General features: G+C 42.8%; 60 protein-coding genes (2 of these 60 cut by a window edge). 39 read left to right on the forward strand and 21 right to left on the reverse strand.

The features are described from left to right. Positions 1-195: the 3' end of a DUF1573 domain-containing protein gene (locus tag CJD36_RS14870; protein WP_105039987.1), read on the forward strand. 243 nt of this gene lie to the left of the window's left edge; only the last 195 of its 438 coding nucleotides appear in the window; the start codon falls outside the window, past its left edge; its stop codon occupies positions 193-195. A gap of 57 nt (positions 196-252) precedes the next feature. Here CJD36_RS14870 and CJD36_RS23990 read toward each other — a convergent pair whose 3' ends face one another. Together CJD36_RS23990 and CJD36_RS14880 are read right to left on the reverse strand one after the other, a co-directional pair. Continuing rightward, positions 253-654, reverse strand: a complete 402-nt coding sequence (locus CJD36_RS23990; protein WP_105039988.1) for a nuclear transport factor 2 family protein — start codon at positions 652-654, stop codon at positions 253-255. 57 nt (positions 655-711) lie between these two features. Beyond that, positions 712-1,983, reverse strand: a complete 1,272-nt coding sequence (locus tag CJD36_RS14880; RefSeq protein WP_170067828.1) for an asparagine synthetase B — start codon at positions 1,981-1,983, stop codon at positions 712-714. Between the two features lie 149 nt (positions 1,984-2,132). Here CJD36_RS14880 and CJD36_RS14885 point away from each other — a divergent pair, with 149 nt between their 5' ends. The 29 genes from CJD36_RS14885 (at position 2,133) to map (ending at position 22,511) form a co-directional block, all read left to right on the forward strand. Beyond that, positions 2,133-2,372 (forward strand): helix-turn-helix domain-containing protein, encoded by a 240-nt coding sequence (locus tag CJD36_RS14885; RefSeq protein ID WP_105039990.1) that lies wholly within the window; start codon positions 2,133-2,135, stop codon positions 2,370-2,372. Between the two features lie 113 nt (positions 2,373-2,485). Beyond that, on the forward strand, positions 2,486-3,607 hold the full coding sequence (locus CJD36_RS14890) for a hypothetical protein (protein ID WP_105039991.1): 1,122 nt from the start codon (positions 2,486-2,488) through the stop codon (positions 3,605-3,607). Positions 3,608-3,716: 109 nt separating this feature from the next. Next, a complete protein-coding gene (gene atpG, locus CJD36_RS14895; RefSeq protein WP_105039992.1) occupies positions 3,717-4,598 on the forward strand; it encodes an ATP synthase F1 subunit gamma in 882 nt (293 codons plus the stop codon). Positions 4,599-4,673: 75 nt separating this feature from the next. Then, positions 4,674-5,201 (forward strand): hypothetical protein, encoded by a 528-nt coding sequence (locus tag CJD36_RS14900; RefSeq protein ID WP_105039993.1) that lies wholly within the window; start codon positions 4,674-4,676, stop codon positions 5,199-5,201. 145 nt (positions 5,202-5,346) lie between these two features. After that, entirely contained in the window at positions 5,347-6,915 is a 1,569-nt protein-coding gene (locus CJD36_RS14905) for a phospholipid carrier-dependent glycosyltransferase (RefSeq protein ID WP_105039994.1), read from the forward strand. A 56-nt stretch (positions 6,916-6,971) separates the two neighbouring features. Beyond that, entirely contained in the window at positions 6,972-8,906 is a 1,935-nt protein-coding gene (locus CJD36_RS14910; protein ID WP_105039995.1) for a tetratricopeptide repeat protein, read from the forward strand. A 596-nt stretch (positions 8,907-9,502) separates the two neighbouring features. Further along, a complete protein-coding gene (gene rpsJ / locus CJD36_RS14915; RefSeq protein WP_105039996.1) occupies positions 9,503-9,808 on the forward strand; it encodes a 30S ribosomal protein S10 in 306 nt (101 codons plus the stop codon). A gap of 130 nt (positions 9,809-9,938) precedes the next feature. Next, a complete protein-coding gene (gene rplC, locus CJD36_RS14920) occupies positions 9,939-10,556 on the forward strand; it encodes a 50S ribosomal protein L3 (RefSeq protein ID WP_105039997.1) in 618 nt (205 codons plus the stop codon). An 8-nt stretch (positions 10,557-10,564) separates the two neighbouring features. Then, positions 10,565-11,206: a 50S ribosomal protein L4 gene (gene rplD / locus CJD36_RS14925; RefSeq protein WP_105039998.1), complete on the forward strand. Its 642-nt coding sequence runs from the start codon at positions 10,565-10,567 to the stop codon at positions 11,204-11,206. Between the two features lie 75 nt (positions 11,207-11,281). After that, positions 11,282-11,581 carry a 50S ribosomal protein L23 gene (rplW, locus tag CJD36_RS14930; RefSeq protein ID WP_105039999.1) on the forward strand — a complete coding sequence of 100 codons (300 nt, stop codon included), beginning with the start codon at positions 11,282-11,284 and terminating at the stop codon, positions 11,579-11,581. 113 nt (positions 11,582-11,694) lie between these two features. After that, positions 11,695-12,528, forward strand: coding sequence for a 50S ribosomal protein L2 (gene rplB, locus CJD36_RS14935; protein ID WP_105040000.1), 834 nt, complete (start codon positions 11,695-11,697; stop codon positions 12,526-12,528). 60 nt (positions 12,529-12,588) lie between these two features. Next, positions 12,589-12,858 (forward strand): 30S ribosomal protein S19, encoded by a 270-nt coding sequence (rpsS, locus tag CJD36_RS14940; protein WP_105040001.1) that lies wholly within the window; start codon positions 12,589-12,591, stop codon positions 12,856-12,858. Positions 12,859-12,977: 119 nt separating this feature from the next. Beyond that, a complete protein-coding gene (rplV, locus tag CJD36_RS14945; protein WP_105040002.1) occupies positions 12,978-13,346 on the forward strand; it encodes a 50S ribosomal protein L22 in 369 nt (122 codons plus the stop codon). Between the two features lie 31 nt (positions 13,347-13,377). Further along, entirely contained in the window at positions 13,378-14,265 is an 888-nt protein-coding gene (rpsC, locus tag CJD36_RS14950; RefSeq protein WP_105040003.1) for a 30S ribosomal protein S3, read from the forward strand. Positions 14,266-14,335: 70 nt separating this feature from the next. Continuing rightward, complete coding sequence (gene rplP / locus CJD36_RS14955; RefSeq protein ID WP_105040004.1) at positions 14,336-14,758, forward strand: 50S ribosomal protein L16; 423 nt, start codon at positions 14,336-14,338, stop codon at positions 14,756-14,758. 114 nt (positions 14,759-14,872) lie between these two features. Beyond that, positions 14,873-15,085, forward strand: coding sequence for a 50S ribosomal protein L29 (gene rpmC / locus CJD36_RS14960; RefSeq protein WP_105040005.1), 213 nt, complete (start codon positions 14,873-14,875; stop codon positions 15,083-15,085). Positions 15,086-15,096: 11 nt separating this feature from the next. Further along, complete coding sequence (gene rpsQ / locus CJD36_RS14965; RefSeq protein WP_205685621.1) at positions 15,097-15,366, forward strand: 30S ribosomal protein S17; 270 nt, start codon at positions 15,097-15,099, stop codon at positions 15,364-15,366. Positions 15,367-15,375: 9 nt separating this feature from the next. Then, a complete protein-coding gene (rplN, locus tag CJD36_RS14970; RefSeq protein ID WP_105040006.1) occupies positions 15,376-15,744 on the forward strand; it encodes a 50S ribosomal protein L14 in 369 nt (122 codons plus the stop codon). A gap of 67 nt (positions 15,745-15,811) precedes the next feature. Beyond that, positions 15,812-16,150, forward strand: a complete 339-nt coding sequence (gene rplX, locus CJD36_RS14975) for a 50S ribosomal protein L24 (RefSeq protein ID WP_105040007.1) — start codon at positions 15,812-15,814, stop codon at positions 16,148-16,150. After that, complete coding sequence (gene rplE, locus CJD36_RS14980) at positions 16,150-16,725, forward strand: 50S ribosomal protein L5 (RefSeq protein ID WP_105040008.1); 576 nt, start codon at positions 16,150-16,152, stop codon at positions 16,723-16,725. Before rplX ends, rplE begins: the two co-directional genes overlap by 1 nt. Positions 16,726-16,832: 107 nt before the next feature. Further along, positions 16,833-17,102 carry a 30S ribosomal protein S14 gene (gene rpsN, locus CJD36_RS14985; RefSeq protein WP_105040009.1) on the forward strand — a complete coding sequence of 90 codons (270 nt, stop codon included), beginning with the start codon at positions 16,833-16,835 and terminating at the stop codon, positions 17,100-17,102. 100 nt (positions 17,103-17,202) lie between these two features. Further along, positions 17,203-17,601 (forward strand): 30S ribosomal protein S8, encoded by a 399-nt coding sequence (gene rpsH / locus CJD36_RS14990; RefSeq protein ID WP_105040010.1) that lies wholly within the window; start codon positions 17,203-17,205, stop codon positions 17,599-17,601. A 136-nt stretch (positions 17,602-17,737) separates the two neighbouring features. Next, positions 17,738-18,292, forward strand: a complete 555-nt coding sequence (gene rplF / locus CJD36_RS14995; protein ID WP_105040011.1) for a 50S ribosomal protein L6 — start codon at positions 17,738-17,740, stop codon at positions 18,290-18,292. A gap of 136 nt (positions 18,293-18,428) precedes the next feature. After that, positions 18,429-18,788, forward strand: a complete 360-nt coding sequence (gene rplR / locus CJD36_RS15000) for a 50S ribosomal protein L18 (RefSeq protein WP_105040012.1) — start codon at positions 18,429-18,431, stop codon at positions 18,786-18,788. A gap of 57 nt (positions 18,789-18,845) precedes the next feature. Next, positions 18,846-19,361, forward strand: coding sequence for a 30S ribosomal protein S5 (gene rpsE, locus CJD36_RS15005; protein ID WP_105040013.1), 516 nt, complete (start codon positions 18,846-18,848; stop codon positions 19,359-19,361). Between the two features lie 52 nt (positions 19,362-19,413). Continuing rightward, a complete protein-coding gene (rpmD, locus tag CJD36_RS15010) occupies positions 19,414-19,596 on the forward strand; it encodes a 50S ribosomal protein L30 (protein ID WP_105040014.1) in 183 nt (60 codons plus the stop codon). A 97-nt stretch (positions 19,597-19,693) separates the two neighbouring features. After that, the gene (rplO, locus tag CJD36_RS15015) at positions 19,694-20,140 is read left to right on the forward strand and encodes a 50S ribosomal protein L15 (protein WP_105040015.1); all 447 of its coding nucleotides are present in this window, start codon (positions 19,694-19,696) and stop codon (positions 20,138-20,140) included. An 87-nt stretch (positions 20,141-20,227) separates the two neighbouring features. After that, a complete protein-coding gene (secY, locus tag CJD36_RS15020; protein ID WP_105040016.1) occupies positions 20,228-21,619 on the forward strand; it encodes a preprotein translocase subunit SecY in 1,392 nt (463 codons plus the stop codon). A 70-nt stretch (positions 21,620-21,689) separates the two neighbouring features. Then, entirely contained in the window at positions 21,690-22,511 is an 822-nt protein-coding gene (gene map / locus CJD36_RS15025) for a type I methionyl aminopeptidase (RefSeq protein WP_105040017.1), read from the forward strand. A 126-nt stretch (positions 22,512-22,637) separates the two neighbouring features. Here the strand turns inward: map and CJD36_RS15030 are convergent, their stop codons facing one another. Together CJD36_RS15030 and CJD36_RS15035 are read right to left on the reverse strand one after the other, a co-directional pair. After that, positions 22,638-22,874 carry a hypothetical protein gene (locus CJD36_RS15030; protein WP_105040018.1) on the reverse strand — a complete coding sequence of 79 codons (237 nt, stop codon included), beginning with the start codon at positions 22,872-22,874 and terminating at the stop codon, positions 22,638-22,640. Positions 22,875-22,991: 117 nt separating this feature from the next. Continuing rightward, positions 22,992-23,399 carry a hypothetical protein gene (locus tag CJD36_RS15035; protein ID WP_105040019.1) on the reverse strand — a complete coding sequence of 136 codons (408 nt, stop codon included), beginning with the start codon at positions 23,397-23,399 and terminating at the stop codon, positions 22,992-22,994. Positions 23,400-23,518: 119 nt separating this feature from the next. On the opposite strand from CJD36_RS15035, the gene CJD36_RS15040 reads away from it, so the two are divergent. After that, entirely contained in the window at positions 23,519-23,779 is a 261-nt protein-coding gene (locus tag CJD36_RS15040) for a hypothetical protein (protein ID WP_105040020.1), read from the forward strand. 48 nt (positions 23,780-23,827) lie between these two features. Here the strand turns inward: CJD36_RS15040 and CJD36_RS15045 are convergent, their stop codons facing one another. The 5 genes from CJD36_RS15045 to CJD36_RS15065 all read right to left on the reverse strand — a co-directional run bounded on the left by CJD36_RS15045 (position 23,828) and on the right by CJD36_RS15065 (position 28,416). Continuing rightward, positions 23,828-24,643 (reverse strand): hypothetical protein, encoded by an 816-nt coding sequence (locus tag CJD36_RS15045; RefSeq protein ID WP_105040021.1) that lies wholly within the window; start codon positions 24,641-24,643, stop codon positions 23,828-23,830. Further along, the gene (locus tag CJD36_RS15050) at positions 24,630-25,169 is read right to left on the reverse strand and encodes a heavy-metal-associated domain-containing protein (RefSeq protein WP_105040022.1); all 540 of its coding nucleotides are present in this window, start codon (positions 25,167-25,169) and stop codon (positions 24,630-24,632) included. The genes CJD36_RS15045 and CJD36_RS15050 overlap by 14 nt, the downstream gene beginning before the upstream one ends. A gap of 59 nt (positions 25,170-25,228) precedes the next feature. Further along, positions 25,229-25,573, reverse strand: coding sequence for a heavy-metal-associated domain-containing protein (locus CJD36_RS15055; protein ID WP_105040023.1), 345 nt, complete (start codon positions 25,571-25,573; stop codon positions 25,229-25,231). A 154-nt stretch (positions 25,574-25,727) separates the two neighbouring features. Further along, the gene (locus CJD36_RS15060; RefSeq protein WP_105040024.1) at positions 25,728-26,123 is read right to left on the reverse strand and encodes an HYC_CC_PP family protein; all 396 of its coding nucleotides are present in this window, start codon (positions 26,121-26,123) and stop codon (positions 25,728-25,730) included. A 76-nt stretch (positions 26,124-26,199) separates the two neighbouring features. Next, complete coding sequence (locus tag CJD36_RS15065) at positions 26,200-28,416, reverse strand: heavy metal translocating P-type ATPase (protein WP_105040025.1); 2,217 nt, start codon at positions 28,414-28,416, stop codon at positions 26,200-26,202. Between the two features lie 117 nt (positions 28,417-28,533). Here CJD36_RS15065 and CJD36_RS15070 point away from each other — a divergent pair, with 117 nt between their 5' ends. Together CJD36_RS15070 and CJD36_RS23265 are read left to right on the forward strand one after the other, a co-directional pair. Continuing rightward, the gene (locus CJD36_RS15070; RefSeq protein ID WP_133162658.1) at positions 28,534-29,211 is read left to right on the forward strand and encodes a DUF4279 domain-containing protein; all 678 of its coding nucleotides are present in this window, start codon (positions 28,534-28,536) and stop codon (positions 29,209-29,211) included. 27 nt (positions 29,212-29,238) lie between these two features. Further along, the gene (locus CJD36_RS23265; protein WP_161499325.1) at positions 29,239-29,403 is read left to right on the forward strand and encodes a type II toxin-antitoxin system Phd/YefM family antitoxin; all 165 of its coding nucleotides are present in this window, start codon (positions 29,239-29,241) and stop codon (positions 29,401-29,403) included. Between the two features lie 10 nt (positions 29,404-29,413). Here CJD36_RS23265 and CJD36_RS15075 read toward each other — a convergent pair whose 3' ends face one another. Together CJD36_RS15075 and CJD36_RS15080 are read right to left on the reverse strand one after the other, a co-directional pair. Next, positions 29,414-30,241: an alpha/beta fold hydrolase gene (locus tag CJD36_RS15075; RefSeq protein WP_105040027.1), complete on the reverse strand. Its 828-nt coding sequence runs from the start codon at positions 30,239-30,241 to the stop codon at positions 29,414-29,416. 34 nt (positions 30,242-30,275) lie between these two features. Then, the gene (locus CJD36_RS15080; RefSeq protein WP_240609363.1) at positions 30,276-30,824 is read right to left on the reverse strand and encodes a helix-turn-helix domain-containing protein; all 549 of its coding nucleotides are present in this window, start codon (positions 30,822-30,824) and stop codon (positions 30,276-30,278) included. A 338-nt stretch (positions 30,825-31,162) separates the two neighbouring features. On the opposite strand from CJD36_RS15080, the gene gyrA reads away from it, so the two are divergent. Next, entirely contained in the window at positions 31,163-33,877 is a 2,715-nt protein-coding gene (gene gyrA, locus CJD36_RS15085; protein ID WP_105040029.1) for a DNA gyrase subunit A, read from the forward strand. Positions 33,878-33,921: 44 nt separating this feature from the next. Then, positions 33,922-35,214 (forward strand): tetratricopeptide repeat protein, encoded by a 1,293-nt coding sequence (locus CJD36_RS15090; protein ID WP_105040030.1) that lies wholly within the window; start codon positions 33,922-33,924, stop codon positions 35,212-35,214. Positions 35,215-35,397: 183 nt separating this feature from the next. Here the strand turns inward: CJD36_RS15090 and CJD36_RS15095 are convergent, their stop codons facing one another. Both CJD36_RS15095 and accC read right to left on the reverse strand, forming a co-directional pair. Continuing rightward, the gene (locus CJD36_RS15095) at positions 35,398-36,249 is read right to left on the reverse strand and encodes a segregation and condensation protein A (RefSeq protein WP_105040031.1); all 852 of its coding nucleotides are present in this window, start codon (positions 36,247-36,249) and stop codon (positions 35,398-35,400) included. Between the two features lie 77 nt (positions 36,250-36,326). Further along, the gene (accC, locus tag CJD36_RS15100; protein ID WP_105040032.1) at positions 36,327-37,805 is read right to left on the reverse strand and encodes an acetyl-CoA carboxylase biotin carboxylase subunit; all 1,479 of its coding nucleotides are present in this window, start codon (positions 37,803-37,805) and stop codon (positions 36,327-36,329) included. Positions 37,806-37,976: 171 nt separating this feature from the next. Between accC and CJD36_RS15105 the strand changes: the two genes are divergently transcribed. Further along, entirely contained in the window at positions 37,977-39,518 is a 1,542-nt protein-coding gene (locus tag CJD36_RS15105) for a serine hydrolase (protein WP_105040033.1), read from the forward strand. A gap of 108 nt (positions 39,519-39,626) precedes the next feature. Here CJD36_RS15105 and CJD36_RS15110 read toward each other — a convergent pair whose 3' ends face one another. The 5 genes from CJD36_RS15110 to CJD36_RS15130 all read right to left on the reverse strand — a co-directional run bounded on the left by CJD36_RS15110 (position 39,627) and on the right by CJD36_RS15130 (position 46,409). Then, entirely contained in the window at positions 39,627-41,318 is a 1,692-nt protein-coding gene (locus tag CJD36_RS15110) for a multicopper oxidase domain-containing protein (protein WP_105040034.1), read from the reverse strand. A gap of 47 nt (positions 41,319-41,365) precedes the next feature. Then, positions 41,366-42,259, reverse strand: a complete 894-nt coding sequence (locus CJD36_RS15115) for a T9SS type A sorting domain-containing protein (RefSeq protein WP_105040035.1) — start codon at positions 42,257-42,259, stop codon at positions 41,366-41,368. Between the two features lie 85 nt (positions 42,260-42,344). Continuing rightward, the gene (locus CJD36_RS15120) at positions 42,345-42,728 is read right to left on the reverse strand and encodes an HYC_CC_PP family protein (protein ID WP_105040036.1); all 384 of its coding nucleotides are present in this window, start codon (positions 42,726-42,728) and stop codon (positions 42,345-42,347) included. Between the two features lie 277 nt (positions 42,729-43,005). Further along, on the reverse strand, positions 43,006-44,529 hold the full coding sequence (locus CJD36_RS15125) for a T9SS type A sorting domain-containing protein (RefSeq protein WP_161499326.1): 1,524 nt from the start codon (positions 44,527-44,529) through the stop codon (positions 43,006-43,008). A gap of 248 nt (positions 44,530-44,777) precedes the next feature. After that, the gene (locus CJD36_RS15130) at positions 44,778-46,409 is read right to left on the reverse strand and encodes an ABC-F family ATP-binding cassette domain-containing protein (protein WP_105040038.1); all 1,632 of its coding nucleotides are present in this window, start codon (positions 46,407-46,409) and stop codon (positions 44,778-44,780) included. A gap of 287 nt (positions 46,410-46,696) precedes the next feature. On the opposite strand from CJD36_RS15130, the gene CJD36_RS15135 reads away from it, so the two are divergent. Continuing rightward, positions 46,697-47,896 (forward strand): bifunctional 3,4-dihydroxy-2-butanone-4-phosphate synthase/GTP cyclohydrolase II, encoded by a 1,200-nt coding sequence (locus tag CJD36_RS15135; protein WP_105040039.1) that lies wholly within the window; start codon positions 46,697-46,699, stop codon positions 47,894-47,896. 186 nt (positions 47,897-48,082) lie between these two features. Beyond that, the gene (locus CJD36_RS15140; protein ID WP_105040040.1) at positions 48,083-49,270 is read left to right on the forward strand and encodes a glycosyltransferase; all 1,188 of its coding nucleotides are present in this window, start codon (positions 48,083-48,085) and stop codon (positions 49,268-49,270) included. Positions 49,271-49,373: 103 nt separating this feature from the next. Here the strand turns inward: CJD36_RS15140 and CJD36_RS15145 are convergent, their stop codons facing one another. Further along, positions 49,374-54,161, reverse strand: a complete 4,788-nt coding sequence (locus tag CJD36_RS15145) for a translocation/assembly module TamB domain-containing protein (RefSeq protein ID WP_105040041.1) — start codon at positions 54,159-54,161, stop codon at positions 49,374-49,376. A 152-nt stretch (positions 54,162-54,313) separates the two neighbouring features. Next, entirely contained in the window at positions 54,314-54,907 is a 594-nt protein-coding gene (locus tag CJD36_RS15150; RefSeq protein ID WP_105040042.1) for a hypothetical protein, read from the reverse strand. A gap of 93 nt (positions 54,908-55,000) precedes the next feature. On the opposite strand from CJD36_RS15150, the gene CJD36_RS15155 reads away from it, so the two are divergent. Next, complete coding sequence (locus CJD36_RS15155) at positions 55,001-57,115, forward strand: prolyl oligopeptidase family serine peptidase (protein ID WP_105040043.1); 2,115 nt, start codon at positions 55,001-55,003, stop codon at positions 57,113-57,115. Positions 57,116-57,171: 56 nt separating this feature from the next. Here the strand turns inward: CJD36_RS15155 and CJD36_RS15160 are convergent, their stop codons facing one another. After that, positions 57,172-57,671, reverse strand: partial view of a hypothetical protein gene (locus CJD36_RS15160; protein WP_105040044.1) — the 3' portion only. It continues 1,258 nt past the right edge of the window; 500 of the gene's 1,758 nt are visible here — the last part of the coding sequence; its start codon lies beyond the right edge, outside the window; it ends in the stop codon at positions 57,172-57,174.

The raw sequence follows: 57,671 nt of genomic DNA on the forward strand, positions 1-57,671 counted from the left end.
GTTGCTGCTTGGGATCATGAACCGGTACTGCCCGGCAAGAAGGGAAAGATACATGTTACTTACAATACATTGCAGCGCCCAGGCCCTATCAGCAAGCAGGTGACAGTGATGTCGGATGCATCTGAACCGGTGATCGTATTACAGATAAAAGGTAATGTAAAATTTAAGGTGATGGGGATGGTGACGAATAAATAAGTAATGCTGCTGTGAAAACAAACGGGTCGCTACTTAATTGTAGCGACCCGCTTAATATTAACTGAATGGCTCAAAGCAGTCGTAGTTTCTCCACTTGATGATCTTGCCATCTTTAAATTCATAGAACTGGGCAAAATAAGCTTTCATTTCCCCACCTACAGGTATGTTACCAACAGGAATAGCTAAAGTACCCCTGAAAATAGCTTCAATTATTACTGTGTTACTGTGTTCGTAGCTGTTCACCACTTCGTAGGTTTCCTTCTGCAACACTATTTTACCCTTGTCGGCTGCATCTTTCAGTACATCGAAAGTGCGGTTGGCAGTGTTTTTTGTAAGGGTGTTTGGGTATTCTGTTTGCAGAATATCGGGGTGATAAAACTGATCGAGTTCGGCCGATGAAGTTCTGTTTTCCAGCGTTTTCAGGAAAGCTAGTACAATGTTGAGGTTTTCTGATGCAATAAAGGTAGATTTTTTGGTCTAATAGATGGCAAAGGTAGAAAATCTAAAAAAATGATTCTACGTCTTCCTTGGCTTTTTCTTAGCGGCAGGAAACAACACATTATTCAAAATCAGGCGGTAGCCGGGAGAGCTGGGGTGGAGGCTAAGCTCGGTGGGAGGGTCGCCGATGTTGTGCTGGTAGTCTTCAGGGTCGTGGCCGCCGTAGAATGTCCAGGTGCCTTTACCATATTCTCCGTGTATATAGCGGGCTTCGTTGGTCGGTTTGAAATCGCCCATTACCAGTACGCTCGATTTTAGGGCTTCTTTACGGAATGCTGTTGTCTGCCCCATAAAGCCTTTTATTGTTGTAGTATGGTTCTGGCAAAGCATAGCAGGAACCGGATCGAACTTAGCAGAGAACGTAAACAGGCTGAAATAATCGGTATTCACGGGTATGCGGCCCTGGTGTATCTCAGTGGCATCTATGGTTGAGTATTCGTAATGGATAGGGTCGGTGTAAAGACTGAAGTCCTTAAAGGCAAAGCACTTGGTGTAGTCAAGTTTAGATTGCGCGGCAGGATCGGGGCGGTCGCCATCGAAGGGTACATCGCATATGTCGGTGCCATCGGCAGCAAGTGCAATGTCGTAAGTGTCGGTAGCGGAGCACATGGCAAACATAAAGCCGCCACCTGCTACGAAATCACGGATCTTTTTAGCCACAGCCAGTTTTAACTGAGATACTTTTTTAAACCCGTGTTTTGCTGCCATAGCTTCGGCTGATCGCTGATCGTTCTGATACCATGTGGTATTGCGGAAGCTGGCCCAGAATTTACCATACTGGCCGGTAAAATCCTCGTGATGGAGGTGCAGCCAGTCGTACTTGTGCAGGTCGTCACCCAGCACTTCATCGTCATAAACTTTATCGAAAGGAATTTCGGCATAGGTGAGTACCATTGTTACAGCATCATCCCATGGTTCTTTGTTGGGCGGGGTGTAGACGGCTATTTTAGGTGCTTTCTCCAGTTTAATTACATCCCCGTTAAAATCGGGATTTGCTATTTCAGTCACTATTCCCAGGTATTTTTCCTCACTGATGATCTCATAGCTTACGCCCCGCAACTTGCAAAGACGCACCAATGTGGCGGCATCATCCATGCAAAAGCTGCCTCCTTTGTAGTTGAGCAACCAGTCGAGTGTCATACCTTCTTTCAGCGCCTCATATGCCACCCCGTAAGCCTTCAGGTGGTTGGCCTGGCCTTCAGGATCCATAGGGATAAACAGCTTGGATGCCTGTGCCGGTAAAGAAAGTAAAATACAGGCTATTGCTGCCGCCAGTAACCGCAATTTCATCATCATATATATTATGCACGTAAATTACCTAATAACTGTGATAACGGTAAGATGATGCACTGATTTTTAACAAAATGCGGAATTGGGGGATAGACGGTAGTAGGTAATGTGCCGTAAAAAGGCTAACTTTATAAAAATCAATAATAATTATGCCGGAATTGGGTAATGTTTTTTCCACAATAAAATTATACGTTCAGGATGCGCCTTCTAAAGGATTTGTATCATTTGAAGCTATTGCAACCAAGGCGGGAGTTAGTCGTGCAACACTGCGCATACACCTGGAAAGCCTGAAAAAAATGAAATTGATCACTTATTCAGCGACAGGACAATGCTTCCTTACTGTGACCAAACTGGGTATGGAAACCAAGCAGCTGGCAGTAGCTGGCTAGGAATAATTGGAATAAAAACTATTTAAATGTTAATATTTGGAATTGACATCGATGAATGTATCTATTTGTCGATGTTACTTTCATTTTGATGTCCTGCCGAGTTTGCGCATAAGATGACAGCATATACTGTATATATAACCAGCACTGCCAGAATTATTGCCTTCTATATTCTTTTCTATTTCATTGGGTTCATTACCTCCTGTGTGCTATTTGTATTGCTCATAGAAGATGAGGATCTTCTAGGTATAGCGCTCATTTTTTCGTGGTTTATATTATTCCTGGGTTGCTACCACCTTGCCAAGAAAGCAGGATCTAAAAAATATGCTGCGAGCTTCAAGTACGGCAATTTGCAATTGACCGGCACCCGTGGCAATACCCTCCATTTCAGTAACTGTGAGCTGAAAAATCATAAACTCCTATATGTTGGCTCAAGACCGGAGTCGCTGATCCTGTATTTGCAGAATGGAACGCAGGTGAAGCTTAGCGGGCGATTATTCCGGCGTCGGTCGTTGATAGAATTTTCTGCTTTTACTGAAGCATTTAATGAAGCTTTGAGTGGCCAGCCGGTGAATTATGCAACTATTCCGAGTGTTTCTGATAAAGAAAACGTAGTTGCTGATAGCTCGGCTGGCTTCCCTAAAGTAGTTGATAATACTACTGATGCAATACATTGCAGGGCGTTGAAGGTATATGGATGGTTGTCGTTTGGGGGAATTCTGATAGCTACGGTAAATGCGTTGTTTTTTGGTTTGGTTTTGTTGGCTCTCTATGAAGAGTTATCGGCTGTTGGGGTAATAGTGGCGCTTGGGTTGGTATTGGCAGAGATTGTTGGTGTCTATTGGTTCTTCATTGTTTTATTCCGTCGCCCGCTTGAAGTGGACATATACAGGGATAAAGTAATGATCAAAATGATAAAGAAATACGCCGTACAGACGGAAAAAGTTCAGGAATTTTACTTTAAAGACCTTTCTAAATTTGAGGTTTGGGAGCCTTACAGAGGCAATGCGCGCATTGTTCTAACTGACAAAAAGAATAGAAAATTTAGTTTTCAGGAATATTTTCCGTTCGTAGTCAGCAAAGCACATACCGCTTGTTATGTAGTCAATACTCTGTCCGCAGCTTTCAATGAATTTACTGCCAATTATAAAACCGGGGTTAAAATAAAGATCAGAAGTAGCCGTGGTGCAGGCAAACTGGGTATTATAGGGGATATAGCCGATACGCTGGGGTGGTGACAATGAAATATAACCACATTCTCAGGAAAATATCGTTGTTTACTTTTGTATAATTGACCAGTAAGGGATAACTTTGCAGCCAAATTCAACAATAGTTATTTAAAATAATATGTCAGGACAGCTCAAAGAGGTTCGGAATCGTATAAAATCAGTACAGTCTACCCAGCAGATCACTAAGGCCATGAAAATGGTAAGTGCGGCTAAACTGCGTCGTGCACAGGATGCTATCATACAGATGCGCCCTTACTCGCAGAAACTGCAGGAAATGCTGAGTAATATAGTTAGCAGCGTATCTGGCGACGTAAGTATGCCACTGGCTGAAGAGCGTATTACAGAGCGTGTATTGATGATTGCTGTAACCAGTGACCGTGGTCTGTGCGGTGCTTATAACGCCAACGTTATAAAGCTTACCCGCCAGGTGATCAATGAAAAATACCCTGAGCAGTTCAAAAAAGGCAACGTGACTATTTTACCTATAGGTAAGAAAGGTTTCGAGTTCTTTACGAAGTTGGGTTACAATGTAGTAAGCGATTACTGGAACATATTTTCTAATCTTTCTTTTGAAAGTGTGCGTGGTGCTGCTGTTTATGCGCAAAATGCATTTTTGAGAAAAGAGTATGACAGGATAGAATTGGTTTATAGTCAATTTAGAAATGCGGCTACACAGGTATTTACCGCAGAAGCTTACCTGCCAATACCAAAGGTAGAGCAGAAAGCAGGTGCTAAGAATGTAGACTTCATCTATGAGCCATCTATGGATGAGTTGTTGCTGGAGTTAATGCCGAAAATATTGAACACACAGGTATACAAGGCTGTATTGGATGCTAATGCATCTGAGCACGGAGCACGTATGACCTCTATGGACAAGGCGAGCGAAAATGCCGGTGAAATACTGAAAGCATTGAAGATCAGCTACAACCGTGCGCGTCAGGCGGCGATCACAACTGAATTGACGGAAATCGTGAGCGGTGCAGCAGCATTACAAGGATAATTTTTTATTACAATAAATATTTGAGAACCTCTGCAAACCTTGCAGAGGTTTTTTATTTTGCACCAAATTGAATGTATGGTGTTTTTGAAGTCAGGTATTCTAGGCGTACTCATGTCTGTATTTTTTTGTATTTCGGTGGATGCACAGCACAAAGTTGATGCCTCGCATCAGTTTATTGTACAAGGTGAGGTAGAAAAGCAGGTTGTTTTTGATATTGCAGCGATCAGGAAGTATAGTGCGGTGTCATTGGGCGACGTGGTGATCAAAAATCACAGAGGACAGGATAAAAAGACCGCAAAAAATGTGAAGGGCGTGCTACTGAAGACCCTATTAGATAGCGTGCACGTAAAGGTGGATAAACCAAAGTACTACAGTGAACTTGTTGTGATCTTGGAGGCGACGGATGGATATAAAAACGTTTATTCGTGGAATGAACTGATGAACACGGATGTGGGGAATCATGTTTACGTGATCACGGACAAGGATGGGCAGGGTATAGAATCAATGGAGGAAGCAATAGTTGTTATTTCTATGTCGGACATAAACGCCGGGAGCAGATACTTGAGAGGATTTGCAAAGTTGGAAATAAAGCGAGTGCAATAGAAAATCAGCGGGATTCCCTTCGGCTAATATTTATGCCCGAATGCACTGATTTTAGTAGTTTAACATCAAAAAATTTAAGTCGACATTTTTTTTACCTTTATAGGCTTTAACAAAGCTGTACACGAGAAAATACCATACAACATTTATGAAAAGTAAAATAGAGCCATACATACCCGGGATCTTACTGTTTGTATTTACACTGATACTAGGGCTGATAGTTTATAAAGACTATGGTATGGGCTGGGATGAGCCCTTGCAAAGGGAGCCGGCAATGATGAGCTGGAATTATGTATTCTTTGGTAATCAAGACCTTTTCCTGAAGGAAACGGATAATCACGGAGCCGGTTTTGAGTTGCTGCTGTTGATGTTTGAAAAGTCGATGAAGATTACCGATAGCAGAGAGATCTATGTAATGCGCCACTTGGTGACCCATATTGTGTTCCTTTTGAGTGCATTTGCAGGTTATGTGCTTGCCTACAGGCTATTCAGGGATAAATGGGTGGCGTGTATCGCTTTTATCATGTTTGCGTTTGCGCCGCGTATCTATGCACACTCGTATTTCAACAGTAAGGACTTGCCGTACATGTGTATGGTGCTCATTGGGTTAGCGTTTACTCAGATAGCATTTGATAAGAAAAAATGGTGGTGGTTTCTGCTGGCGGGTATGGCACTTGGGTATGGCACCGGTATAAGAATTATGGGTATTGTTTACGGTTTGCTGGTGGGCTTGCTGTTCCTGGTAGATCTGATCATGAACATAAAGGAGAAGGAAAAGCCAACAAAAACGCTCATTAACATGGGAGTATTTACAGCAGGATTTACCGGCCTGTTGTACCTTGCCTGGCCATATCTGTGGAAGGCGCCTGTGGCTAAGTTCATTGAGAGCTTTGTGGCATTGGCTCACTTTAAGTTTGAAGGTGCGGTACTGTTTGAGGGTAAGTTCATTCCCGCTACGCAATTGCCATGGACCTATTTTCCTACCTGGTTCATTATTTCTACGCCTATTCTATGGCTTATAGCGGGTTTTGCGGGCATGGCATGGATCATATTCAACTTCGTAACCAACCCAAAGAACTATATTAAAAATGGCAACGAACGTAACTTTCTGTTCTATGTGCTATGCTTCATAGCGCCGGTAGTGGCCATTATTGGTATGCACTCTGTAATTTATGATGATTGGAGGCACTTGTACTTCGTATATCCGGCTTTTGTGCTGGTGGGATTGTATTTTATCAATCGTCTGTATGTGACCAAGCTGAAAATGGTGATATTGGCAGCGTGTGGATTGCAGATATTGCTTATTGCCAACTTCATGATACTGAACCATCCGCACGAGCAGGTATACTTTAACGCGCTGGTAAAGCAAGATGATGAGTATCTCCGTAATAACTATGACATGGAATACTGGGGTTGCAGCTTTAAACAAGCACTGGACCAGATAGCGGAGTCTGATACTTCTTCTGTTATCAAGGTTAGCGGCAACTGGGCATTCCCATTGAATAACAACATAATGATGTTACCGAAAGAGGTGCGTAAACGCTTTGTTCTGGTCAATGAGCCCGAGAAATCAGACTATTTCCTTACTAATTTCAGGATGCATCCGGGCGATTACCCGTCTAATAACATACAGTATGAGATAAGCCTTTGTCATAGCACGATAATGCGGGTGTATAAGATCAAAAATACAGGTCCGCAAGTTCCGGCAAGGCCATAAACTATCTCAATTAACAGCCAAGGTATATACCTTAGGCAAAATGCGAAGCAATACAAATGGCAAAGAAGCAAAATCAACAAAATATACAAAGACCGGCTAGCGTACCTAAGGTGTCAGCTACTCCGAAAAGCGAAACACCCGCCAGGTTTTCGCTCCAAACCAAACTTGCTATTTTGCTGGGTATCATAGCGTGTCTGGTCTACTTCAATACGCTGAGTAATGGCTATGTGCTGGATGATTTTACCGTTATCAAGAACAACAGGATCATTACTAAGGGGATATCTGCAATTGGCGAGATCTTCACTACTCCCTACAGGAGGGGCTGGTTTATAACCCATAACGATCTGTACAGGCCGCTATCGCTGGTAATGTTTGCTATTGAATCAGATCTGGGTGGCGGTTCTCCTACACTAGGTCACTTTATGAACATGGTTGTATTTGCAAGTGGTGTAGGCATGTTGTTTATATTTCTTAATGGATTGTTTGATGGTAAAAAGATGGCCGTTGCATTTATTGCGGCATTGCTGTTTGCTTTACATCCCATTCATACCGAGGTAGTTGCGAATATTAAGAGTAGGGATGAATTGCTGTGCTTTTTCTTTGCTTTTGTAAGTCTGAATGTCTTTCTGAAATATTCTAAAACGGGTGAAATAAAGCAGTTGTTATTAGGTGCACTGTGCTTCTTTTTGTCGTTTCTATCAAAAGAAACCGTTATTACCTTTCTTGCAGTTATACCGCTGATCTTCTTCTTTTACCGGAATGAAAACAAGATGAGAAGCATTTATATTACAGTGTCTGCAGTGGTAGTAGCGTTGTTATTTCTGGGAATAAGATTTGCTGTATTAAGCCATTACGATGCTAATACGGACTCTTTTGTCACCTTCATGGACAACTTCCTTACAGTTCCACCAAAAGGAACATCGGCATTGGCCACGGAGATATTGATCCTTGGGCAGTACGTGAAATTGCTGTTTGTGCCGTATCCATTGATCTGCGATTACTCCTATAACAGCATTCCATTTGTAACTTTTGGCAATATTGGGGTAATAATATCATTAGCATTTTACCTGTTGTTAGGTGGTTTTGGTACCTATAAACTTATAAAAAGCCCGAAAGATCCGTTTGCATTTGCTATCCTGTTCTTCCTGATCACCATTTCCCTGTTCTCCAATATTCCATTTATAATAGGTGCTGCTATGGCCGAGCGATTTGTTTTCTTTGCGTCAATGAGCTTTTGCCTTGTTCTAGCGTTGCTTATAGAGCGCTTCCTGATGGGGGGGAATACAGGTATGGCTGCAGTTACATCGGGCAAGGTATTAGCTATAATAGTGCCGATATGCCTTATCTACTTTGTTATCAGTTCAGGGCGTAATAAAGATTGGATGAGTAATGAAACGTTGTTCAGGGCAGATGTGGTGCATACGCCCAATGATGCCAGGGTAAACTATTACCTGGGTACGGAGCTGGTTACAGAAAAGGCAAAGACGGAGGGTAATCCGGTAGTGGTAAAGCAGATAATAGAGGAAGGTTGCGTGTATCTGCGATCGGCGTTAAATGTGTACCCGGAGTATGACGACGCCCATGCCGCGATAGGGGATGCTTTCTTCAAGCTTGGGAGATACGATTCTGCCGAGGTGCATGACAAAAGAGCGCTGGAATTGAATCCAAAGTTTGTAATTGCGATGAATAACCTGGCGGGTGTGTACTTTGTTAGGAATCAATATGATACAGCTATAATGTACTGTAGAAGGTCTATAGCGCGCAGTCCGGACTTTGTAAACGCGTATGCTAACCTTGGGTTGTGTTACATGAGGCAAGGGAAATTCGACTCTTCTTTGAAAAATTTATACATCGCGATCTCTAAAGATGCTAATTTCCTTTCGTCGTACGAAAATATGGCGTTTACCTATCAGGCAATGGGTAAGACAGATTCTATGAGGAAATATAACGAAATAGCCCAGGAGCTGAGGGCCGGTGGCAAGAGGCAATGATAAAAGTAAGGTTGTTCTAAAATTAGGTCTGGTTCATGAAAAAAGAATCAGACCTCTTTTTTTTTGTTGATTTTGAAATTTTTTCAAAATTATTTTTTTGCATCCTGACTACTGTAAGAATGCCGGTTTCTTCATAGATTATGCGCGATGTAAATGCATTTAGATTCAGCCGATAGAGAGGGTGGGGGTAAAATGGCCGGATAAATATTGAATATTTTAGTTGATAAAGAGTGATTTTTATTCACTTTGCAGCTTTGATCAACAACCGAAAAATGGGCTCTTAAATTTGATAAAATATTGATAATCAATACTATTTACAAAGTAAATCCATCGTTATTGCTTGTGATTTTATTTCCATTGTTACCTGATAAAGACGGTGTTAGTAAATATTATTTTTTGATGAAAATATTTTATCAATTATTAAGAAAAAGTGTTACTTTTGCAGTCCGAAAATAAATCAAGTGCTCGGGGGATTGACAAGATAAGTAAAAAGAAATGAGTAATAAAATAAAATTTCTTTTAAAAAAGTTTGTCTATTCAAAACACTTCATTACCTTTGCAGTCCCAAATTTTTAGGGTAGAATATAACAAACAGTATGTCACAGCGAATCAGAATAAAGCTAAAATCTTACGATCACAACCTGGTTGATAAATCAGCTGATAAGATCGTGAAGACTGTTCGTAATACAGGAGCGGTTGTAACAGGCCCCATTCCATTGCCTACAGAAAAGAAGATCTTTACCGTATTGCGTTCACCGCACGTAAACAAGAAATCACGTGAGCAGTTCCAGTTGTGCACTCACAAGCGCCTATTGGATATCTACACGTCTTCTTCACGTACCGTAGATGCACTATCAAAGCTCGACCTGCCAAGCGGTGTTGAGGTTGAGATCAAAGCATAATGAATGATTGTTAATTGGCTGATCAGCTAATTTGGTAATCGAAGGATAGTTCTTTAATAAATTGAAACAAAGTTAATCCCGGCCCACACAATTTTACGGCTCCGGGCGCTTAGCTCAAATAATAATAATAATGAAAGGTATTATTGGTAAAAAAATTGGCATGACCAGTATTTTCGAGCCGAATGGCAAGCAGACCGCTTGTACCATCATCGAAGCTGGGCCTTGTGTGGTTACTCAAAAGAAGACCGTTGATACCGACGGTTACGATGCGCTCCAAATCGCATTCGGAGAGGCTAAAGTAAAGAACACTACTGCAGCTCTCGTAAATCACTTCGCTAAGGCGAGCACGACTCCAAAACGTGTAGTAAAAGAACTTCGCAATTGCTCTATAGATAAACAACTGGGCGAAAGCATTACCTGCGAGATTTTCACTGAAGGTGAAAAAGTAAGCGTAGTAGGAACTACAAAGGGTAAAGGCTTCCAGGGTGTAGTTAAGCGTCACGGCTTTAGCGGTGTGGGTGAAGCAACCCATGGCCAGCATGACCGTTCACGTGCTCCGGGATCTATCGGTGGTTCATCTTATCCAAGCCGAGTATTCAAAGGTATGCGCATGGCAGGCCGTATGGGTACAGACCAGGTGAAGATCAAGGCACTTCGTGTAGTGAAAATATTCCCTGAGAAAAACTACATCTTAATCAGCGGTTCGGTTCCGGGTCATAACGGATCTATTGTTTTAATTCAGAATTAATTTTAGTCATGCAAGTTGACGTTTTAAATAGTAAAGGTGCAAAGACAGGCCGTTCAGTAGAACTTCCTGATGATATCTTCAACATTGAGCCAAATGATCATTGTATCTACCTAGCGGTAAAGCAATATCTGGCTGCTCAGCGTCAAGGTACGCACAAATCAAAGACCCGTGCTGAGGTAAAGGGTTCTTCAAAGAAATTGCACAAGCAGAAAGGAACAGGTGGTAGCCGTAAGGGTAATATCCGTAATCCTTTGTACAAGGGTGGTGGTGCCGTTAATGGTCCAGTTCCGCACATGTACGGCTTCAAACTTAACCGTAAGGTTAAGGATCTGGCAAAGGTGAGTGCATTGACTTACAAAGCTCGTGCTAACCAGATAGTAGTAGTAGAGGACCTGAAAATGGAAGCTCCTAAGACTAAGGCTTACACCGAGATACTGGATGCCCTTCGTGGTGATAACCGCAAGTCAATGATGGTTGTACCTGAATTTGACAGCAACATCTACCTGAGCAGCCGTAACGTGCCAAACACAAAGACAGTAATGCTTAGCGATCTGAACACTTACGATATCACTCACACAAACGTGATCGTATTTACTGAATCAGTAGCTAAGATGTTTACCGAAGAAATGGCTGTTGTAGAAGAAGCTTAATTGCTGATAATACCAGAGTAAAATAAAATAATAATCAGTTTGTTTGTAACGAACGGACTCTTAAAAATAAATACGATGAAACTTTCAGAAGTGTTGGTACGGCCGGTAATTACCGAAAAGGTAAATCGCCAGATGGAAAAAAGCGGCCGCTACACATTTGTAGTAGGACATGCAGCTAATAAGATCGAGATCAAAAAAGCTGTTGAAGAGTTTTACAACGTCAAAGTAAGCGAAGTAAACACTATCGTAGTTCCTGCGAAAAATAAGACGCGCTATACTAAGGCAGGTTTTCTTCAGGGAAGAAAATCTTCATACAAGAAGGCAGTAGTTTCTCTTGCAGAAGGAGAATCAATTGATCTTTTCGCCCAGGGATAGTAGATAGTCGACAGGGAAACCTGTAGATGGTATAAGTAAACTAACAAACAAATAATACGATGTGGATAGGCTAGTTAGTTAGCAAATTATCGCATCAGTTAATAAAAGTAAAAATGGCATTACGTAAATACAAACCGGTTACAGCCGGAACACGCTGGAGAATAGGTAACGCATACGCGGAAATTACCACTAACGTGCCTGAGAAAAGCCTTCTGGAGCACCAGCATGGTACAGGTGGTCGTAACTTTCAGGGTCGCCGTGCAATGCGCTACATAGGTGGCGGTAACAAGATCATGTATCGTTTGGTAGATTTCAAACGTAACAAGAGTGAGATCAAGGCTACTGTTAAGTCAATAGAGTATGATCCAAACCGTACAGCTTTCATCGCATTGTTACATTATATAGATGGTGAAAAGCGTTACATCATCGCTCCACAGGGCTTGGAAGTTGGTTCTTCTGTATTAAGTGGTCCGGCGGTTGCTCCTGAAGTAGGTAATGCATTGTTGTTGAAGAATATGCCTTTGGGTACTGTTATCCACAACATTGAGTTGCAGCCAGGTAAGGGTGGTGCACTTGCACGTTCTGCAGGTACATATGCCCAGCTTAGCGCTAAGGAAGAAAAGTATTGCGTACTGAAAATGCCAAGTGGTGAGCTTCGTAAAGTATTGAGCACATGTATGGCAACTGTAGGTATCGTATCTAACAGCGATCACGCGCTCCAGTCAATGGGTAAAGCAGGTCGTAACCGTTGGAAGGGTATCAAGCCACGTAACCGTGGTGTTGCGATGAACCCGGTAGATCACCCGATGGGTGGTGGTGAAGGTAGGTCTTCAGGTGGTCATCCACGTAGCCGTACTGGTAAGTATGCTAAGGGTGAAAAGACAAGAAGCCGTACCAAGTCAACTAATAAGCTGATCATCCAACGCAAGAACGGTAAGAAGCTCTAGTCTGATAATAAGTTAAATGGGGTAGTACCCCGAACATAAACAAAAAAATAGTCAATAAAAATGGCTCGTTCAATAAGCAAAGGACCTTATGTAGATGCAAAACTGGGACGTAAGGTATCCGCAGTAAATGATGGTAAAGTGAAGAAGGGTGTTGTAAAAACCTGGAGTCGCCGTAGCACTATCACCCCGGATTTCGTAGGACTTACTTTCGCAGTTCACAATGGTAACAAGTTTATACCGGTATATGTTACTGAGTATATGGTTGGCCATAAGTTGGGTGAGTTTGCACCTACCCGTAACTTCAGGGGACATAGCGGAAGCAAACAGTAAGTAAGTTGATGGCAGAAGGGTAATACCGGTAGCCTGATATAATATAAAAGAGAAACAATAGTAATAATAGCGATTTGGCACAGCGAGATATCTGTGTCTGAGATCAAAAATCAAAAATAATGGAAGCTGTAGCTCGCTTACGAAATTATCCTACCTCTCCCCGCAAAATGCGCCTTTTGGCAGATTTGATCCGTGGGACAGACGTAGAACAAGCACTGAATACTTTGAAATTCAGCACAAAACATCCTTCAGTAGCAATGGAAAAATTGCTGTTGAGTGCGATCGCAAACTGGAGAGTAAAGAACGAAGGTGTGGATCTGATTGATGCAAGTCTGTTTGTAAAAACAATATTTGTAGATGGTGGCCGTGTTCTGAAGAGGATGCGCCCTGCGCCACAAGGCCGTGCATACCGTGTTCGTAAGCGCAGCAATCATATCACTATCATAGTAGATAGTCGTATTCCGCAGGTACAAACAACTGAAGCTTAAACATTAAATAATATAACTCAATAATAGTACAATGGGTCAAAAATGTAATCCTATAGGTAACAGGTTGGGCATCATCCGCGGATGGGATTCAATGTGGTATGGAGAAAAAAAGGACTTCGGCCAGAAACTGGTAGAAGATCACAAAATCCGCACTTACTTGGCGGCGCGTATCAACAAAGGTGGTATTTCACGTATAGTTATAGAGCGCACATTAGGTAAGTTGATCGTGACCATCCACACGTCTAAGCCTGGTATTATCATAGGCAAGGGTGGAACTGAAGTTGACCGTATCAAGGAAGAACTTAAGAACCTTACTAAAAAGGATGACGTTCAGATAAACATCATGGAAATTCGCCGCCCTGAGTTGGATGCGATGATCGTTGGTGACACTATCGCCCGTCAGATTGAAGGCCGTGTTAGCTACAAGCGCGCAATTAAGATGGCAATATCAACTGCAATGAGAATGGGGGCCGAAGGTATCAAGATCAAAGCAAGCGGTCGTCTTAACGGTTCTGAAATAGCACGTTCTGAAGAATTCAAACAAGGACGTACACCACTACATACTTTCCGTATGGAAATAGACTATGCTTCTGTATATGCTATGACCGTATATGGTAAGATCGGATTGAAGATCTGGATCTGTAAGGGTGAAGTTTTGGGCGAAGTTGAATTGAACCCTAACTTCTCTGCTAACTCAGATAGTCGCGGTAACAACCGTCAGCCAGGTTTTGCAGGAGTAGAAGGATCACGTGGTGAGCGTGGTGGCAACGATCGCAGAGGTGGTGGTAATGACCGTGGCGGAGATCGCCGTGGTGGTGGACAGGGTGGTGATCGTCGCGGTGGTACCGGTGGCGGTGGCAACCGTGGAGGCGCAGCAGGCGGTGGTAACCGTGGTGGTGCAGCAGGCGGCCGTCGCTAAGATAGCCTTACCCAAGCGGAAGGACAAGATAAATTCATAATATTTAGCATACTCTTATAATTTTGTAACAATGTTACAGCCGAAAAAAGTAAAACACCGTAAAGCCCATAAAGGCAGGATAAAGGGAAACGCACAGCGTGGTGCAATGATTGCCTTTGGTTCGTTTGGTCTTAAAGCCATGGAACCTAAGTGGATCACAAACCGCCAGATTGAGGCAGCCCGTCAGGCAATGACCCGCCACATGAAGCGTGAAGGTAATGTGTGGATCCGTATATTCCCTGACAAACCAATTACCCGCAAGCCTGCAGAGGTTCGTATGGGTAAGGGTAAAGGTAGCCTGGAGTTTTGGGCTGCAGTTGTTAAGCCAGGTCTGATCATGTTCGAAATGGATGGTATCCCTGAAGAACTGGCACGTGAAGCTATGTTGCTTGCCGCACAGAAGCTTCCTATCAGAACTAAGTTTGTTGTTCGTCACGATTACGCAGGCGAATAATACCGGGAGGAGAAATGTAGTTAGATAGTCGTTAAGACTGCAATAACTATCTCAATAATAAAAACAGTAAGTGAAAAGTCTGTGACTGATTACTAACTACTAATAAAAAATAAAATGGCAAAAGACAAAAAAGCGAAGGTTGATGATTACCGCTCGCTGGATAATGCAGGACTAGCTTCAAAGATCAGCGAAGAAGAATTGCGTCTGAAAAAGACAAAGTTTAGTCATGCGGTTAATCCAATTGAGAATCCACTCGTTATTAAGCAAATGCGTCGTCAGATAGCACGCCTGAAAACTGAGAATCGTAAAAGAGAACTAGGTTCCTAATAAATATATTGATGTCCGTTATGGCAATTGAAAGAAAAAGCAGGAAAACCCGTATCGGGGTAGTTAGCAGTGATAAGATGGAGAAGACCATCACCATTACTGTAGAACGTAAAGTTAAACACCCTTTATACGGTAAATTCCTTAAGAAATCATCGAGCTTCCACGCTCATGATGAAAGCAATTCTGCAGGAATTGGCGATGTAGTTCGCATTATGGAAACGCGTCCGCTTAGTAAGACTAAACGCTGGCGCCTGGTAGAAATTATTGAAAAAGCTAAGTAACTTTTTAGAATGATACAACAAGAATCCCGGCTCAATGTAGCCGACAACAGCGGTGCCAAAGAAGTACTTTGCATTCGTGTGTTGGGCAATTCGGGTCAAGACTATGCAGGTATAGGCGATAAGATCGTTGTTACTGTTAAGGATGCTATCCCAGGTGGTGGTATGAAGAAGGGTACTGTGTCAAAAGCAGTTATCGTTCGTACCAAGAAGAAACTTCGCCGCAGGGATGGTTCTTATATCAGTTTCGATGACAACGCAGTGGTGTTGCTCAACAACTCTGATGATCCGCGCGGTACCCGTATCTTTGGACCGGTAGCCCGTGAATTGCGTGACAAGGGTTATATGAAAATAGTTTCCCTCGCACCAGAAGTATTGTAAAATTTGTTGTACCTTTGCAGCCCGTTACGAAAAACGGGGTAAAGTATAACGTTAATTCATAGTAATCGTGAAACAGAGATTCAAACCAAAGTTTAATATCAAGAAGGGCGATAACGTGGTAGTTATTGCTGGTGACGATAAGGATCGCACCACACCACGTAAGGTGCTTAGTGTTATTATCGCTGAAGGCCGCATAGTGGTTGAAGGTGTTAATATGATCACCAAGCATTTGAAGCCTAATGCGCAAAATCCTCAGGGTGGTATTATAAAGGAGGAAGCTCCTTTCGCTATCTCTAATGTAATGCTGTGGGATGCGAAGTCAAAAGGTGGAACACGTGTATCACGTACTCGTACTGAAACCGGTTTTTCTCGTATTTCTAAAAAATCAGGGGAGGTAATCAAGTAATGGAAAACACAACAAAATATTCCCCTCGTTTACTTAAGAAGTACAGGGATGAAGTGGTTCCCGGAATGATGAAGAAATTCGGGTACAAAACAGTAATGCAATGCCCACGTTTGGTTAAGATCTGTCTTAATCAGGGTGTAAAGGGTTCTGTTTCTGACAAGAAAATGATCGATGATGCAGTAAACGAAATGTCAATGATCACTGGTCAGAAGTCAATTCCTACTATGTCTAAGAAAGACATCTCTAACTTTAAGCTTCGTAAGAACATGCCTATCGGCTGCCGTGTTACGTTGCGTAATGTTAACATGTTCGAATTCCTGGATCGTTTTATATCTGTATCTCTCCCACGTGTACGTGATTTCAAGGGTATCAATGAGAAATCATTTGATGGCCGTGGTAACTATACAATGGGTATTACAGAGCAGATCATCTATCCTGAGATCAACATCGACAAATTGCCTCGCATCAGCGGTATGGACATAACTTTTGTTACTACAGCTGCTACTAATGAAGAAGCATACGAGTTGCTCAGATTGATGGGTATGCCATTCAAAAACATGGAAAAAACAGGCTAGTACTTTTGGAGACCGGGGTATGAAAATACGTCCGGTTTTTACTTGATCTATCAAATATATTTAAGAACATTTTCACGGATAAAACCGGGGAATAAGATAACAGAAAAATGGCTAGAGAATCAGTAAAAGCCCGTCAACGCAAACGCGAGAAAATGGTAGTTAAGTACGCTTCTAAGCGTGCTGCACTTAAGGCCGCAGGAGATTATGAAGGTTTGGATGCACTTCCAAGAAATTCATCTGCTGTACGCTTGAAGAACAGGTGTCAGATCACCGGCCGTCCTCGTGGTTATATGAGATATTTCGGCATCTGCCGTAATGCTTTCCGCGACATGGCGCTTGACGGTAAAATACCAGGAGTAAGAAAAGCGAGCTGGTAAACCCCTATTCTGCAAAGGCAGAAAAAGGAAAAAGTTTCAAGGTCAGGATAGAAACTCCTGAAACCCGTAACAATTGTTTTACAAAACCTAAAAAATAAAAATGGTAACAGATCCAATAGCAGATTTATTGACCCGTATCCGTAACGCACAAATGGCTCGTCATCGTATCGTTGAGATACCGGCCTCTAACGTTAAAAAGCGTATCGCTGAAATACTTTATGACAAAGGTTATATCCTGAAGTACAAGTTTGAAGCAGATAGCAAACAAGGTCTTATCAAAATAGCGTTGAAGTACGATCCGATCACTAAGGAGCCAGCTATTAAGTCTTTAGAGCGCGTTAGCCGTCCAGGTCTTCGCCAGTATTCTAAGCCAGCTGATATCCGTCGTGTATTGAATGGTTTGGGTATCTCTATCATCTCTACATCTAAGGGTGTAATGACAGATAAAGAAGCACGTAGCCAGAATGTAGGTGGAGAAGTAATGTGCAATATTTACTAGTATTTGCTTATTTGTAGCTGGTTAGCCGGCTACAAATATTTTTTATAGAAAGAGTGCAGCTGATAATATTAAGTTCTCTATACGGTGACTGAACACGGCTTACACTTTAGTTTTTTAATTTTTACAATTTTTTTTTATGTCTCGTATAGGTAAAAAACCTGTAGTTCTTACAAACGGTGTCACAGTTTCGGTTAATGCTGCAAACGAGTTGACAGTTAAAGGCCCTAAGGGTCAGTTAGTACAAGCGATCGATCGCGATATTTCTATCAAAGTAGAAGAAGGCCAGCTGGTAGTTGAGCGTCCTACAGATCAGATCCGCCACCGTGCATTGCATGGTTTGTACCGTTCTTTGGTTGCTAACATGGTAACTGGTGTTACTACTGGTTTCAAAAGAGAACTTGAATTGGTCGGTGTAGGTTATCGTGCTGCCGTTAATGGCCAGCAGATAGATCTTGCACTTGGATTTTCTCACAACATCATCATGGATCTTCCGATTGAAGTTAAAGCAAACGCTATAGCTGAAAAAGGTCAGAATCCAAGGATCATACTTGAATCAATTGATAAGCAATTGCTTGGCCAGGTAGCTGCAAAGCTTCGTAGTCTTCGTAAGCCTGAACCATACAAGGGTAAAGGTGTGCGTTACTCAGATGAAATTGTACGCCGCAAAGCAGGTAAATCAGCTGGTAAATAATTGGTGCATCATCAATAAGATAAACAAGTTGTACACACAACTTGTTTATCTTATTGAAGTTTCACTTAATAAACAATATAACTTAATCAAATTCCGGCAGCCACCCATAAAGGTGAGCCCGTAAAAACTAGATATTATGTCTTTAGATGCAAAAGTAGTCCGCCGTCAGAAACTTCGCTGGCGTATTCGTGCCAGAGTTTCTGGTACAGCACAGATGCCAAGGCTTTCTGTATTTCGTAGTAACAGTGATATTTACGCTCAGTTGATAGATGATAAGACCGGTACAACACTGGTATCAGCAAATTCCCGTATGAAGGACATAGCTGCTATCAAGGGCACTAAGGTTGAAAAATCTGCAATGGTAGGCAAGATCGTAGCTCAAAAAGCTTTGGCTCTTGGTCTTACTGCATGCGTATTCGATCGTGGTGGTTATTTGTATCACGGCCGTGTTAAGTCTGTTGCAGATGGTGCACGTGAAGGTGGTCTTAAATTCTAAATAAATTATTAATCAGCAAATTAGCAAATTAGCTAATCAGCTAATTTTACAAATAATATGAAAGCAACATTAAATCGCATTAAAGGGGGAGACCTCGAATTGACTGAAAAGGTAGTGTCTATCAACCGTGTGGTTAAGACTACTAAGGGTGGTCGTGCATTCAGCTTTTCAGCTCTTGTGGTTGTGGGTAATGGCAATGGCGTAGTAGGTCATGGTCTTGGTAAAGCAAAAGAAGTTCAGGAAGCTATCACTAAGGGTATCGACGATGCTAAGAAGAATCTGATCAAGGTTCCGGTTATGCACGGTACTATTCCTCACGAGCAGTTTGCTAAAGAAGGTGCTGCAAAGGTTTTGATAAAGCCAGCTGCACATGGTACCGGTGTTATCGCCGGAGGTAGCATGCGTGCTGTTCTTGAAGCTGCAGGTATTACCGATATCCTTTCTAAGTCATTAGGTTCTGCTAATCCTCACAACGTTGTAAAAGCTACTTTTATCGCATTGGGTATGCTTCGTGAGCCAATTGCAGTAGCTAAGCAACGTAACATCAGCCTGAAGAAGGTATTTAACGGATAGTATTTTACTTTCCAACTGAATTTTGAACATTTACTATTAGAATAGAATTTTTATGTCAAAGATTAAGATAACACAGGTTAGAAGCGGTATCGATCGCATGGCTCGCCAGAAGCGCACGCTTGTAGCTTTAGGTCTGAAGAAGATGTTTTACTCTGTAGAAGTGGAAGCAACACCTCAGATCCTTGGTATGGTTAAGGCTGTACATCACCTGGTTAAGGTAGAAGAAGTTAAGTAAATTAATATAGCTCCTTTAAGTAGTGAGCTTGTCGAACTATTTTTTAATTGATTTGCGAGCGGTTTTACATTCCGCGCAAGTTTAAAAATCGTAAATAATGCAACTGCATAATTTAAAGCCAGCAGCTGGCTCTACAAAAAAGACAAAACGTATTGGTCGTGGTGAAGGTAGCGGTCATGGTGGTACATCTACCAAGGGTAACAAGGGTCAGCAGGCTCGTACCGGCTATCAGGCTAAAACTGGTCACGAAGGTGGTCAGATGCCAATCCAGCGTCGTATGCCTAAGCGTGGTTTCATCAATCCATTCCGCGTTGAATACAAGGTGTTCAACCTTGGTCAGCTTGATTTCTTTATTGAAAAGTATAACCTTCCTGAGTTCTCTCCAGAAGTTCTGTACATCAATGGTTTGATCAACCGTACAGACCTTATCAAGATACTTGGAAACGGAGAAGTAAAGTCTACTATTTCTTTCAAAGTAAACAAGATAAGCGCAAAGGCTAAAGAAGCCCTGGCAGCAGCTGGCGCCACAGTTGAGCTTATATAAAAAATATATAGAAAGGGCGCATTTTTTTGGAAAAATGCGCCTTTTTTCGTTTATTCGCATTTCATTTTTAGATTAACAACACTTCCTGTGAAGAAATTTATAGATAAGCTCAAAAATATCTGGAGTATTGACGAACTACGTAAACGCATAGTTTATACCATCCTTTTAATATTGGTATACCGCGTTGGTTGTTTGATCACACTGCCAGGTATTAACCCCAATATGATCGATGACTCAAGCAATAGCGGCGGTGGTCTTTTGGGTATATTAAATATGTTTGCAGGTGGTGCCTTCAACAGGGCGTCCATTTTTGCGTTGGGTGTTATGCCTTATATCTCTGCGTCTATCTTTATGCAGCTTGCCGGTATTGTTATACCTCAGGTAGCTAAGATGCAACGCGAAGATAGTGGTCGTCGTAAGATCAATCAGTATACACGTTACCTTACTGTGGGTGTTACAGCTTTACAGGCTAGTGCTTACGTTACCTATTTGCTCAATACACAGCCTTATGCAGGTGCAGTAGCTCAGAATTATTCGGCATTCGTTTTTTGGTTGTCAACTGTAGTAATTCTTACTGCAGGTACATTATTCGTAATGTGGATGGGTGAAAAGATCACAGATCGTGGTATTGGTAATGGTACATCCCTTATCATCATGGTGGGTATCCTTGCTCGTTTCCCTGGTGCAGTTTGGCAGGAATTCGTTGATAAAACAGCGAGTGGTGCAGGTGCGGGTGGTTTGCTGATCCTTTTGATCGAAGTAGCTATGTTCATTGCTGTTGTTATTGGTCTTATCCTTTTAACGCAGGGTGTTCGTAAAATACCTCTGAACTACGCACGTCGTATAATTGGCAGCACAAATCAGGCTAAAGAAGTTAGCGGTAACCGTGACTTCATACCATTGAAAGTTAACTCTGCGGGTGTTATGCCTATTATCTTTGCTCAGGCTATGATGTTTATCCCTACGATTTTCAGAGGGTATGCAACAAGCGATGGTGCAGCTGGTTTCATCAACGCATTGTCTGACAATCATTCATTGTGGTACAATCTGATCTATGCTATCATGGTAATTGCGTTCACTTATTTCTATACTGCGTTGATCTTCAACCCAACTGAAATGGCTGATAACCTGAAACGTAATAACAGCTTCATACCTGGTGTTAAGCCTGGTGACGATACTGCTAACTACATCGCAACTATCATGGACCGTATTACACTTCCGGGTGCAGTATTCCTTGCTCTTGCAGGTATCCTTCCAGGTATCGCTTCATTGGTTGGTGTAACAAGTGGTTTCTCTTACTTCTTCGGTGGTACTTCCATGTTGATCGGTGTTGGTGTTATCCTTGATACATTGCAGCAGGTTGAAAGCTATCTTCTAATGAACCATTACGATGGTTTGATGAAGACTGGCCGCATCACAGGTCGCAATACCGCAGGTACTACTTCTGCGCCTTCATCGGCTAAGGGTATTTCTGCTTAATAATATTTTATCTGCTATGGCGCTGATGGTGCCATAGCAGATTTTTTTTGATACTTTATATTTTAATTTAATGATATATATAAGGACGCACGAGGAGATCGAGACAATACGTAAAAGTGCTTTGATGGTTTCCGCTACCTTAACTGAGGTTGCGAAGATATTGAAGCCTGGTATTACAACATTGTCTATCGATAAGATGGCGGAGACATTTATACGTGATAATGGTGGCGTTCCTTCATTCAAAGGTTACCATGGTTTTCCTTTTTCTTTATGTATATCCGTCAATGAAGTGGTTGTACACGGATTTCCCGGTGCGCACATTTTAAAAGACGGTGATATCATATCAGTAGACTGTGGCGTGTTTATGAATAACTACCATGGTGATTCCGCCTATACTTTTGCTATCGGCGATGTACATCCTGATACTTTGAAGTTACTGCGTGTTACTAAAGAGTCTGTTTATCGTGGTGTGAGACAGGCGTGCGATGGTAACCGGGTTGGTGATATTTCTTATGCCGTAGAAAGCTATACCAATGGTGAGCATGGGTACGGTGTAGTAAGAGAACTTGTAGGGCACGGTGTGGGCAGGAAGTTACACGAAGATCCTCAGGTACCTAATTTTGGCCGTAAGGGTGATGGTAAGAAATTAAGAGATGGTATGGTTATTGCGATTGAACCAATGATTAACCTGGGTACGAGAAATGTTCATACACTTAAAGACGGTTGGACTGTAGTTACAGATGATGCGAAAATGTCTGCCCATTTTGAGCACACTACTGCCGTACGAAAAGGTGCAGGAGAACACTTATCAAGTTTCGCGCCAATTGAAGCTGCTGAAATTGCAAATATAGAATTGAGTTCTGCTCATTATTCAGAGCCGGCTTTGGCCTAATAGACAGTCGGGCATAACATTAAAAATGGGATTCACGTGTAAACACATGAATCCCATTTTTTATTGAAATTGATCTGTATTATTTTATATAAGTTTAGAAGAAAGAGAGAATCTTATTCCGAAAAACTATTGGAAATCAGTATCTAACTGCTGGCGTTCATTGTCTTTCTTTACCGCATAGCTCAATAGTGTTATTGCAGTTATGCCGGTGGTTACAGATAGTATTATGTAAGGTACATCTTTAGCATGGCCCACCTTAGTGGCAAATATGCTTACCGCAATTGATATAATGAGCAAGATGACGCCTGTAAATGCTGAAGTAAATATGTTGTTGTTGCTGTTGTTAAGTTTCCTCTGTTCCATGATTCCTTAGTTTTGTATGTAGTAATACAAAAATACCATGCCCAAGAAATGTGGGGAAACGTTTATCGGTGAATGTAACGATTGAATAGGTAAAGGGCCAATGACCAACGGACAATATTACTTTGCGCCTGAAACAAAATACATGTACAAATAGGTCATTCTTGAAAGGCGCATTAACCAGGGTTGGAGTAGTATTACCACGGTTATACTAGATCCAAGATACCAGAAAACACTATTGTTCTCATACCAACTTTCATTGGGGTTTTCTTTCAGGGCAAGGTATAGAGGACAGAACCATAGCAGGTTGAGCATGAATATTACAACCGTAAGGGCGTAATTCATTCCCGCACCATTATTTTTTTCAGAGGTGAGTTTCTGACCGCAAACATTGCAGCTGTCTTTTAGAGCTACTGTTTTTCCCAGCGGGAACACGCTCTTGTTTTGAAATACAAACCCCGTCCTGCAGTTGGGGCATTTCATTCCGAAAAATGCAGGTAATAACGGCCTCTTTGCTGTCTTATCCATTGTGATGCAAATTTAAACATTGTGGGCAACATATACCTAATTGAATTTGCCGCTGATGGCATAGTTTTCCTGCAATGAAGTGAATAGGTGAGATTGTCTCGCCCGATAAACCGAAAGATATGTCAGTAAATATTGGTAATAACGAAGCAGAACAATTCAGTAACTATCGTAAGACGATAGACGGTACTGATGAGAAGGGCAAGACGGAAGGTAGCTCATATGAGGTGCCGGAAGATATCACATCAGATGATGACGATGATGTTGTTGATACTGATAACCCCGATACTGAGGCAGAAGATGAGATTGAGGAAGAGGAATTTAAAGAGGAGATCAATCATAATTTTCCTCTCTCTGGTGGCGGTACACCTTTGGATGTGTAGTATTAGATATAAATTGAAATGCCGACCGCTTGGTCGGCATTTATTTGCTTAAAGGACATTGAAAAGTAGATGCTCTACTCTCAGTAGCACTCCATTTGGTGCACTTCGTAGCATATTGCTATACAGCTCCTTTCTAAAAGCAATATCAACTCTTGTCTGGCTCTTAAAAATGAACTGTAGTGACGGAGCAAAATCTACATACTGCTTACCGTTTTGTGGTTGTGTTTGTCCTATCACTTCCACCATCAGATTCATGTTCACCTGATTGTAGCCTTTATACTTTTTAGGGAGTAACAACCTACCTGCGGAAAAACAGTAATTGACAGCTTTATTGCCCATAGTTACCGGCAGTTCATTGCCCTTGTAGTTGTTGTACGCTTGCTCAAAATACACTGTGCCGGATAGTGCAAGCTTATGCAGCAATTGGGTGCCGATCAAGCCCAATTGATAGCCTGTATTATGGCCGTTAGTTACTATTTCATCCTGATGAATATCCCCATTATTAGTACTGGCTCTGGCAAATGCAGCCATCCTGAAATGCCTGTAAACATCATCCCTACTGTAAAAACGGTATTTGGCATAAACACCTATACCCTCAGCGGATAATCCTTTTTCGCGATTACTGAAAAAAACTTCTGCATGTAACATTAGCCTGTTATTCACGCCAACCATAACTTCGGGAATAAAGTGATAGTTGATGCGGGCAGTTGCTGATTCGTCCATCATCCAGTTGCTGAGCCTTATGCCCATTGATTTTGCAGGCATATTGCTGGCGGGCTCCGAGAAAACAAACAGTTCCTGAGCGTTGACATTAATGGCAATGGAAATTGCCACGAGTAATCCACCGATCTTATATCGTAACATGGTATACCCTGTTTGCGGCGGATTTTCCTCCGGGGCAGCAACTACCCATCATGCCGGTTTCAAAACATTCCATTTTCGTGAACTTTTTGTACTTCTTGCGCTCACTAATGGATAGATAGTTTTTGTCTACAATGGTAAAAGTCTTTTCTCCGTTGAGTATCTGCTTAGGTACATTGAGAAAATGTAGTGTACTGCCGCCCACCTTTACATGGGCATCATTGTATACTTCCATATTGTCGAACGAAGCGGTTACCTGCATGGAAGCCACTGAAAAGCCTGCATCCTGCACTGCCTTTTTTACATCGTCAATTACTATTTGTTCGCCTTCCTTAAAGACGATGGCGTAGCTCGATTTTTCAACATCTGCGTCTACCGTCTTTATAAACGGGACTTTCTGAAGTGCCTTAAAAATAGCTTTGCTGCACATGCTGCATGTAAGGCCGCTGGCAGTAAGATTGGCCGATTTTATCTGGGCAATGGCCGGCATGCACCATAGCATAGCTATGATAATAATTATCTTTTTCATTGTTGTATGTTTTATATGAAATTGAAAGCAGGTGGTGAGTTTTATCTCACCACCGTCAACTACTTAGCCTTTTTCTTGTTGTCGTACTGGCAGCAAGAGTGCAAAGCATTATAAGCTTTTTCATCGCCAACGTACTTCTCTGTATCATAGCCACTTGCAGCTACTTTTTTCTGTATAGCGTCGTTCGATGTTTTCTGGTCATCGTAGGTAACGGTCAATACTTTTGTATCCTCGTCCCACTTAGCCTTATCAGCACCTGCTCCCTTTGCAGCTTTCTCTATTGTCTTTTCGCAGTTGCTGCAGTTGCCCGATACTTTTATTGTTTCAGTTTTAGAAGCAGCATAAGATGCAGTAATACCTGCGAACATAAGCAAAGCGGTAGCTATTGATTTGATATTTTTCATTTTGAAGTTTTTTTTAGTTTGAAATTAAAACGGTAGAGCCTCAGGTGTAATACCCTTAATGAAGCTATTAAATTAAGTGCCTTGAAATTATAAGACTGCACAAAGCACGCCTTACCCACCGCAGAATGCAGTGATATAGAGGGAGAAAAAAATATCAAATACGAATGTTCCTTACTTGTAGGTAGAGTGGGCAACCCAAATAGAGATCGGGTGGTGCATGTGGCCTTAAAGATACATAGCTTAAGCCCTTGTAAATAGATGACGGGTAGCTTTGGTACACTACGGCAGGGGGAGTAGTTGACTCTACATGCGCAAGGTCAAAACTAGCCTTTACCTGATGGTGATCAGATGTTTTAAAAGTCTTGTGTTCATCTTTGCAACAGCCATTGGTCTTGCTTTTATGCATACCACACTTACGGCACTTGTCATCTTCCTTATGAACGAAGTTAGCACCCATATTCTTCCCCATGCAATAATGTATCTCTACAGTTGCACCCATGGCGCTGGCCATGTACAGGATGGATAATATGGTTACTAAAAAGCGTTTCATTATTATAACAAAGATAAAAGATGTATTGTCAATAAAATGTTAAGCGATCATGATAGTGGTCACAACTGTAATATTTCTACAATTTACTCCACTTAAGTCTCAGGCTGTTACTTACTACAGACACTGAGCTTAATGCCATTGCTGCACCGGCTATCATAGGGTTCAACAAAAATCCGTTGATAGGATATAAAGCGCCGGCAGCCAGTGGTATGGCAATGATATTATAGATAAATGCCCAGAACAGATTTTGCTTGATCGTTTTCACCGTAAGTTTGGATAACGACATTGCCTTTGGGATCAGTTTTAAGTCAGAAGACATCAGCGTGATCTTGGCAACGTCCATAGCAATATCTGTTCCTCTACCCATGGCAATGCTAACATCGGCTTGCGCTAATGCCTGGCTGTCATTTATGCCATCACCTACCATAGCTACGATCTTTCCACGTGCTTGTATCGCTTTTATAAATTCCGACTTGTCGTTGGGAGAGGCTTCGGCTTTGTATTGGGTGATGCCTGCTTCAGCTGCAATTGTATAAGCGGTGCGTTCGTTGTCGCCGGTAAGCATGTATACTTCTATTCCTCTTTGCTGCAACTCCTGCACAGCCGCGTGCGATGATAATTTGATCTTATCTGCCACGGCGATGGCTGCTACTGCCCTAAACTGATCTGACAGCCATATTACCGTATTAGATTGCCCGGCCCATTCAATTGCTTTGGTCTGTAAGCTCTCCGGAATTTTTATGTTCATTGATTCCAGCATTTTCATGCTACCTGCAAAGTAAATGTTGCGCTCATATAAAGCAGTAACACCGCTGCCTGTTATACTGCTGAACGATTTGATATCTACCGGCTTTATTGCCAGCTCTTTGAAAAATGAGGTCACCGCACCTGCCAACGGGTGTTCCGACTGCAGCTCCATACTTAGTAAGATCGATGAAAGCAGTTCTTTGTTTGTATCTGCATCCCATGCAATGTCTACGACCTCTGGCATACCCTCTGTAATAGTGCCGGTCTTATCAAACACTATTGCAGTTATCTTATGCAATGTCTCCAGGCTCTCGGCATCCTTCACCAATATTCCATTTTCCGCGCCCTTGCCAACACCAGTGATAATTGCTGTTGGCGTAGCCAGGCCCAGTGCGCACGGGCAGGCAATAATAAGTATCGTTACAACTGAGAGAATACCATGTGTAGTGCCTTGCTCACCACCAAGCGTTACCCACAATATAAATGTGGCAATGGCCAACAGCAATACAACAGGCACAAATATGCCGGCGATCTTGTCAGCCATTTTCTGCACCGGAGCTTTGCTTCCCTGTGCTTCCTGTACTTTCTTTATTATTTGAGAGAGTAATGTGTCTGCACCCACTTTTTCGGCTACAAACCTGAAGCTGCCTTTTTGATTGATGGTGCCGGCAAATACTTTAGATCCTTCTCTTTTGGCAACTGCTATCGGTTCGCCAGAGATCATACTCTCGTCGACATAAGAACTTCCTTTTATAACAATTCCGTCAACGGCTATTTTGTCTCCGGGTTTTGCCACCAATATGTCATCCACTTTCACATCTGCCATCAAGGCAATTTCTTCCTCTCCATCGGGTCGAATTCTGAATACAGACCTCGCCTGTAATCCCATCAGTTTTTTTATGGCGGATGATGTATTGGTCTTAGCCCTATCCTCCAGCATTTTACCTAAAAGGATGAATGAGATGACCACAGCAGAAGCTTCGAAGTATACGGGTGCTTCCAAACCTTTGTTGGTCCAGTATTGTGGATAAAGAGTATTGCAAACACTGAATATATACGCGATGCCTGTACTGAGGGCAACAAGCGTATCCATATTGGCGGAGAAGTGGGATGCCTGCTTCCACGCACCGACAAAAAAGCGTTTGCCAAAAATGACAATTACCGGTGTAGACAATCCCCACATAATAAAATTGACATAGGGTATGTGCATACCGGCCATAGCTAAAACAACCAGTGGCACTGATAATATAATAGCCAGTGTAGTATTAGTGACAAGGCGGCGATATGCCTTAAGATTCAATATCTCAATGTCTTCGGCAGAGACAGCATCGTCTGTAATGATCCCATAACCAATGCTGTTTACAGTACTCTGGATATGAGGCAGATTTGTTTCCTTAGGATCATACTCCATTAGTGCTGATGCGTTAGCATAATTGACTGCTGCAGACTTTACACCTCTTTGACCTTTAAGTGTGTTCTCCACTGTGCGGGCACATGATGCGCAGGTCATACCAGTAACCGGAAATGCTTTCTTTATTGTTTTCATTGCTTGCTGATGTAAAGGTCTGCATGATTGTGCAATAATAGGTTACACAATTTTGGAAATGATTTATAGAATCTTTTGGAGTTTGCTGTATTGTTGGCAATCCGCTACATTTATGCCATGCACAATGAAAATTCAGACATTCAACAATATATTGAAATTGCCATTCAGGAAGCTTTAGACCCAACTTTTGAAATGACCAGGTTATATCTGGAAAATAATGAACTGGAATTAGTAAATGGATTACCTAAAGTAGAACGCATTGATACAGATCTGCCAAACGGATTGGCTGCAGTATACCTGAAGTTCAGGGAAGGATTTTTTTTACAAGTCAATTTGACCAGGAAGCCTGAAATAGCTGTGGAGTACGTTTGGGTAGAATCTTCAAATGCTATTTCGCTTACTGCGGTCTCTGAAAAAAAGAAGTTTGATGACCTGGCCAAGTGTTTGAGTTTATCACCGCTCAAAGGTTGGTCGAAAGGTGATAAAAAGCAAACCGGTGATTCAAATTACATATTTACAAGTGTATCATATGAATCTGCGATAAGTAACGCCTATGATATGGAGGCTAAATTGAAACTATTGCTCACGGAGCTGGAAACGGATACCGAAGGTGTTTTGAAATTGACACAGTGCTCAACGGCACACATATCGATCTGTCGACGACAGTTTGTAAGCGGTAGTGCAGGCGTGCACTTTGATGCAGAGACTATAAATAGGTTGTCTAAATTGAACCTGAGTTTAGATATAGACACGATCATTGTTGGTAAGCCGGTGACAGAAGATTTGGATGATTAAACAGATTTTGTACTTTACATGTGTGTTATGAGTAAACAAATAAAGAAGCGGGAGTTAAAAAAGAAATGTAAAATTGAAGAAACCGAATATTTGCTTTCAACAGAAGCAAATAGGAGCAATTTGAAAAAAAGCATAGAGCAGTTGAATGCTGGGAAAGGAAAAGCAATAAGAACAGTTGATATTTGGAAGTAGAATATCTATGCTATTTTAACTCCCTCAGCGTACCCTTAATATCCTCAAATCTAGTCCATGGAATATCATGATGCACACCTTCGTAAACGTGTAATTTTACTGATGAAGCAGACGTGAGGTTTTGTTGGGCGAAATAACCATTTTTTGGCGGTACCATGTTGTCGGAAAGACCCTGGAAGATGAATACCGGACATTTTATGGCATGAAGATCGGCGGGAATGGTTTGTACATCCTTTTTAAACCACCATATTTCCCTGTTGCAGGTTTGTAATGCAGTGGGCATTGCGAAGCTCACAGGCATCAGTAGCCTGCGCCACATCTCTTCATGTTCGCCACCGGGCGATACTGCACCCGCTAAAATAACCAATCCGTTTACTTCGGTAGGGTGTGCTGCGGCCACTTTAACGGCTACCGGTCCACCAAGGCTATGCCCTATAACATAAAACGGTTGGCCATTCTGTAATGAAGCTACTAAGGTGCCAACTAAAGCTGCTTGTTCAGTTACAGTTGTAGCCTCACCAAAATTACTAAACCCAAAGCCTGGTCTGTCAATGCTGATAATGCGGAACTTCTTTACCAGGTCTGTATCCTGCATGTAGTTATCATAACAATGCCAGCTGGCAGGGGAGCCATGTATGAAGAATAGGGTAGGCTTGTTTGTGCGGCCGGTATTCACCTCTGCATAGTGAATGGTACGGCCTGATGTGGTAAAGTCTTTGAAAGTGATGGGTATATTTGCTCTTTCGAAAGCTATGCGGGCTTTGTTATCGTGCATGCGGTAAGTGCAAGAGGAGCATGACAGGTAACCAATAGTCAGGAACAGAAGTAAGTGGCGCATTGTAATTTAACGCCAATGACTATGATTTAGTATTTTACCTTCCTACCTCATCCAACCCCTTTCTCTGATTGACTCCCTTATTCTTAAAATGACTAGGTGGTAAACCAGTTATCTTTTTGAACTGGGCTGATAAGTGCGCTACGCTACTATAGCCCATCTGGTCGGCAATGGCGCTTAGGGTAAGTTCATCATAAACGATCAGCTCCTTTATACGTTCTACCTTTTGCTGAATAACGTACTGTTCAATAGTGATGCCTTCTATTTCTGAAAAGAGATTGCTGAGGTAGGGGTAGTCGTAGTGTAGTTCTTTGGAAATAACATCACTCATCTTTTGTTTCGCGATCTCACCGGTGTGGTGAATCAACTGTACTATCACGGTCTTTATCTTTTCAATGATGCGGCTTTTTCTGTCGTCTATCAGTTCGAATCCATTGGCTTTGAGTGCTTCTGCAACCAGTATTGACATTTGTGGTGACAATTCTTTCTCGGTCAATTCAACCTCTCCAAGGGCAATATTGCCAGCATGAAGGCCCAATTTGTCCAATTCATTTTTTACTGCGGTTTTGCAGCGGTTACAGACCATATTTTTAATAAAAAGTGTCATTGGGTCGATACGTTTTCAGCGGATATTTGCCATCGCGAAGATAGCAAGTAACCATTGAATACTTTTTTTACTCCACTACCCAAGTTTTGATGTTGATGATGCGTCTTTAATAGTAGGCAATATAGCATTGGGAATCTAATTGTAACACAGATGATTTGTTGTTATAACATGGCTTAAAACCCTTTTTTAGAGCGGTTTTGGTGAGTAATCCACAGGGTTATTAACAAGTGGCTATTTAACGTATCCTACAGGCATATTTAAGGCGTAAATACGTGTGGAAAACGTTATATTTGCGCATCCTTTTTTAAGAGTGATTTATGGATCAAAATAACGATAATTTATTGCCGCAAGAAACGCCTGAAGAGAATGATAAGATCATTCGGGTAAATATTGAGGAGCAGATGAAAACAGCCTATATAGATTACTCTATGTCGGTAATTGTTGGTCGTGCGCTCCCCGATGTAAGAGACGGCTTGAAGCCGGTTCACCGCAGGGTATTGTTCGCAATGCATGAGTTAGGAAATACATTCAACAAGCCACATAAGAAATCTGCCCGTATAGTAGGGGAGGTATTGGGTAAGTATCACCCGCATGGTGATACTTCCGTTTACGATGCTATTGTGCGTATGGCCCAGCCATGGAGCATGAGGTACATGGTAGTAGACGGTCAGGGTAACTTCGGATCGGCCGATGGTGATGGTCCGGCAGCAATGCGTTATACAGAGGTACGTATGCACAAGCTGGGCGAGGCAATGATGGAAGATCTGGATAAGGAAACGGTTGACTTCAGCCTGAACTTTGATGACAGCCTTGAAGAGCCTACAGTATTGCCTACACGCATACCACAGTTGCTGGTCAACGGTTCATCGGGTATAGCCGTAGGTATGGCTACCAATATGATGCCGCACAACCTTACAGAGGTTATTGATGGCTGTATAGCTTATATAGACGACAGAGATATTACCATAGAAGACCTGATGAAGTATGTGAAAGCACCTGATTTTCCAACAGGTGGTATCATCTTCGGTGTTGAAGGTATAAAGGCAGGTTTTATGACCGGTCGCGGCAGGGTAGTGTTGCGTGGTAAGGTAAATGTGGAAACGCAGAAGAATGGCAGGGAAACAATTGTAATTACAGAAGTTCCTTACCAGGTAAACCGCGATGCACTTACTGAGAAAATTGGTTATCTCGTTAATAGCAAGATCATTGACGGTATTACGCACGTTGCCAATGAATCTAATAAAGAAGGTACTCGTGTAGTTGTCGAAATTCGCCGCGATGCAGTTGCACAGGTGATCATCAACCAGCTATATAAATATAGTGAACTGCAGAAGTCTTATGGTATCAACAATGTTGCATTGGTCAATGGCCGCCCGCGCACGCTGAACCTTAAAGATCTGATCTCTGAATTCATCACTTTCCGTCATGAAGTAGTAGTACGTAGAACGGAGTATGAATTGAGAGAAGCTAAGAAGCGCGCTCACATATTGGAAGGTTATCTGATAGCATTGGATCATCTGGATGCAGTAATTGCATTGATCCGTAACTCTACTACACCTGATATTGCGAAGGAAGGTTTGATCACTCAGTTCGGCATGACCGAGATTCAGGCTAAAGCCGTTCTGGAACTGCGTTTACAGCGTTTGACAGGGATGGAGATCAACAAGATCGTTGAGGAACATGCTGAATTGATGAAGCTGATAGCACATCTGCAGGGTATACTGGATAATGTAGATCAGCGTTATCAGATCATCAAAGACGAGCTGTTGGAAATACAGAAGAAATTTGGCGATGAGCGTAAGAGCGAGATCCACTATATGGCCGATGAAATGAGCATTGAAGATCTTATTGAGAAAGAAGATGTGATCATCACTGTTTCTCACCTGGGTTATATCAAGCGCACATCTGCCGATGAATACCGTTCACAGCGCCGCGGAGGCCGTGGTGCAATGGGTGGCAAAACACGTGAAGAAGATTATATAGAACATCTGTTCGTAGCATCTACCCACCATACTTTAATGTTCTTTACAGAAAAAGGACGTTGCTACTGGCTGAAGGTATATGAGATACCTGAAGGTGATAAGAACGGCAGAGGACGTGCTATTCAGAACATGATGCAGATACCTGCTGATGATAAGATACGTACCGTAATTGACGTTCCTAAACTTGAAGATAAGGAGTTTATTGATAGTCACTTCCTGGTACTGTGTACCAAGAAGGGTATCATCAAGAAGACAAGACTGGAAGATTTCAGTCGTCCGCGCTCTACAGGTGTTAATGCAATAACCATTGAAGAAGGTGATGAATTATTGGACGTTTCATTAACTCAGGATGGTGATTATGTGATGATGGCCATCCGCTCTGGTCGCGCTGTTTGCTTCCCTCAGGAGAAGGTTAGACCTACCGGCCGTGGTGCGATTGGTGTGTTTGGCATAGAATTGGATGAGAACAATGATGAGGTGATAGGTATGATCTGCGTTTCTAAGAAGGAAGTGAACAAACAGATCATGGTAGTTTCTGAAAAAGGTATGGGTAAGCGTACACCATTCTTTAAGAAAGTAGAAGAGATAGAAGCTGTAGAAGGCGAAGAGCAGGCAGAAGATGCCAGCAATATCATTCTGATCAATGATGAGAATGGCGATCCGCAGAAATATGCTTTGTCTTACCGTGTTACCAATCGTGGTGGTAAGGGTGTGAAGACCATGAACATAACGGATAAGACCGGTCCGCTGGTTGGATTGCTTATTGTTGATGAAAGTGATGATCTGATCATTACATGTGAGTCTGGTGTAACTATCAGGATGAAGGTAGATAACATCAGAGAGACCGGCAGAACAGCGCAGGGCGTGAAGTTGATCAACATCGACGCAAAAGATAAAATTGCAGCGGTAGCATCTATTAAGGAGCAGGCAGTTGTAGGATCTGATGATGACGATATCACAGAAGAAGGTGGTGAAGCGGAAGGTGCCGGTAACGGGGATGGAGAGAGTGATGATGCCGGAACAGAAACAGGACCGGAAGTAGTGGGATAAATTGAAGCATAATAGTAATCAGTAACAATTAACATAAAACTTAGATGAAAAAAGCACTTTTAGTTGTCGCAGCAGTAGGGCTTACATATGCCGGCGTAGCACAGGATAAATATGTTACCTCTGCGCTTACTAATTATAATACCAAAAGTTGGGATGATGCCAAAGCGGACATAGATAGAGCTGCTGTTAACCCTGAAACAAAAGGCAAGCCTAAAACATTGTATGCAAAGGGCGTGATATACGTAGCTATGCAGCAGGTTGATAAGTACAAAGCGGGTAATCCATACAGAGAGGGAACTCAGGAAATGATAAAGCTGGCTGAACTAAAGCCTGATTACAAAGCGGAAGACGTTAACGGCGCGCTGTTATTTGGTGCAATGATGTATTTCAATGATGGTATCAATGCCTATAACGATAAGAAGTACGCTGAATCAATTGAGTACATGAAGAATGCCGTTAAGATCCATAATCTTGGTGGAGGTCATCGTTTTGATAAATTTATGGAAGGTATGGTGTCTAAGAAACTGGATACTATGTCGGCAAGCGCTGAGACGCAGATGGCACGTAGCGCCTACGCAATGGGTAATAGCGAAGAGGTGATCAAGATGATCAACAGTATCAAGACCAACCCTATCTGCAGGACCAAGGACAACTACATTATCTTGCTGGAATCTTACGAGAAGTACGACAAGGAGAATGCAAATAAGATGGCAGCTGAAGAATTGGCTGCTACTGCAGAAGCCCGCGCAGCATATCCTGACGATCCGAACATCAAGAACATGGAAATGAATACCTTGATGAAGAATGGTAAGACTACTGATCTTTTGAAGAAAATGGAGGATGATGTAGCAAAAGAGCCAAACAACGCGGATCTCAACTTCAACCTGGGTGTGTTGTATCAGACTTTGGCAACGCCAAAAGACACTAAGGAAAAGAAGCCTGCAAATGCAGCTGAGTTAATGACAAAGGCGGATGTTTCCCTGAGCCGTGCGGTAAAGTTGGCTCCTGAAAATCCTAGTTATAACAGCGCATTAGGTAGCGTTTACTATCAGCTGGCTTATGAATATAATGAGCAGATGAACCTGATTACCGGCACATCTACCGCAGATAATAAGAAGTATGATGACCTGAAAGCAAAGCGCGATGCACAATTTAATAAGGCAATGGTGCCATACGAAAAAGCAGTTGCGGTATACGACGCCAGGGGTAAGGTGGAAGGTAATGACCAGGACATCTACCACCAAACATTAGATTGTTTGAAGCAGATCTACTCAATTTTGAATAAGACGGATAAGGCAAAAGAAATTGCTGAAAAATTGCAGAAATCTGGTTGGTAATTAATGCATACCAGTGAAATTTAATAACGAAAGAGCCGTATAGTTTGAAAGCTATACGGCTCTTTTAATTTTATTAAGTTTGATCTTCACTAAAACTAAAATGCCCCTTCGCTACTGTCCGACAGTGCATTGGGGAATTTAGTTCAGCAGATCGCTCTGCCTACATTACATACGTATCAATATCTATGCCGGATTTTCTGTGTCAGGCTCATTCTCGTCAGTTATGATGCTTTCCGGTAAGTGCGTTTCTTCAGTTACTTCTACCGGTATATCAATTTCGGCTGCTGTCATATCTTCGGTATTCCACTCCAATATAAAGTTGTTGCGACCTTCCCCTACCAATATGCCCAGGAAACGCTGCTGTATCAGTTCCAGCATAGCCAGGAAGGTAAATATAGCATGGATGCGGTTTTCGCAGGTATCGAACAAAGTTTCAAAAGGAATGCGCTTCTTTTCCTTAAGATGATCGAGCAGGAAAACACGCTGGCCTTCCAGGCTATAGTTATACTTAACTACTACGTGCTGCGGTTTGTTCATCCGCTCATTAAAGCGTTTCACTGCCTTTTCATAAGCCTGTAACAGCTTATACATCGTAACGGTCTGTATTTCAGTGCCTTCAGAATAGCTTTCGCCTATCTCATGCATTTCAGTAGAGATATTGCCTCTCTTCTGCTGCATCAGTCTGTCGGCTTCCATTACTGTCATCACCTCTGATGCTTCCTTAAAACGCTTGTATTCCAGTATCTTATCAACCAGTTCCTGACGCGGATCTATCTCATTCCCCAGAGCATCCTTTTCCCTGCGAGGCAACAACATTCTCGCCTTTATACGCATAAGCGTAGATACAAAAAGAATGAATTCACTTGCCAGCTCTATATTGAGTTGTTCAAGCGTCTTTATGTAAGCCAGGAAGTCGTTGGTAAGCGATGTGATGGGTATATTGTAAATATCCAGCTCATCCCGCTCTATAAAGAACAGAAGCAGGTCGAAAGGCCCTTCGAACTGGGGCAGTTTTATCTGGTAGGATACTGACATTAAAAGAATTAAAAGGGATTGCCACCTCAAAAGTAAACTATTTCAATGATAGTTACTTTTGAGGCGGTATATTGTATTTATTTTCTATTTAATTTCCATTTGCTGATGTGTCCGGTACCGGCAGCAGCCAACTCAGGCTTCTTTTCTTGCTCCCATATGTAAGCACCCAACAGTGCCGCTACCTGGTTGGCACCCTCATCTTCCACCAACAAATACTCGGGTTTGTAATACTTTTCAATGAATTTGGTATCGAACTTACCTGTGCGGAACGGCTCGGTGCGTACAGCCCATTTGCCAAACGCAAGGGTGGTTTTGATGCCTTTTATGTGGTATTCATCAATACCTCTGCACAAGCGCTCTATGGCTTCCTCACGGTCTGCGCCATAAGCAACCAGCTTGGCTATCATTGGGTCATAATAGATAGGCACTGCCATTCCTTCTTCAAAGCCATCATCTACACGAATGCCCGGACCCTTTGGTGGTTGGTACATTTCCAGTGTGCCGGTATCTGGCAAGAAGTTATTCAGCGGATCTTCCGTACAAACACGCAATTCTATTGCATGTCCGGTTATTTTCAGGTCGCTTTGTGCAAATGATAACTTGTTACCACGCGCCACATTGATCTGTTCCTTCACCAGGTCTATACCGGTGATCATTTCGGTAACGCAATGTTCTACCTGCAGGCGGGTATTCATTTCGAGGAAGTAGAAGTTGAGCTCTTCATCAACCAGGAACTCTACTGTACCAGCACCATAATAGTTGCAAGCCTTGGCTACTGCTACAGCGCATTCGCCCATTTTATGGCGGATATCTTCTGTAAGGCAGCTCGACGGTGCCTCTTCAATCAACTTCTGGTGGCGGCGCTGAATGGAACATTCGCGCTCGAACAGGTAGGCATAGTTGCCGTGCTGGTCGCCCATTAATTGTATCTCTATATGGCGCGGAGCACCTACATACTTTTCTATAAATACTGCATCGTTCCCAAACGCGTTTAATGCTTCGCTCTTCGCTGTGAGCATCTGCTGTTCCAGCTCTGCGTCGTTTTCTACCACACGCATACCCTTACCACCACCACCGGCAGATGCTTTGATGAGGATAGGGAACCCAATTCGTGCAGCAATTTCACGCGCCTCAGCTACATCTCGCAACGGATCTTCGGTTCCCGGTACCATTGGTACATTGAACTTTTTAGCGGCTTGCTTTGCTGATATCTTATCACCCATCATTTCGATAGAGTGGGCAGATGGACCTATAAATATCAATCCGGCATCAGATACCGACTTAGAGAATGCAGCATTTTCACTCAAAAAACCATAACCGGGGTGAATAGCATCCGCGCCTGTTTGTTTGGCTACAGCTATTATTTTTTCACCACGCAGGTAAGACTGCGCCGATAGCGCAGGACCTATACAAACAGCTTCATCAGCATACCGTACAAACGGCATATTTCTGTCGGCCTCAGAGAAAACGGCTACTGTTTTAATACCCATTTCTTTGGCAGTGCGCATAATACGCATGGCTATTTCACCACGATTGGCGATAAGTATTTTTTGCATGGAGCTAAGGTAGGATTTAATGTGTTAATGTGGAAATGTGCCGATGTGAAAGTGACTTGACGGGAAAACTACTTAGCTGAATTGGTATAGCTTAGTGTTATTCATTCCTTTTTTTAGTGATGAATATGCGCATCACGTTGATTTTAGGTACTCCTGCATTATCTTGTACTCATGAAAGCAATATTCTTCTCACTGCTATTGGTTGGTGCATTATCGATCACCGCTCACGCCCAACCCCTCACCTCCAAACAAATAGACACCCTTACCGAGCGCACCCTCAAAGCATTTGATGTGCCGGGGATAGCTGTGTGTATTATCAAAGATGGTAAAGTGATTCATTCAAAAGGGTATGGTGTAAGGTCATTGAACTCGAAGAAACCTGTTGATGAAAATACACTGTTTGGTATAGCCAGTAATAGTAAAGCCTTTACTGCGGCTGCATTGGGTATATTGGTAGATGAGGGTAAACTGAAGTGGGATGATAAAGTGCGTGATTATATCCCTGAGTTCAAGTTGTATGACCCATATGTTACGGAGTCATTCACCATTCGCGATCTTTTGACTCACAGAAGTGGTCTTGGACTTGGTTCAGGTGACCTTATGTTGTTCCCCAGCCCCAATGCGTTTACCTTAAAGGAGGTGATCTATAATCTCCGGTACCTGAAACCTGTATCACAGTTCAGAACCAAGTATGACTACGACAATAACATGTACGTACTGGCCGGCGAAGTGGTAGCGCGGGTAAGTGGTATGAGCTGGGATGCATTTGTAGAAAGACGCATAATGAAGAAGCTGGGCATGGCTAATAGCGCAGGCTCGTATGCTCGTGTGAAAGACCATAGCAATGAAATAGACGGTCATGCACCTGTAGATGGTAAGGTACAGGTGGTGGACAGAGATACAATGGCGCTTGGCCACTCTGCAGGTGGTATATACAGCAGCATTGCCGACCTCAGTAAATGGGTGAAATACCTGCTGAGTGATGATACTACAAAGAAGGTGATAAGTGGAGATGTAAAGGAAGAAATGTTCACCCCGCAGACCATTATTCCGGTGCATGGCAAGTCGGCATACAATACACACTTCGCTTCTTACGGTTTTGGCTTTTTCTTGTCTGATGTTAAGGGCTACAAGCAGGTAACCCACACAGGCGGACTGGAAGGAATGGTTACTCAGGTAACTATGATACCTGAGTTAGGATTGGGTATTATTGTATTGACCAATCAGCAAGAGGGTGATGCATTTTCAGCGATAACCAACCAGATAAAAGACTCGTATCTGGGTGTAACGAACACTGACCGTGTAAAGGAATACTCTGCCCGCCGTGCAGGATCGGTAGACGAAGCTAAGAAGATAACCGATGCTGTATGGACGACGGTTGCTAATAATGAAAAGCGTGGCTCAACCGATATCAGCGAAGTAAAAGGCACCTACAAAGATCCGTGGTTTGGAGAGGTCACTATCTCTGTAAAGAATGGCAAGGCCTGGTTTGAATCAAAGAAGGCATATAAGCTTAAGGGGCAATTGTTCTTTTATAAGGCAAACACCTATGTAGTAAAGTGGGTAGACCGTAGCATGGATGCAGATGCCTTTGTAACATTTACATTAAACGAAGAAGGAAAGACCAAGGGCATGACCATGAATGCCATCTCGCCCAACACCGATTTTAGTTTCGATTTTCAGGATCTTGATTTTGTGAAGTTACAGGAGTAGATATTCCTTCAAATGTTGCTATCAAACTAAGTTAATTATGGACGTTTTTTAAACAATAAATCCCGCCTCAACCGAAGCGGGATTTATTGTTTGATTTTCTTAGCAATATTACTGTACTATCAATTTTTTAACAGAAGTTGAATCTCCAGTAGTAATATTGATCAGGTACATACCTTTCGGCCATTCAGCTACATTTAGTAGCAACTGGTCCTCTGTGGAAGTGCCGTGAAACAATATTCGCCCTGTAAGATCAGTTGCAGTTACGGTCGCTTCCTTACCCATATGATTAGTAGAGATGGTAACGGTTTCACTAGCCGGATTTGGGAAAAGCTTAGCATCCCTTGAATTGTCAATGGTTGCCACGCTGATAGGACTGCCGGGTGTGACTATGAATTGCCCCATCATACCATCATCTTCATGCATTAATATGTGACAGTGATACATGTAAGGAGTTGAAGTATCAGCGAAATCTGTGAACTGAGCAATGAATCTTACTGTTTCATTTGGCTCTATCATCAGCACATCTTTTCTTCCTCTTTCATATAACGGTGGAGGATTGCCATTACGGTCCAGAATATAAAAATGTACATCATGCAAATGGAAAGGATGGGCTACCATAGTGCTATCCAGTAGCGTCCATACTTCTACATTATTGACAGGTATGCGATAGTCTATCCTCATCATGTCAAATAGGTTATGGTTGAAGTAGAATGGACCATCCATTACCATCATACTATCAGCCGTCATGTTGATAGACCTGTTGGTGTGCAATAATGATTCAGTGAGTGGTGTATCAACTGCCAGCGCAGATGGTATTGTAGTAACAGGCGAAGCCGTAGGTGCAGTCACATTTATCTGTAGTATGTTGAAGTCGATACCATTCAGCGGGCTGTTCATTGGCGGACTTCCGGGAGGCATGGGCATTGTAGGCCCGCCTTGTACGCCCATTGGTAATTCCGATGCATAGCTCATCAGGTAAAGTGTTTGCCCGTTGAGCCCAGTCAGGTCCAGCAGTATTTCATACCGCTCGCCGGGAGCTATGCTTATCCTTGTGGTATTCACCGGTGCCTGTAACAGGCCATTATCGCTGGCAATGATCTTGAACGAACGATTGGCTGTAAAGCCAAAGTTGAATGTACGTTCGCCACTTGCATTAAGTAGTCGCATTCTCACTACTTGTGCTGGCATATTTACATAGGGACTGTCAGTGCCGTTTACTAATACAATACTATCTACCATTCCCTTGGGCATAAACTGGTTATTGGTGTCCAGCTCAAAACTTTGCACGATTACAGGTATGTCGTCAACTCCATAAGTGCGGGGCAATGTTAGCGCTGCCTCAGCATTGTCTCTAACTATTATAAACCCTGCATCTCCTTTAATTGCTTGTTCAGCTGTCTTACCCATCATGTGCGGGTGATACCAATAGCTGGCAGCATTGTTTCTAACCACAAACATTGGATTCCATGACATGCCGGGCATGATCATATTAAACGGACCGCCATCATTCTTTGGTGCCACGTGCAGGCCATGCCAGTGCATGGTTGTCGTGTCGCCCATTTGGTTATGCACATTCAGGCTTATGCTGTCCCCTTTTTTTAGTAATAATGTGGGACCCAGGTAGGCATTGGCATTAATGCCGAATGTCTGAGTAAATTTTCCGGGTTTCAATTGGACACTATCTCTGTGAACAGTGATATCGAACGTAGTGCCGGATAGCGTATCCGGAATATACAACTGATGCTGGGCTATGCAGCAATGTGCAAAGCCCAGCATAGCCAGGATCAATAATTTTTTCATTGTCGGGAAATTTATTGAGGAGGGAGGCGCCCCCTCCTCATGTTACTTTATTCTATCACCAATTTTTCTGTATGCTTGCCGGCATCGCTTATCAGCGTTACCAGATACAGTCCTTTACTGAAGGATGTAGTGTTGAAAGAATAGGTGTTATTTCCTGCTGTAGTTTTCGGCGTAGAAGCGGCAACTATTTTGCCGGTAATGTCGCACACCTGAATAGTTATGTTGCTGGATGTTGTAGTTTCAAAAATAACAGTAAAATCACCTGTAGCCGGATTAGGGTAAAGTTTAACATCGTTCAAGCTGTTATTCACTGATGCAATACCACTAGGTACAGTGCCTGTGAAGGCCAGGTCGTCAACATACAAGTAACTATTGTTTACCGGAGTTGCTCCGCTCGCCGACAAAATGATCATCGCACTGTCGGGGAACTTAGGTGATTGATAGGTCAATGGAATAGTAAATGAAGCCCAGCTCATGACCATGCCTGCAAGTGGTTGCGTAGCATAGGCAATTGTATCGCGCATCATGGTGGTCATATTCCATTTAGAAAGTAGAATGGTCACACTGCCTGCGTCTGATCCGTAGGCCATGTATTGCCATGAACCAGTAAGACTAACGGGTCTTGTAGTGTTTGGAAAGCCTGATTTCGGCGCATAATTGGCTACATCTATTAAGCCGCTTACTGCTACACCCGGTGCTACACCAACACCTGTTACTGTCTTCGACGTGAGCTGTAGATAACTTGCGCCCATCATTCCCGGAGTGCCTTTTGTGCATGTATATACCGACGCGGCATTAGTTGTAGCATTAAGATTATCCCAGCCGGTTGGTACATTATAACCACCTGTGTTCGTCCAGGTTTCAAATCCGGCATTAGGTATTTGTGCTATAGCTGTCATTGTTGCAGTCACTGCTGCAAATAAGAATATTACTTTTTTCATTTTTATTGGTTGAAAAGTTAGATTAAGTATAAGAGTATAATGCCCATATCAGTAGGATATGGGAATGACGAATCACAAGCTCAGATCAAATTCTAAGATTTCTAACTAATAAATAGATGGGAATTGTTTGTAGTAAAGGCGGGGAAGGCCCATGTGCTATGTGGGTGTCATCCTGATAAACAAGGAATGATTTATGGGTGTTGGTGTATTGTTGTGGGACAATGGCTTCACAGATAGTCTTAAATGCTAGTGTAAACGCCTTTAGTGTATGATTATCCTTAAATTTTGCTTTCACAAAATGGTCCTTGCAGCACCCCGACTTTTCACCCTCGCCACAACAGTTTTTTTCCGTATCAGCCGTAAAGCAAACCTGCCTGAATGACCCACCGCAATAGTGCATAGTGAACGACATGCCTATGGCATTCACCATATAGCACAACATTATCAATGTGGTCAGCAGCCTTTTCATCTTCCTTGCAAATATAGCATACTAATTTTTATTGTGACTTATTCTTTGGTGCAAAACATTGACCTTTAGCCATTTAATGCACAAAAGTGTCGAAACAAAAATCCCGCCTCTGACGAAGCTGATTTTTTAACTATGTAAACTCATTGAGGTATCTGTGGGCGCATGCTTGCAATCGATTAACCGTTACACCGTCGCTATGCCAGGTATATTTACATCACGGGGTCATCTGGCACCTGCTATTTTGGTTTTGATTAGCTTCTATAAAGCCTATTTTTTTTTACCAGATTGTTACTTTATCTCTGTACACGCTTCCTTCGCAATCTACTAATATTAGATATGTACCTTTTGCCAGACTACTCCCAGCTACAGGGATATTTGAATTGTCGGTAGACTGTGCTGTATATACCACCTTTCCCGTTACATCTGTAATTGTTATAATGGCGTTTTGGCCTGGCACCGATACTTCAAAAGATCCGTAAGACGGGTTGGGATAGATACTGATGCCAGTTTCTTTTTTGTGCCCCGTAATACCTGCTGTGCAAACAGAAGACGGCAATATGCTCAAAGGATAGGTAACGGTAGTAGCACCGCAGCCATTAGTAACTGTGTACGAAATATTTGCGCTCCCTGCGCTGATCCCTGAAACTATACCGCCGCTTACACTTGCATCTGGTGAACTGCTGCTCCATACACCACCGGGTGTAATATTGGAAAGAGATATGAAGCTGCCCTCGCAAACTGATGATGCACCTGTGATTGCTGAAACTACTGGTGAAGTGTTATTTATAGTTACATGTACCTGTAGTATGGTGTCAGTCATGCTTATGTTTTCCCACATCTGCATGTAATAAGTGCCCGTGTCTGCCAGGGTAAGGTTAGGTATTACAAGGGTAGTGTCTAATGACAAGCCGAAATAACTACCGTCGTGGCTCCACGAGTATAGACGATTAGGGCCAAAGACAGGATAAGTACCACCGGCCATTGGTACAATATCATAATGAAGTACGCCGGTTGTATCTGTGCGGTGGTATGCATTAAGAAATTGAGCTATGGTATCTACGATGCCAAGTCTTAAAGTATCACCTACGCAATATGCGCGGCTGCCACCTATCTGCGGAGCGCCCCTGCCTGCATTCCCTGCTACCCATAAAGCAGTTTTGGGCATAATGGTAATCGGGCAGGTAAGTGTATCATATGAATAGGAATATTGGGTACTAATGATATACTGACCGGCATATTGGTAATGCGACGAATGGGCAGGATCTGCAATACCGCCTATTAATGCCAATGTATCCAATGCCTGTGTTAGAGATGTTGCAGTTCCGTTGCCCCAGTTTATGTGCATATTGACCTTTAGATCCAGGTCGTTAACAACGCCATGCGGGAACTGTATGTAGATCGAATTAGGGTCGGTTATTACAGATTGCCTGAACGTATAGGCTCCGGAATACCCATAGTCAATACCAGGTAACATAGTGCAGTTAAAGACCAAATTGGTACTTATATTATCTGTACTGCTACAGGTAGTTCCTGGTGCGCTTGCTGTAATTGTGTAACTGTGGATAGTAGACGCATCAATGACAGGTAGAGACACAATGGAACCGGTATGTGACGTGCCTATATCAGATAACCACGTATATGTATACCCACTACCCAGTCCTGCTGTGTCAGCAACCATTACCTGGTAGGTGGTGTCATGTACGTGTGTCTCTGATATTCTGTGGGCGCTTATAGAACACTGTCCGTAAGAAGAGGACGACAAACATAAGAATACCAACGCACAAGTGATAAGGTGTTTCATTTTGATAAGTTTTATTTGACAAAAGTAAAAAAAGGAAATTATATGATATGTTTTTGTTGATAAACGGTCGTTTTTGTTTACGAACGGCATTTTTCAAGCAAGGTTAATATGTAAATAAAATTTACTTAATGTGATGCAGTTGCTGCCAATGCACATTCAAACTAAAATCCCGCCTCAAAAGAAGCGGGATTTTATATCATTATCCTCATTGTCCGATTAAGCCATTGAGTAATTGAGCCATTTATTAGTTATGCCATTACGCCTCCGTACATTTCTATACGCTGTGCTTTCACACGATCGTTTTCCATGTATTCGTCAAAGGTCATTTCGCGGTCTATAAGTCCGTTAGGCGTTATTTCGAGTACGCGGTCTGCAACAGTGTTGGCCAATTCATGGTCACGACTGGTAAACAGAATAGTACCCTTAAAGTCTTTCATGCCATTATTGAGGGCGGTGATACTTTCCAGGTCTAAGTGGTTGGTAGGTTCGTCCAGTAGCAACACATTACCCTTCATCATCATCATGCGGCTCATCATGCAACGCATTTTTTCTCCTCCCGAAAGCACCGAAGATTTCTTCAGCGTTTCTTCGCCAGAGAACAACATACGGCCCAGGAAGCCACGAATGAACGTTTCATCCTTTTCTTCTGAATATTGTCTCAGCCAATCGATAAGGTTGTCATCATTACCAACAAAGTAAGAAGAGTTGTCATTGGGTAGATAAGCGTTGGTAACGGTTACGCCCCATTTGAAAGTGCCTTCAAAATCAGTGTCAATTCCGGAAAGTATTTCATAGAAAGCAGTTGTAGCCAGTGAGTTCTGAGACAATACTGCTACCTTCTGACCGCGCTTCAGGTCGAAAGAAACATCCTTGAACAGTACTTCACCATTTACTGTCTTGCCCAATCCTTTTACTTCAATGATCTGGTCACCGGCTTCACGTACCTGGTTATTGAACAGGATGGCCGGATATTTACGGTTGGATACCGTCATGTCGTCCAGCTTTATCTTATCCAATGCCTTCTTACGGCTGGTAGCCTGCTTAGACTTTGATGCATTGGCCGAGAAACGGGCAATGAACTCTTTCAGTTCAGCTATCTTATCTTCAGCTTTCTTATTCTGATCGCTGCGCTGTTTCAGCAACAACTGGCTTGATTCGTACCAGAAAGAGTAGTTGCCCGTAAAGGTGTTGATCTTACCAAAGTCAATATCCGAAACGTGTGTACAAACAGTATCTAAGAAGTGACGGTCATGCGATACAACCAATACTATCTTCTCATAATCAGCCAGGAAGTTTTCCAGCCAGCCTATTGTTTCAAGATCAAGGTCATTGGTAGGTTCATCCAACAGCAGGATATCCGGGTTGCCGAAAAGTGCCTGTGCCAATAGCACACGTACCTTCTGGTTACCATCTATTTCCTTCAGTAGTTTGCTGTGCAATACTTCTTTGATACCCAGGTTGCTCAATAGGGTAGCCGCATCGCTTTCTGCGTTCCAACCATCCATTTCAGCAAACAGACCTTCCAGTTCACCGGCCTTTATACCGTCTTCTTCAGTGAAATCTTCTTTAGCGTAGATAGCATCCTTAGCCTGCATTACTTCAAACAGGGTAGTATTGCCGCGCATTACCGTTTCGAGTACAGTTATTTCATCATACTCATAGTGGTTCTGCTTCAACACGCTCATTCTCTGGCCCTTGGTGATATCTACCTTACCTGTGGTAGGCTCTATCTCGCCCGAAATGATCTTTAAAAATGTGGATTTACCGGCACCGTTAGCACCAATAATACCATAACAATTACCCTCTGTAAACCGGGTATTCACGTCTTCAAACAACACGCGCTTGCCATAGCGAAGCGATAAATTATTAATAGTAATCATAATATTGTTAACCGTCGGTAGCACTAACACCTAAAGCCACCTCTTTTTGCGGCTGCAAAGGTACGGAATATATGGTGGAAAACTATGTAGGGGTATTGTAGATTTTGAAGAAGGTATAAGAGAAATTAATAATGGTTGTTGTATGCATTTCCCTTGCATTTAAGAAATCAGTTTTTGCCAGAAATTATATTGATACGCCTAATACCATTATTCCGTTTTATGTAAATCACTCATTTAATCCTTATAAACAATAACCGTACCTTTGCAGCCATTTAGAGAGAGTTTATATGCTGGATACTATAGAAGCTGCGTTGGAAGACCTGAAACAGGGCAAATTACTGATTGTTGTAGATGATGAGGACCGTGAGAATGAGGGTGATTTTGTAACTGCCGCGCGCAATGTAACCCCCGAGGTTATCAACTTTATGTCAAAACACGGCCGTGGTTTGATCTGTGCACCCATCACCGAGGCTCGTTGCAACGAGTTGAAACTGAACCTGATGGTTGAAAACAACACTGTTTTGCACCAAACTCCGTTTACTGTTTCTGTCGATCTGATAGGGCAGGGATGCACTACAGGTATTTCTGCACAAGACCGCTCTAAGACAGTTCAGGCATTAATAGATCCGAATACCCAACCCGAAGACCTTGGCCGCCCGGGCCATATCTTCCCGCTAAGGGCAAGAGATGGGGGCGTATTGCGTCGTACCGGTCACACCGAAGCTACAGTTGATCTGGCTCGCCTTGCAGGTATGGAACCTGCCGGAGTGCTGGTAGAGATCATGAATGATGATGGCACGATGGCTCGTATGCCGCAGCTGCTGGAAATCGCTAAGAAATTCAACCTTAAGATCATTTCTATAAAAGACCTTATTGCATACAGATTGAAAGTAGAAAGTCTGGTAGAGGAAATAGTGCATGTACATATGCCTACCAAGCACGGCGATTTTGAACTGCATGCATTCAGGCAGTTATCAACAGGTGAAAATCACCTGGCGTTAGTTAAGGGTACGTGGGAAAAAGATGAACCTGTATTGGTAAGAGTGCATAGCTCTTGCTTTACCGGAGATATTTTACATTCGCTCCGCTGCGATTGCGGCGACCAGCTGGAAGCCGCCATGGAAATGGTGGAGCGCGAAGGCAAGGGTATAGTATTGTACATGAATCAGGAAGGTAGGGGAATAGGTTTGTTCAATAAACTGAAAGCTTACAAACTGCAGGAAGAAGGTAAGGATACTGTAGAGGCTAACCTTGCATTAGGGTTTAAAAACGACGAGCGCGATTATGGCGTTGGTGCGCAGATACTCCGCCATCTGGGTGCTACAAGGCTTAGGCTGATGAGCAACAATCCGCGTAAGCGTGCAGGCTTGCTTGGCTATGGTATTGAGATAGTGGAAAATGTGCCTATTGAGATCAAGGCCAACAAACACAATGAATTTTACCTGCAGACCAAGCGCGATAAGCTGGGGCATGAGATAATGAAGTAATGTGTGTTTTGTTAAACCTTACCCCGACCAGTTCCAAGCCTGCCTGTCGGCAGACAGGGGAGAGGGAGGTGTGGTTACGAACTCAAAGAGATACGTCCCGATGCGTTAGTCGGGAGACTGGCAACCGCTCGGACGTAGTCAGAGACTACGCCCAGCACTTTTAATAATTATTATTAATAGTTTACATTGAAGATACTGTTCCTCGCCAACCGGGTACCATACCCGCCATATCGTGGCGACAAGTTGAAGATCTATAACCTGGCCAAAAGGCTGAAGGACAGGCATGAACTGTACCTGCTCACTTTTGCCCAGAACGAAGAAGACCTGCAGTATAAAGAGGAACTGGAAAAGATATTTACCGAAGTACATTTTATCTACCTGCCTAAGTGGAAGAGTGCTGTGCAGTGTCTTTCAGGCGCATGGAGCAGCAAGCCTTTACAGGTGCTCTATTTTCAGAGTAGCGAAATGCAAACTGCCCTCGATGCATTATTGCAAAGAGTTCATTTCGATGCTATACATGTGCAGCACCTGCGCATGTCTCCCTACCTAGCCAATAGAAAAGACCTTGCCCGAATACTCGATCTGCCGGATGCTTTCTCGCTTTACTGGGAGCGCCGTAAGACCGTAAAGCGTGGCCTGCTTACCACCATCTTTGAGAACATAGAGCAAAAGCGCGTACTGGGTTATGAGCCTATTCTTAAGGAGTATGACATGAGCCTCGTGTGCTCTCAGGAAGATCTCGAATACATGGTGAAAACACACCACACAGGTAATATGCGCCTGCTGCCTAATGGTGTAGATATGAGCACCTTTAAAGCTGGCAACCACGATTACTGCCCGAATGATACGATCCTCTTTACGGGTAATATGGACTATGCACCCAATGTAGATGCTGTTGTTTACTTCACAGAAACTATATTGCCTGCTATAAGAAAAGAAATGCCACATGTACGGTTTATCATAGCCGGTCAGCGCCCTGTTCCCAAAGTACAGGAGCTAGCCAATGATCATGTGGAAGTGACGGGTTTTATCAAAGATCTGGCTGCCGTTTATAACACTGCCAGCGTAGTGGTAGCGCCATTGCGGTTTGGTGCGGGCACACAGAATAAAGTGCTGGAAGCTATGGCTATGGGTATCCCTGTAGTATGCTCCAACATTGGTTTTGGTGGGCTGGGCATTCAAAGTGGTGAAGGGGCATTTATGCAAACCGACCCTGCAAAATTTGCACAGAGCGTTATAGACTTACTCTCATCGGAACAATTACGCAGACAAACCGGCGAAGCAGGTATGCAGGTCATCAAAACAAAATTTGACTGGGATGTTGTAGCGCTTACACTGGAAAAGTATCTGGAAGAAGTGGCTACGAAACATTAGGCTTTTGGTGTTTCATACACCAGATTTGAAAAGGTTTTAGAAAGTTGTCAAATCTTTGAATATGAAGATTACTACACCTCGCACTTTTAAGTTATTACTTTTTTTACTGCCCCTTCTCTATGATCACCTGCGTTTTATCGGCGCTATCATCTTCATACTGCTTCTTCAGCATCTCTTCTCTTTTCTTTGCAGCTACAGCACTGCTCTGGAAGATCTCACTAAATTTATCAAACGATTTTCTCCAGCTGATACCTGCACCACCACGCGTTATATCCTTGTCTTGTATCACGTCGTAGTCGCTGGTGCGGAATGCATTCAGGCGTAACCCGGTAGAACTCGGAAGTATGTATTGTATTCTGAAATCGCCCGTTATGTTGAAACTGGATGTGGTGCTTGCGCTGGCCGGCCTTCCCCAGTCTGATGTTGTGCCCACTTCAACCAATAGGTTTTCATTCAGGAACGGATGGCTCAGCCCAAGTTTTACTGTATTACGGTTTATTCCGGTGGTTCCAGGTGTCTGGTCCGTAAAGCTGTAGTTATTATACTTCACATCCACGTTCAGCTTATTGTCACCTATCAGTTTTGATACAAGGTTGGTCAGTCCCAAAGACGCAGTACTGGAAACCAGTTGGCTTAGGTTACTTATAGCTGCTGTGCCAGCCGAAGATCCACTCACCAGCCCTTCCGATGGTATAAATGTACCTATCAACAATAATGATCCTACCTGCTCCAGCTTCTGTCTGTCATCCTGGTTAATGCGGAAAAATTTAGTCTGCGCATAGGTGCCTATAGAGTGTTTCTCAGGCAGGTCCAGGTCAAAGGTAAGTATGGGACTATTAAGTGTGCCCTTCATATGCAGCAGTACGTTCACCACCTGTGGCGCTTTGGCATCGGCCTTCTCCGCGTCAGACATTATCGATGATGCACTCGTTATTTCAGAAGGGCTCAGCAGATCGTACAGCCTGGCTTTCTTAGAGTAAGTTGCATTTACGTCCATCGCTGTTTCAAAGAATGGACCGGTAAAGCGTATTACACTACCTTGATCTAATATAAACTGCCTGCGATATTCCAGGTTCTTAAAGGTAAAGTCATAGGTGCCCTGGTTTATGGTATAGGTACCTGTTATGCGCATGTCGTTACTAGGCGGCATTGTCAGCTGTATATTGCCATTTCCCCTTGCCGTTATCGCATCACCCGCTGCGGGGTCCAGTACAATAGTCATCTCTGCCAGCTCATTCAAGTTTGCATCAATAGCCAAGTCCAGTTTAAAACGATTAGAGCGCTTTACAGGAGTCTGATTTTTGCCATAGTTCTTGAAAGTAACAAAGCTATAGGTGCTGATGCTTCCTGCCGTACTTACAGGTATGAAAATACGTGACTTGGCAGCCGGTGCGGCATTATAGGCATGCAGCCTTATGTAGTTGAACGGTCCACGTATGGTGAATGAGTCCATGCCGGCGATCACATTGCCATAGAACATATTGTTGTCATTGGCGGTCAGCTTCATTACCTCCAGTTTCTCCGTTGCAACGGTGAGGTGCATCTTCATGTCATAAAACAAATTATGAGAGAAGTAACCTGTGAGGTAGGCCGGGTTATTATAGGCATCAAACACCTCTACTTTACCAAAGCTTATTCTATGATTGTCTACCTTTACTGTGGCCGAAGGGATAGTGTAGGAGCAGCCCATATAGTCCACCTTCATTGCACCATTCTCTAATTGCACTTTCCCGTCAATGATGGGCTCATAAGATGTTCCTCTGAAACTCAGGCTGCCATTTACCACGCCACCCATATTACTGAAGATGTCTACGAGGAAGGGTGACACCCACTTAACCTGCGCATTGTTGAATGCTACATAACCATCCAGCTTCTGGTTGGTGGTACTATCGAACGATATATTTCCCGACGCTACAATAGACGAGTTGTTACGGTAGATACCAGTCTGCGGATCAAGGTTAATTAGTTTTTTAGCACCGTCGTAACTGCCTATAAGATTTATTGTGCCTACGGTGTCTGCGCCAAATTTCACATCAGTACCCTTCAGGTTAGCTGCAACATATAACTGTCTGAAAATTTTATTGATCGTTATCGAGCCGTTTAACCTGCCGTCAGGCTGATAGACGGATAGCCCCGCCCAATACCCAAACTGACCTAGGTCCAGGTTCTCCGTATTGATCACCAGCGATTGGTCATCTGGTAAGAGAATAGTATTGGTCGTAATTTTTTGAACACCCGAAGTCAACACTATATTTTCTACCTGCAGGAACTTAGAACTGTACGAAACTTTACTGCCACCTGCAATATCCCACTTAGCCCTGTTAAGGAAAAACTGCGACGGAAGTATGGATAGGAACAATGAATCTTTACGTGCCAGTATCTGCCCGTTCAGTGTTATGGCAGTGCTGGAATCCGGAGCCGTAGTGGCCACGGTGAAATTCAATGAATCATTCGCCAGTGTTGTGGTCAGACTCAGTGAACTATTGATCAGGCTGTCGCCAATGGCTACATTCTGTATGTTAGTGCTCAGTGCAATATGGTCAAGGTTGCCATCCCCGTTAATAGAAATGTTGCTCATGTGAAATCTGCCAATACTACCACTGGGTATGGCCACATTCAGTGTTAGTTTTTGTGCTGTAGTATTGAACGAGCCAGATAGGGTGGCCGTGTCGAATCCCGTTACACCATCAAGTGTTACCGCCAGTAAGCTGTCAATATTTTTAGTGGTGATGGTAAATGCCAGGTTCTGATCGGGTGGGAACTTAACCGGCGCGTTAATGTAGTTAGGTATATATTTCGACAGGTAATATTGTACAGATAAAGGCAGTTTGGTTAGCTGGTAATCTCCCGTAATACTGGCGGTGGCAACATTACTTTGCAGGGTTAGTTCCTTGTGTCCATCACTGGTTATTGCGGAGTTCAGGTAAATAGAATCCACGGCCACCTTATGCGCATTGCGCTTCAGGTCAATATTGTACAGCCGTGCATAACCAAAGAAATTGTCAATGTTGCTGCCGGTGCAGTTGAGGTCAAAGTCAGCAGATGTCGTTACAGAATCACCGGTAAGATTAAGTGCCTTCAGGTTGCTATACAGCAGGTGTGCCGAAGCATTGATCTTTATATTTTTTATTTCGTTATAGTCAAATCCGCCATCAAATTCAAGCGCCAGGTTGGGGTCATCCACTAACAGCGAACCTACAAACTGCTTCTTTCCGAGCGTACCATGAGTGGTTATATTATGGTAGGCATATTTGTTTGCGTTGAACTCGCTTATCGTTCCATCCAGCGTTATCTGTGCATTCTCTGCATCAAATGATACGCCCGATACCTTTTCATTGCAGGTAATGCTACCCAGCAGATCTTCCTGTCGAAGTATCATACCCACTTCAAGTTTGTCAGTAGCTATAGTTCCGGTGTAGGTAGCCTTGCCGGGGTTAAATTCCGGGATATTCATTCTTACATCGGCCTTCATAGAACCAAGGTTCGATGTGATCTCCCCTTTAACAGTAAAATTGTCTATATACCCTTCATACCTGCCCTTAAAATAGGCATGTGTCAGTTGTTTAAAAGAGAGATTTGGATTATCAATAAGTTGTGGTGCATACTTCACTATGCCTGCATTGTTGGTGTAAACCTCAGCATTGGTAAATTTGATGTAGGTATTATAGATGTCCGGCAGACCCTTCATGGTCATGTCACCTTTAGCCACATTGTTGCCGTCGCTTACCACCAGGTGGCTGCCGTTCAGGTTAGCTACGGTACCCCAGCCATCACCACTGGCTTGCAGTATGGCGGGAATGTTTTTCATCTCCGGTGCAAAGAATGCAATATCACGGGTGTCTATGGTCGAATTTCTCAGGTGCCCTACCATGCTCACGCTGTCTATGTAGTCAAGGAAGTTTGGGAACCTATGATAATGCATTGCATAGTAGTTCCTTATCTTACTATGGTTGGTCTCCAGGTACAGTTCATCACATATGCTGGCCACCGGCGATACCGTTATCTTACTGCGCAGGTCTTTTATAATTACGCCACACCGCTCATGTGCATACAGACTTAGTGCATTACCTTTTATGGTGTCACCTATTATACTCACATCCGTAACCGTCGTGCTGATCTTTGTAATGTCCAGGTGGTCCTCGTCAAACAGATCTGGCACAGGCACTTTATTATTGCCGGTCAGTTTAAATGCACATTCTTCAAGTGCTATCTTATTTACTTTTATCGACCACTTGTCGGGGTTGAATGGAGTAGTGTCAACAGGCTCAACATAGTCTGCTGGTCTTATTCTTTTAGGCTTGCCTGCCGGATATTCATTGATAGATATCAGCATGTTCTTTATGTTGATATCTTTTACGTCCAGTAATCGCTTCTTAAAATCAAGGCTCCGGGCATCCAGAGTAAGCGAGTCAAAATCGAAATCAAGATCTTCACCGCCCCATGAGTCATCCATATGGAACCGCACATTGGTCAGAGCCACTTTTTGCAGGTCAAATTCAAATTTCTTACCTGTGTCAGTTTTTGAAGTGGTGTCGTTGGTCTCAAAAGCTTTCGCTATAAAATCATAGTTCCAGTCTTTTGATATTGCCGTGCGATAAAGGTGTGCATAGGCATTGTGCAGCTCCAGGTTACGCAACACAGGTTTATCAATAAACAGAAACCAGTCTGTCAGAGATACCGTGGCTTCCCCGGCGTACAAAAGGGTGTCATGTGCCTGATCTTCTATATAAAGTCCGTTAAGGGATAAATGATTGCGCAGATCTATGCTCACATGCTGCACCGCCACCTTGGTCTTTAGTTTCTGTGAAAGCCAGTTCGCTGCCCTGTGGGCAATATAATTCTGTACGGGAGTTGTATTGATCAATACTACCGCAAGAACAATAATAGCCATCAATAGGAGAATGGTATTACGAAATATTTTCAGAAACCTTTTCAGTACTTATATGCACGTTTGATTTACATAGTACAAATATAGAGCCAGACTATCAACTAATGAAGTTTTGAGCCGCCTCTAACCATTATAAATAACATCCATTTTACAGATCAGAGGTGCTGAAGTTTCTTTTTTAGAATGTTTTGTATCACTTTCCTGCCAAATTCATCATTGAATTTTACATTAGATACCTCAAATTCAGCTATTCGTAATGTAGGGTTCAAACCATGCAATGTTGGCAACAGATCACTAAAGCAGTCCCGGTAGGCTCGTTGAGCGGTCCTTCCTCCTATAAAATTAAAGTCGTCAGTCGTTTTCTTTGCTCTGTACTTATTTGCCTTCAACTGGTTGGCCTGGCAGTAATTCTGCCAATCGGTAATTGAATAGTTAAGCTGAAGATCCGGAGGGTAATGTTTATAGGTATAGAATCGAGCAGTACTGAAATGTTGTATTTCGTCAAATTCGAAAAACATGTTGTATTTCCCGCCAAAGTAAGCGTCAGGATGCAATTTTCTGATTGAATTTAATTCCGGTTTACCCTTCAAAGAAGTGAATATGCTGCTTATATTCTTAAAATACGCTTTAAAATGTTCGGGTTTATGCTGATTAATAAACCAGTCATAGGTTTGTTCCGGGTTGAATTTTTCTTCGAGCACATCGCTCACAATTTGAGTAATAAGTATTTGTCTGTCCGTTTTAGCCATAATTTTTATTTTAATACTGATAATATAGTGGTTGTAGGAATGTCTCAATTAATACCTTTACCCTGCAAACAATATTAAAACCAATTAAAGATAATGAAATCACGCACACTCTGTACCTCATTATTATTAACCGTTATGGCAGCAAATGCTCAGCAGAAAACAATAAAATACCCGGATACTAAAAAGGGTACTCAAACCGATGTCTATTTTGGTACATCGGTTAGCGACCCTTATCGTTGGTTGGAAGATGACCGGGCAGAAGATACCAAAGCATGGGTGATAGAGCAGAATAAGGTAACCAACAGCTATCTTAGTCAGATTCCCTTCAGAGATGCAATTAAGAAACGCCTTACTGAGCTATGGAATTATGAAAAGTATACCGCTCCTTTTAAAGAGGGTGCATATACCTATTTCTATAAAAACAATGGCCTTCAAAACCAGTATGTGCTGTATCGCCAGAAGGGCAATGGCACTCCAGAAGTATTCCTCGATCCTAATAAATTCTCTGACGATGGCACCGCGTCTTTGCAGGGCATTGAATTTACTAAAGATGGTTCTTTCGCCGCCTGCCAGATGTCCGAAGGCGGTTCGGACTGGAGAAAAGTATTCGTAATGGATACAAAGACCATGAAGATTGTCGATGATACGCTTCGTGACGTAAAGTTCAGCGGATTATCTTGGTTGGGTAATGATGGTTTTTATTACAGCAGCTATGACAAGCCTAAGGGTAGCGAATTATCTGCCAAAACAGAAATGCATAAGCTTTACTACCACAAGCTGGGTACACCACAAAGTAGCGATAAGCTGATATTCGGAGGCGAAAGTATGGTGCGCCGCTACATTGGTGCAGGTGTTACAGAGGACCAGAAATTTTTGATCATATCTGCCTCTAATGCTACCTATGGCAATGAGCTATACATACAGAGTCTTGCAACACCAAATGCACCAATAAAGGCAATAGTTACAGGCTTTGATTATGAGCAGAGCGTAGCTTACAATGAAGGCAATACGCTGTTCATTGAGACCAACCAGGGAGCTCCAAACCACAGGCTGGTAAAGGTCGATGCCGGGGATCCAACGCCATCAAAGTGGGTAGATGTCATTAAGGAAACAAAGTTCCCATTGAGCGTAAGTACATGCGGTGGCAAATTCTTCGCTCACTATCTCAAAGATGCTGTTTCAGAAGTGATTCAGTATGACACTAAGGGTAATAAGGAGCATGTTATCAAATTGCCGGGACTCGGCACTGCAAGCGGATTTGGCGGTAAGATAGATGAGCACGAGACTTACTATACTTACACATCTTACATCTATCCTTCTACTATCTTTAAGTATGATATCACTAAGGGTACTTCTACTGTTTACAAACAGTCCAACGTAAAATTCGATCCTACTAAGTATGAGAGCAAGCAGGTATTTTACACTTCCAAAGACGGTACAAAAGTGCCTATGATCATGACCTGGAAAAAGGGCATGAAACAGAATGGTAAGAACCCGACAATGCTTTATGGTTATGGCGGTTTCAACATCAGCCTGAGCCCTTCTTTTAGCGTAAGTAACCTCGCATTCCTTGAGAACGGTGGTATCTACTGTGTGGCCAATCTGCGTGGCGGTGGCGAGTATGGCGATGTATGGCACATTGCAGGCACCAAGATGAGTAAGCAGAATGTATTCAATGACTTCATCGCTGCCGGTGAATACCTCATCAAAGAGAAATACACATCGTCAGACTACCTGGCTATTTCCGGTGGTTCCAATGGTGGTCTCTTGGTAGGTGCATCACTTACCCAGCGCCCCGATCTGTTTAAAGTTTGCTTCCCTGCGGTTGGTGTGTTAGATATGCTTCGTTACAATAAATTTACTGCGGGTGCAGGTTGGGCTTATGACTACGGTACTGCCGAAGACAGTAAGGAAATGTTCGACTACCTGCTTAAGTATTCCCCTGTTCACAATGCGAAGGCCGGAACTTGTTATCCCGCTACTATGGTGCTTACCGGAGATCATGATGACAGGGTAGTGCCGGCACACTCATTCAAGTTTGGATCAGCACTACAGGCTGCACAGAGTTGCGATAAACCTGTATTGATCCGCATAGAAACCAAAGCCGGCCATGGTGCGGGTAAGCCTACAGACATGGTCATTGCCGAGCAAGCCGACAAATGGGCATTTATGCTTTGGAATATGGGATTGACTTATAAGATGCCATAATTTCAGTCGATACTTATAAAATAGCAAACGGGTGGCATTGCCACCCGTTTGCTATTTTACTTTTTCTTCCCAAATATCTTCCTCAAAAACCCTTTCTTCTTTTCCGGTGTTTCTGCCTTTACTGCTCCCTTTACATTCTCAACCAGTTCGGGGCTGCGAAGAGCTGTATTCTTGGCACCCATAAATACATTCTTCCAGATAAGGCTGAAAAAGCCTTTATAGGGATCCCTTTTAATAGAAGTCGTTATCTGCCTTACTTCTTTACCCGGCATAGGGTTTGATGGATACAGTGCCAGCGTATTGGCAAGGAATGATAACGCACCCTTTCCTTTTTTATCGGTTTTATTATCCTCATTCATTTTCAGAAAGGTGATGTTCAGGTCATTATACAGCATCGTGAACTTCCCCTTCCCATAATCCTCGTTTCCTTCCACGTGCATATCCAGTTTATTCAAGTGGAAACTGCTTACTTCTGTAAGCGCCAGCGCCTTTGCCGGTTGATTCACATCTGCCGCGTCTACGTTTATAGCAGTGCCATCAACAGTGAAATAACCTT

Origin of the sequence: Flavipsychrobacter stenotrophus, assembly GCF_002954265.1 — a bacterium.
Taxonomy (GTDB): Bacteria; Bacteroidota; Bacteroidia; order Chitinophagales; family Chitinophagaceae; genus Flavipsychrobacter; species Flavipsychrobacter stenotrophus.

What these genes read in the sequence shown, in the direction of transcription:
- CJD36_RS14880 (WP_170067828.1), bottom strand. Translation starts at nt 1,983, where the DNA reads ATGAAATTGCGGTTACTGGCGGCAGCAATAGCCTGTATTTTACTTTCT.
- CJD36_RS14885 (WP_105039990.1), top strand. Translation starts at nt 2,133, where the DNA reads ATGCCGGAATTGGGTAATGTTTTTTCCACAATAAAATTATACGTTCAG.
- CJD36_RS14890 (WP_105039991.1), top strand. Translation starts at nt 2,486, where the DNA reads ATGACAGCATATACTGTATATATAACCAGCACTGCCAGAATTATTGCC.
- atpG (WP_105039992.1), top strand. Translation starts at nt 3,717, where the DNA reads ATGTCAGGACAGCTCAAAGAGGTTCGGAATCGTATAAAATCAGTACAG.
- CJD36_RS14900 (WP_105039993.1), top strand. Translation starts at nt 4,674, where the DNA reads ATGGTGTTTTTGAAGTCAGGTATTCTAGGCGTACTCATGTCTGTATTT.
- CJD36_RS14905 (WP_105039994.1), top strand. Translation starts at nt 5,347, where the DNA reads ATGAAAAGTAAAATAGAGCCATACATACCCGGGATCTTACTGTTTGTA.
- CJD36_RS14910 (WP_105039995.1), top strand. Translation starts at nt 6,972, where the DNA reads ATGGCAAAGAAGCAAAATCAACAAAATATACAAAGACCGGCTAGCGTA.
- rpsJ (WP_105039996.1), top strand. Translation starts at nt 9,503, where the DNA reads ATGTCACAGCGAATCAGAATAAAGCTAAAATCTTACGATCACAACCTG.
- rplC (WP_105039997.1), top strand. Translation starts at nt 9,939, where the DNA reads ATGAAAGGTATTATTGGTAAAAAAATTGGCATGACCAGTATTTTCGAG.
- rplD (WP_105039998.1), top strand. Translation starts at nt 10,565, where the DNA reads ATGCAAGTTGACGTTTTAAATAGTAAAGGTGCAAAGACAGGCCGTTCA.
- rplW (WP_105039999.1), top strand. Translation starts at nt 11,282, where the DNA reads ATGAAACTTTCAGAAGTGTTGGTACGGCCGGTAATTACCGAAAAGGTA.
- rplB (WP_105040000.1), top strand. Translation starts at nt 11,695, where the DNA reads ATGGCATTACGTAAATACAAACCGGTTACAGCCGGAACACGCTGGAGA.
- rpsS (WP_105040001.1), top strand. Translation starts at nt 12,589, where the DNA reads ATGGCTCGTTCAATAAGCAAAGGACCTTATGTAGATGCAAAACTGGGA.
- rplV (WP_105040002.1), top strand. Translation starts at nt 12,978, where the DNA reads ATGGAAGCTGTAGCTCGCTTACGAAATTATCCTACCTCTCCCCGCAAA.
- rpsC (WP_105040003.1), top strand. Translation starts at nt 13,378, where the DNA reads ATGGGTCAAAAATGTAATCCTATAGGTAACAGGTTGGGCATCATCCGC.
- rplP (WP_105040004.1), top strand. Translation starts at nt 14,336, where the DNA reads ATGTTACAGCCGAAAAAAGTAAAACACCGTAAAGCCCATAAAGGCAGG.
- rpmC (WP_105040005.1), top strand. Translation starts at nt 14,873, where the DNA reads ATGGCAAAAGACAAAAAAGCGAAGGTTGATGATTACCGCTCGCTGGAT.
- rpsQ (WP_205685621.1), top strand. Translation starts at nt 15,097, where the DNA reads ATGTCCGTTATGGCAATTGAAAGAAAAAGCAGGAAAACCCGTATCGGG.
- rplN (WP_105040006.1), top strand. Translation starts at nt 15,376, where the DNA reads ATGATACAACAAGAATCCCGGCTCAATGTAGCCGACAACAGCGGTGCC.
- rplE (WP_105040008.1), top strand. Translation starts at nt 16,150, where the DNA reads ATGGAAAACACAACAAAATATTCCCCTCGTTTACTTAAGAAGTACAGG.
- rpsN (WP_105040009.1), top strand. Translation starts at nt 16,833, where the DNA reads ATGGCTAGAGAATCAGTAAAAGCCCGTCAACGCAAACGCGAGAAAATG.
- rpsH (WP_105040010.1), top strand. Translation starts at nt 17,203, where the DNA reads ATGGTAACAGATCCAATAGCAGATTTATTGACCCGTATCCGTAACGCA.
- rplF (WP_105040011.1), top strand. Translation starts at nt 17,738, where the DNA reads ATGTCTCGTATAGGTAAAAAACCTGTAGTTCTTACAAACGGTGTCACA.
- rplR (WP_105040012.1), top strand. Translation starts at nt 18,429, where the DNA reads ATGTCTTTAGATGCAAAAGTAGTCCGCCGTCAGAAACTTCGCTGGCGT.
- rpsE (WP_105040013.1), top strand. Translation starts at nt 18,846, where the DNA reads ATGAAAGCAACATTAAATCGCATTAAAGGGGGAGACCTCGAATTGACT.
- rpmD (WP_105040014.1), top strand. Translation starts at nt 19,414, where the DNA reads ATGTCAAAGATTAAGATAACACAGGTTAGAAGCGGTATCGATCGCATG.
- rplO (WP_105040015.1), top strand. Translation starts at nt 19,694, where the DNA reads ATGCAACTGCATAATTTAAAGCCAGCAGCTGGCTCTACAAAAAAGACA.
- map (WP_105040017.1), top strand. Translation starts at nt 21,690, where the DNA reads ATGATATATATAAGGACGCACGAGGAGATCGAGACAATACGTAAAAGT.
- CJD36_RS15030 (WP_105040018.1), bottom strand. Translation starts at nt 22,874, where the DNA reads ATGGAACAGAGGAAACTTAACAACAGCAACAACAACATATTTACTTCA.
- CJD36_RS15035 (WP_105040019.1), bottom strand. Translation starts at nt 23,399, where the DNA reads ATGGATAAGACAGCAAAGAGGCCGTTATTACCTGCATTTTTCGGAATG.
- CJD36_RS15040 (WP_105040020.1), top strand. Translation starts at nt 23,519, where the DNA reads ATGTCAGTAAATATTGGTAATAACGAAGCAGAACAATTCAGTAACTAT.
- CJD36_RS15045 (WP_105040021.1), bottom strand. Translation starts at nt 24,643, where the DNA reads ATGTTACGATATAAGATCGGTGGATTACTCGTGGCAATTTCCATTGCC.
- CJD36_RS15050 (WP_105040022.1), bottom strand. Translation starts at nt 25,169, where the DNA reads ATGAAAAAGATAATTATTATCATAGCTATGCTATGGTGCATGCCGGCC.
- CJD36_RS15055 (WP_105040023.1), bottom strand. Translation starts at nt 25,573, where the DNA reads ATGAAAAATATCAAATCAATAGCTACCGCTTTGCTTATGTTCGCAGGT.
- CJD36_RS15060 (WP_105040024.1), bottom strand. Translation starts at nt 26,123, where the DNA reads ATGAAACGCTTTTTAGTAACCATATTATCCATCCTGTACATGGCCAGC.
- CJD36_RS15065 (WP_105040025.1), bottom strand. Translation starts at nt 28,416, where the DNA reads ATGAAAACAATAAAGAAAGCATTTCCGGTTACTGGTATGACCTGCGCA.
- CJD36_RS15070 (WP_133162658.1), top strand. Translation starts at nt 28,534, where the DNA reads ATGCACAATGAAAATTCAGACATTCAACAATATATTGAAATTGCCATT.
- CJD36_RS23265 (WP_161499325.1), top strand. Translation starts at nt 29,239, where the DNA reads ATGAGTAAACAAATAAAGAAGCGGGAGTTAAAAAAGAAATGTAAAATT.
- CJD36_RS15075 (WP_105040027.1), bottom strand. Translation starts at nt 30,241, where the DNA reads ATGCGCCACTTACTTCTGTTCCTGACTATTGGTTACCTGTCATGCTCC.
- CJD36_RS15080 (WP_240609363.1), bottom strand. Translation starts at nt 30,824, where the DNA reads ATGGTCTGTAACCGCTGCAAAACCGCAGTAAAAAATGAATTGGACAAA.
- gyrA (WP_105040029.1), top strand. Translation starts at nt 31,163, where the DNA reads ATGGATCAAAATAACGATAATTTATTGCCGCAAGAAACGCCTGAAGAG.
- CJD36_RS15090 (WP_105040030.1), top strand. Translation starts at nt 33,922, where the DNA reads ATGAAAAAAGCACTTTTAGTTGTCGCAGCAGTAGGGCTTACATATGCC.
- CJD36_RS15095 (WP_105040031.1), bottom strand. Translation starts at nt 36,249, where the DNA reads ATGTCAGTATCCTACCAGATAAAACTGCCCCAGTTCGAAGGGCCTTTC.
- accC (WP_105040032.1), bottom strand. Translation starts at nt 37,805, where the DNA reads ATGCAAAAAATACTTATCGCCAATCGTGGTGAAATAGCCATGCGTATT.
- CJD36_RS15105 (WP_105040033.1), top strand. Translation starts at nt 37,977, where the DNA reads ATGAAAGCAATATTCTTCTCACTGCTATTGGTTGGTGCATTATCGATC.
- CJD36_RS15110 (WP_105040034.1), bottom strand. Translation starts at nt 41,318, where the DNA reads ATGAAAAAATTATTGATCCTGGCTATGCTGGGCTTTGCACATTGCTGC.
- CJD36_RS15115 (WP_105040035.1), bottom strand. Translation starts at nt 42,259, where the DNA reads ATGAAAAAAGTAATATTCTTATTTGCAGCAGTGACTGCAACAATGACA.
- CJD36_RS15120 (WP_105040036.1), bottom strand. Translation starts at nt 42,728, where the DNA reads ATGAAAAGGCTGCTGACCACATTGATAATGTTGTGCTATATGGTGAAT.
- CJD36_RS15125 (WP_161499326.1), bottom strand. Translation starts at nt 44,529, where the DNA reads ATGAAACACCTTATCACTTGTGCGTTGGTATTCTTATGTTTGTCGTCC.
- CJD36_RS15130 (WP_105040038.1), bottom strand. Translation starts at nt 46,409, where the DNA reads ATGATTACTATTAATAATTTATCGCTTCGCTATGGCAAGCGCGTGTTG.
- CJD36_RS15135 (WP_105040039.1), top strand. Translation starts at nt 46,697, where the DNA reads ATGCTGGATACTATAGAAGCTGCGTTGGAAGACCTGAAACAGGGCAAA.
- CJD36_RS15145 (WP_105040041.1), bottom strand. Translation starts at nt 54,161, where the DNA reads ATGGCTATTATTGTTCTTGCGGTAGTATTGATCAATACAACTCCCGTA.
- CJD36_RS15150 (WP_105040042.1), bottom strand. Translation starts at nt 54,907, where the DNA reads ATGGCTAAAACGGACAGACAAATACTTATTACTCAAATTGTGAGCGAT.
- CJD36_RS15155 (WP_105040043.1), top strand. Translation starts at nt 55,001, where the DNA reads ATGAAATCACGCACACTCTGTACCTCATTATTATTAACCGTTATGGCA.